This is a genomic window from Nocardia brasiliensis IFM 10847 (assembly GCF_000710915.1).
In the GTDB taxonomy this organism is placed as follows: Bacteria; Actinomycetota; Actinomycetes; order Mycobacteriales; family Mycobacteriaceae; genus Nocardia; species Nocardia brasiliensis_A.
In genome coordinates, this window is record NZ_BAUA01000069.1 from 1 (window position 1) to 43,262 (window position 43,262).

The 43,262-nt window shown below is 66.4% G+C and carries 40 protein-coding genes and 2 pseudogenes; 22 read left to right on the top strand and 20 right to left on the bottom strand.

What is annotated here, in order from left to right; all coding sequences use genetic code 11:
• Positions 1-165: 165 nt before the first annotated feature.
• Positions 166-1,044, top strand: a complete 879-nt coding sequence (locus NBRGI_RS14450) for a universal stress protein (RefSeq protein WP_029896477.1) — start codon at positions 166-168, stop codon at positions 1,042-1,044.
• Between the two features lie 118 nt (positions 1,045-1,162).
• Positions 1,163-1,492: a hypothetical protein gene (locus tag NBRGI_RS14455; RefSeq protein WP_158439866.1), complete on the top strand. Its 330-nt coding sequence runs from the start codon at positions 1,163-1,165 to the stop codon at positions 1,490-1,492.
• A gap of 111 nt (positions 1,493-1,603) precedes the next feature.
• Here NBRGI_RS14455 and NBRGI_RS43765 read toward each other — a convergent pair whose 3' ends face one another.
• From NBRGI_RS43765 to NBRGI_RS14485, 6 genes are all read right to left on the bottom strand, one after another.
• Positions 1,604-2,044 (bottom strand): phosphate signaling complex PhoU family protein, encoded by a 441-nt coding sequence (locus NBRGI_RS43765; RefSeq protein WP_148310813.1) that lies wholly within the window; start codon positions 2,042-2,044, stop codon positions 1,604-1,606.
• A gap of 188 nt (positions 2,045-2,232) precedes the next feature.
• Complete coding sequence (locus NBRGI_RS14465) at positions 2,233-3,027, bottom strand: hypothetical protein (protein ID WP_029896481.1); 795 nt, start codon at positions 3,025-3,027, stop codon at positions 2,233-2,235.
• Entirely contained in the window at positions 3,027-4,001 is a 975-nt protein-coding gene (locus NBRGI_RS14470) for an oxygenase MpaB family protein (protein WP_051727755.1), read from the bottom strand. Before NBRGI_RS14470 ends, NBRGI_RS14465 begins: the two co-directional genes overlap by 1 nt.
• The gene (locus tag NBRGI_RS14475) at positions 3,998-4,303 is read right to left on the bottom strand and encodes a 2Fe-2S iron-sulfur cluster-binding protein (protein WP_081878060.1); all 306 of its coding nucleotides are present in this window, start codon (positions 4,301-4,303) and stop codon (positions 3,998-4,000) included. Before NBRGI_RS14475 ends, NBRGI_RS14470 begins: the two co-directional genes overlap by 4 nt.
• Positions 4,300-5,664: an oxygenase MpaB family protein gene (locus NBRGI_RS14480; protein ID WP_029896487.1), complete on the bottom strand. Its 1,365-nt coding sequence runs from the start codon at positions 5,662-5,664 to the stop codon at positions 4,300-4,302. The genes NBRGI_RS14475 and NBRGI_RS14480 overlap by 4 nt, the downstream gene beginning before the upstream one ends.
• Positions 5,665-5,666: 2 nt before the next feature.
• Complete coding sequence (locus NBRGI_RS14485) at positions 5,667-6,665, bottom strand: oxygenase MpaB family protein (RefSeq protein ID WP_051727756.1); 999 nt, start codon at positions 6,663-6,665, stop codon at positions 5,667-5,669.
• A 346-nt stretch (positions 6,666-7,011) separates the two neighbouring features.
• Here NBRGI_RS14485 and NBRGI_RS14490 point away from each other — a divergent pair, with 346 nt between their 5' ends.
• From NBRGI_RS14490 to NBRGI_RS14530, 9 genes are read left to right on the top strand one after another with little or no spacing between them, the layout of a single operon-like run.
• On the top strand, positions 7,012-7,860 hold the full coding sequence (locus NBRGI_RS14490; protein ID WP_029896490.1) for an MlaE family ABC transporter permease: 849 nt from the start codon (positions 7,012-7,014) through the stop codon (positions 7,858-7,860).
• On the top strand, positions 7,857-8,723 hold the full coding sequence (locus NBRGI_RS14495) for an MlaE family ABC transporter permease (RefSeq protein WP_029896491.1): 867 nt from the start codon (positions 7,857-7,859) through the stop codon (positions 8,721-8,723). The genes NBRGI_RS14490 and NBRGI_RS14495 overlap by 4 nt, the downstream gene beginning before the upstream one ends.
• Positions 8,724-8,727: 4 nt before the next feature.
• On the top strand, positions 8,728-9,768 hold the full coding sequence (locus NBRGI_RS14500) for an MlaD family protein (RefSeq protein ID WP_051727757.1): 1,041 nt from the start codon (positions 8,728-8,730) through the stop codon (positions 9,766-9,768).
• On the top strand, positions 9,765-10,769 hold the full coding sequence (locus NBRGI_RS14505; RefSeq protein ID WP_235210953.1) for an MlaD family protein: 1,005 nt from the start codon (positions 9,765-9,767) through the stop codon (positions 10,767-10,769). Before NBRGI_RS14500 ends, NBRGI_RS14505 begins: the two co-directional genes overlap by 4 nt.
• Positions 10,757-11,752, top strand: a complete 996-nt coding sequence (locus tag NBRGI_RS14510; protein ID WP_029896497.1) for an MlaD family protein — start codon at positions 10,757-10,759, stop codon at positions 11,750-11,752. Before NBRGI_RS14505 ends, NBRGI_RS14510 begins: the two co-directional genes overlap by 13 nt.
• The gene (locus tag NBRGI_RS14515; protein ID WP_051727758.1) at positions 11,746-12,840 is read left to right on the top strand and encodes an MlaD family protein; all 1,095 of its coding nucleotides are present in this window, start codon (positions 11,746-11,748) and stop codon (positions 12,838-12,840) included. The genes NBRGI_RS14510 and NBRGI_RS14515 overlap by 7 nt, the downstream gene beginning before the upstream one ends.
• Positions 12,837-13,898, top strand: a complete 1,062-nt coding sequence (locus tag NBRGI_RS14520) for an MlaD family protein (RefSeq protein WP_051727759.1) — start codon at positions 12,837-12,839, stop codon at positions 13,896-13,898. Before NBRGI_RS14515 ends, NBRGI_RS14520 begins: the two co-directional genes overlap by 4 nt.
• Entirely contained in the window at positions 13,895-14,854 is a 960-nt protein-coding gene (locus tag NBRGI_RS14525) for an MlaD family protein (RefSeq protein ID WP_029896503.1), read from the top strand. Before NBRGI_RS14520 ends, NBRGI_RS14525 begins: the two co-directional genes overlap by 4 nt.
• Before the next feature lie 14 nt (positions 14,855-14,868).
• Positions 14,869-15,456, top strand: a complete 588-nt coding sequence (locus NBRGI_RS14530; protein WP_029896505.1) for a hypothetical protein — start codon at positions 14,869-14,871, stop codon at positions 15,454-15,456.
• Here NBRGI_RS14530 and NBRGI_RS14535 read toward each other — a convergent pair.
• Complete coding sequence (locus NBRGI_RS14535; RefSeq protein WP_081878053.1) at positions 15,375-16,808, bottom strand: ABC1 kinase family protein; 1,434 nt, start codon at positions 16,806-16,808, stop codon at positions 15,375-15,377. The genes NBRGI_RS14530 and NBRGI_RS14535 overlap by 82 nt on opposite strands.
• Positions 16,809-16,917: 109 nt before the next feature.
• Here NBRGI_RS14535 and NBRGI_RS14540 point away from each other — a divergent pair, with 109 nt between their 5' ends.
• On the top strand, positions 16,918-17,547 hold the full coding sequence (locus tag NBRGI_RS14540; protein ID WP_051727761.1) for a TetR/AcrR family transcriptional regulator: 630 nt from the start codon (positions 16,918-16,920) through the stop codon (positions 17,545-17,547).
• Between the two features lie 196 nt (positions 17,548-17,743).
• Here NBRGI_RS14540 and NBRGI_RS49085 read toward each other — a convergent pair.
• A pseudogene (locus NBRGI_RS49085) lies at positions 17,744-17,962 on the bottom strand (MFS transporter); the annotation flags it as partial.
• Between NBRGI_RS49085 and NBRGI_RS49875 the strand changes: the two are divergent.
• Genes NBRGI_RS49875 through NBRGI_RS49885 form a run of 3 tightly spaced genes read left to right on the top strand, consistent with a single transcriptional unit; the run spans position 17,943 to position 18,628 of the window.
• Positions 17,943-18,140 carry a hypothetical protein gene (locus NBRGI_RS49875; protein ID WP_029896512.1) on the top strand — a complete coding sequence of 66 codons (198 nt, stop codon included), beginning with the start codon at positions 17,943-17,945 and terminating at the stop codon, positions 18,138-18,140. The pseudogene NBRGI_RS49085 and the gene NBRGI_RS49875 sit on opposite strands and share 20 nt — an antisense overlap.
• 1 nt (position 18,141) lies before the next feature.
• Positions 18,142-18,357, top strand: a complete 216-nt coding sequence (locus NBRGI_RS49880) for a hypothetical protein (RefSeq protein ID WP_370627752.1) — start codon at positions 18,142-18,144, stop codon at positions 18,355-18,357.
• Positions 18,314-18,628, top strand: a complete 315-nt coding sequence (locus NBRGI_RS49885) for a hypothetical protein (RefSeq protein WP_370627754.1) — start codon at positions 18,314-18,316, stop codon at positions 18,626-18,628. Before NBRGI_RS49880 ends, NBRGI_RS49885 begins: the two co-directional genes overlap by 44 nt.
• A 61-nt stretch (positions 18,629-18,689) precedes the next feature.
• Here NBRGI_RS49885 and NBRGI_RS14550 read toward each other — a convergent pair whose 3' ends face one another.
• From NBRGI_RS14550 to NBRGI_RS14565, 4 genes are read right to left on the bottom strand one after another with little or no spacing between them, the layout of a single operon-like run.
• The gene (locus NBRGI_RS14550; RefSeq protein ID WP_063726265.1) at positions 18,690-20,039 is read right to left on the bottom strand and encodes a lipase family protein; all 1,350 of its coding nucleotides are present in this window, start codon (positions 20,037-20,039) and stop codon (positions 18,690-18,692) included.
• A complete protein-coding gene (locus NBRGI_RS14555) occupies positions 20,036-20,848 on the bottom strand; it encodes an alpha/beta fold hydrolase (RefSeq protein ID WP_063726268.1) in 813 nt (270 codons plus the stop codon). The genes NBRGI_RS14550 and NBRGI_RS14555 overlap by 4 nt, the downstream gene beginning before the upstream one ends.
• Positions 20,849-20,853: 5 nt before the next feature.
• Positions 20,854-21,618, bottom strand: a complete 765-nt coding sequence (locus tag NBRGI_RS14560) for an enoyl-CoA hydratase-related protein (protein ID WP_081878062.1) — start codon at positions 21,616-21,618, stop codon at positions 20,854-20,856.
• 2 nt (positions 21,619-21,620) lie between these two features.
• The gene (locus NBRGI_RS14565) at positions 21,621-23,162 is read right to left on the bottom strand and encodes an acyl-CoA synthetase (RefSeq protein ID WP_029896519.1); all 1,542 of its coding nucleotides are present in this window, start codon (positions 23,160-23,162) and stop codon (positions 21,621-21,623) included.
• A gap of 143 nt (positions 23,163-23,305) precedes the next feature.
• Here NBRGI_RS14565 and NBRGI_RS45170 point away from each other — a divergent pair, with 143 nt between their 5' ends.
• The 6 genes from NBRGI_RS45170 to NBRGI_RS14595 all read left to right on the top strand — a co-directional run bounded on the left by NBRGI_RS45170 (position 23,306) and on the right by NBRGI_RS14595 (position 29,099).
• Positions 23,306-24,460, top strand: a complete 1,155-nt coding sequence (locus NBRGI_RS45170) for a PucR family transcriptional regulator (RefSeq protein WP_158439868.1) — start codon at positions 23,306-23,308, stop codon at positions 24,458-24,460.
• 481 nt (positions 24,461-24,941) lie between these two features.
• Positions 24,942-26,714, top strand: coding sequence for an N-acyl-D-amino-acid deacylase family protein (locus tag NBRGI_RS14575; RefSeq protein WP_029896523.1), 1,773 nt, complete (start codon positions 24,942-24,944; stop codon positions 26,712-26,714).
• Positions 26,711-27,343, top strand: a complete 633-nt coding sequence (locus tag NBRGI_RS14580; protein ID WP_029896525.1) for a TetR/AcrR family transcriptional regulator — start codon at positions 26,711-26,713, stop codon at positions 27,341-27,343. Before NBRGI_RS14575 ends, NBRGI_RS14580 begins: the two co-directional genes overlap by 4 nt.
• A 10-nt stretch (positions 27,344-27,353) precedes the next feature.
• Positions 27,354-28,295, top strand: coding sequence for an alpha/beta fold hydrolase (locus NBRGI_RS14585; protein WP_051727764.1), 942 nt, complete (start codon positions 27,354-27,356; stop codon positions 28,293-28,295).
• 43 nt (positions 28,296-28,338) lie between these two features.
• Complete coding sequence (locus NBRGI_RS48695) at positions 28,339-28,644, top strand: hypothetical protein (protein WP_029896529.1); 306 nt, start codon at positions 28,339-28,341, stop codon at positions 28,642-28,644.
• Positions 28,641-29,099: a pyridoxamine 5'-phosphate oxidase family protein gene (locus tag NBRGI_RS14595; RefSeq protein ID WP_029896530.1), complete on the top strand. Its 459-nt coding sequence runs from the start codon at positions 28,641-28,643 to the stop codon at positions 29,097-29,099. The genes NBRGI_RS48695 and NBRGI_RS14595 overlap by 4 nt, the downstream gene beginning before the upstream one ends.
• Positions 29,100-29,213: 114 nt before the next feature.
• On the opposite strand, the gene NBRGI_RS14600 is transcribed toward NBRGI_RS14595, so the two are convergent.
• Positions 29,214-30,377, bottom strand: coding sequence for an IS30 family transposase (locus NBRGI_RS14600; RefSeq protein WP_051727765.1), 1,164 nt, complete (start codon positions 30,375-30,377; stop codon positions 29,214-29,216).
• Between the two features lie 104 nt (positions 30,378-30,481).
• Between NBRGI_RS14600 and NBRGI_RS14610 the strand changes: the two are divergent.
• Positions 30,482-31,617: pseudogene (locus NBRGI_RS14610) on the top strand (IS3 family transposase); the annotation flags it as partial.
• 415 nt (positions 31,618-32,032) lie between these two features.
• Here NBRGI_RS14610 and NBRGI_RS46385 read toward each other — a convergent pair.
• From NBRGI_RS46385 to NBRGI_RS49620, 7 genes are all read right to left on the bottom strand, one after another.
• Positions 32,033-33,319, bottom strand: coding sequence for an FAD-dependent oxidoreductase (locus NBRGI_RS46385; RefSeq protein WP_081878056.1), 1,287 nt, complete (start codon positions 33,317-33,319; stop codon positions 32,033-32,035).
• Between the two features lie 200 nt (positions 33,320-33,519).
• Positions 33,520-34,854 (bottom strand): NAD(P)/FAD-dependent oxidoreductase, encoded by a 1,335-nt coding sequence (locus tag NBRGI_RS14620; protein ID WP_063726269.1) that lies wholly within the window; start codon positions 34,852-34,854, stop codon positions 33,520-33,522.
• A gap of 18 nt (positions 34,855-34,872) precedes the next feature.
• Complete coding sequence (locus NBRGI_RS14625) at positions 34,873-35,661, bottom strand: hypothetical protein (RefSeq protein WP_029896541.1); 789 nt, start codon at positions 35,659-35,661, stop codon at positions 34,873-34,875.
• Positions 35,658-40,955: a type I polyketide synthase gene (locus NBRGI_RS14630; protein ID WP_081878057.1), complete on the bottom strand. Its 5,298-nt coding sequence runs from the start codon at positions 40,953-40,955 to the stop codon at positions 35,658-35,660. Before NBRGI_RS14630 ends, NBRGI_RS14625 begins: the two co-directional genes overlap by 4 nt.
• A 679-nt stretch (positions 40,956-41,634) precedes the next feature.
• Positions 41,635-41,862: a M14 family zinc carboxypeptidase gene (locus NBRGI_RS14635; protein WP_029896545.1), complete on the bottom strand. Its 228-nt coding sequence runs from the start codon at positions 41,860-41,862 to the stop codon at positions 41,635-41,637.
• A 64-nt stretch (positions 41,863-41,926) separates the two neighbouring features.
• A complete protein-coding gene (locus NBRGI_RS49890; protein WP_081878058.1) occupies positions 41,927-42,289 on the bottom strand; it encodes a DUF1152 domain-containing protein in 363 nt (120 codons plus the stop codon).
• Positions 42,283-42,831, bottom strand: coding sequence for a DUF1152 domain-containing protein (locus tag NBRGI_RS49620; RefSeq protein ID WP_051727767.1), 549 nt, complete (start codon positions 42,829-42,831; stop codon positions 42,283-42,285). Before NBRGI_RS49620 ends, NBRGI_RS49890 begins: the two co-directional genes overlap by 7 nt.
• Between the last annotated feature and the right edge of the window lie 431 nt (positions 42,832-43,262).

Below are 43,262 nucleotides of genomic sequence, written 5' to 3' on the forward strand. Positions count from 1 at the left end.
TGTGTGCCTTGACCCGACGGAACAGGCCGCTGGTCGACCGCTGACCCCTGGCATCGGGCCCGATGGTCCCTATCGCCCGCGATCCCGGTTCTGTGATGGTGGATTCACCGGTGTGACAGCGCGGCCGCCGTGCACCCAACGGCGACTACAGAACAGGAAATACCGATGAGCCCCCGGATCGATCGACAGACAATCGTGGTCGGCATCGATGACTCGCCGACCGCGTTGAATGCTGCACGATGGGCGGCGTACTTGGCGTGCGCGTTTCACGCTCCGCTGCTGATCGCTTGTGCGGCAAAGAGTCCCAGCCACTATCGCACTCCCGCGAAGCAGCTCGCCGCAGGTGTCCAGCCCGCGCGAGCGTACGCGGCCGCCGACGAAACCCTGCAGCGCACGGTCGAACTCGTGCACACTGCCCATCCGGACCTGGCCGCCGATACGGTGGCAATGGCCGGACCGCCGGACCGAGCGCTGGTGGAATTGAGCGAACACGCCAGGATCGTCGTGGTCGGCGGACAGACCGCGTTCGAGGCCAGAATGACCGGACCGACCACCGTGCGCGTCATGGAGCATGCGCACTGTCCTGTGGCGGTGTGGCGCGGAACGAATGGCCGGCCGATAGCGCGGGAAAGGCCGGTGGCCGTCGGCGTGGACGGGTCCGCGGCTAGCGCCCCCGCCATCGCGCACGGCTTCGAAATCGCTGCTGCCCTGGCTGTTTCACTGGTAGCGGTGCACGCCTGGCCGTCCCGCATCGCATCCGTCGGCCACCATCTCGATCGTGCGCAAAACGAACGCGTGCTGCTCGCCGAATGCCTGGCCGGATGGCGCGAAGAGTATCCGGACGTCGACGTGACCGAGATGCCCGTTCCCGGTCTCGTCGACTCCGTGCTCACCGACGTCGCCGAACACGCCCAACTGCTGGTCGTCGGCAGCCGTGGCCGCGGCACCGCGGCCGCCGCCCTGCTCGGATCGACCAGCCGCAACCTGCTCCACCACGCGACCTGCCCGGTCCTCGTCTGCCGCGCCACCGGTAGAACAAGGTAGGGACCTCCGATGACGTTCTGCCCTAGCACCGGACCGGGCGCCGGTCCGATCCTGGTAAGTGGCGAAGGCCAGATCCGTTGAGGATCAACATATTCGAGAGGGCAATATCATGAAGCCGTTGTCGGAATCGCTGATGGAACTCGCGGCCCGAGTGAAGCAGTTCGAAGAGTCGTCCGCCGCGGCGCGGGAGAAGAACCGCGCCATGCTGCAGTCTCGCCGGGAAGAATTGGCCGCGACCCTCGAGCACGAGGGAACCGAGTTCGAAAAGACCACGGCGGAACTCCGGGACGCCGCGATGAGTTGGTGGTCGGTCACCAGGGAGGCGCTCGAGCGTCAGATCGGTGTGATGCGAGCCGACTTCGAGAAGTGGCAGTCCGATCTCAAAGCCCAGCACCGGGAACAAGCCGCAAGCGCCGGCCAGATCGCCGGGCCGGCGAGCAAGAGCTGACGGACACCGCGCCGCCCGCCGCTAACACGCGATGCGCCGTTCCGTGGCTACGCCGTAGGGCCGCTGGATGAGTGGACTTCGTCACCGGCCGGTCGCCGTTTCCACAGTCGGCTATCCGCAGGCGTCGTCCAGGACACGCTCGACGGGCTCCGGCAGCAAGGCACCCGTCGACAGGAGCACGATGTAACGTCCGATGCGCACGGCGTGGTCGCCGATCCGTTCGTAATAGCGGCCCAGCAGTGCGCAGTCGACAGCCTCAGCGATGGTTCCGTTCCAGTCCGGGCCGAGCACCAAGTCGTTGAGGTCGCGTTGTCGCAGATCGAGGGCGTCGTCGCGAAGGTCCGACGCCGTCGCCTCGCCGGCGGTGCGGGTCCCGAGGACGTGGTGGGCGCCGTTCACGAGTTCGGCGGCGAGGCGCCTCATCTCGATAACGATCTGCAGGGCGTGCTCGGGTGCGACCGGCGCCGGATAGCGCTGTTGGACGAGGTCGGCGATGTGGTGCGCCAGCACCCCCATCCGCGACAGGTCTTCGACCAGGTGCAGCGCGGTCACGAGCTCACGCAAGTCCGTGGCGACCGGAGCTTGCCGCGCCAGATCGATACCACGAGCTCCTCGGTCGGCGGACACGACGCAGCCATCCGGTCCACCAGATCTATCGCGCGGCGGGCCGCGACGAGATCGCGGTGTATCGATGGCCCGATGTTGCCTTCAAGGACTGCCACCGCTCCGGTCCCCCGACGTTATGGCGACCATGAAGCGGACTGACGTGCCGCTGGTTCGGATTCGCGGCCTATATCAGCGGCTCCTGGGATTGGCTGCCGGTAGTCCAGGCGTGATGGCGTGACCGTGTACCGCAGGTGGGACAACCGCAGCGCTGTGCGCCTCCCGCTGCCGAGCCATGCGGCGAGCTCCCCGTCACTGTCTACGGTGGTGATCACCCGGGCCGGGCGAGCCAGGCAGCGCATGCGAAGGACCGCCGTGCCCAGCATGTCGCCGGGGAACTGCTGCTCGACGGTGGTGGCGAGATAGAGCGGCAAACGCGGACCGGCCTCGCGGGTTGTGACGCCGACCGTCCAACTCGGCGCGCCGACAGCGGCATCGATCGCGGTGACCGTACCGCAGGTGGACGTGCCGGCGAAGGCGCCGAGAGTGGCAGGGACACCCCAGTTCGCTCGCCCGGCCGTCAGACTCGCCTCGGAATTCGCGGCCAGAAACCCGAGGTGGGTGCGTAGCCGCGAGCCACGACGGTAGACGACGGCACCGGCCACTACGTCGTGCGCGCCGACCGGCGACCGATGATGGCGCACGATGGCCCCGACAACACCGACGGGACCGGCCCGGCGGCGAACGAGCGCGGGCAACACATGGGCCGCGGCCCGACCGGCCCGGTCGAACCACAGAATGGCCTCTGCCTCACATGTCCATGGCGCAGCCGGAATTCCGTTCGGCAACCGGGCGGCGAACACAGGCGACAGAGCGGTCTCGGCAATGCCGGCGATATCCAGTTCCGGCCGGGCCGGCAGCAATGAAACCATCAGTGAGCCCTCGTGATTCGCTCGACCCGGATACCGGTCTCGGTATGCGGTGCCGCCGCGCCCGCCGCGCGGATCCGGGCCGCGCGCAATCCGATACGGCCGTCCCGGGCGTAGGCCGCACGGGCCCTCGGCATGACGCGCAAACGATACGGGGCGGCCGGCCAGGTGTAGGCCACTGTCCTGCGGAAGGCATCGAATACGCGCTGGTTCGCAGCGGTCCAGGGGATGTCGAACACCTCGCGGACCACGGGCGGCAGCGCGCCTGCGCCCACGTGCAACCACGCCCTGCTCATGGCCGGGCTGCTCAATCGCCAGATCCGCGCCGGCACCCACGGTTGCGGCATATCGGCCGGTGACCGGAAGAAGTGCACCAGCTCCGCCGCGGCGGGGGTGGGTTCGATGACGTTGTGCAGCATGTGATTCCAGTACTCGGTGAAGTCCTGGTAGGTCGGCGGCACGACGCGATCGGACAGGCCGTACATCCGCCACCATTGCACTCCCTCCCGATAGAGCGCGGCCTTCTCGGCCAGCGAGTAGGGGCGGGCGAAATACAGGTCACCGGTGCGGAAGGCGGCGTCGAGGAAGGTCGCGTGCGCCCAGAAGTACGTTTCCGGGTCGAGCGCGTGATAGCGGCTGCCGTCGGGCATCGCGCCCTTGATGTCACGATGGAAATCCCTGATCCGGCCGGCGGTCTCGGCAGCCTGAAGGCCGTCGAAGATACTGCCCTGAATCTGCGGAACCGAGCGGAACAACCGCTGCAACGGTTCGCTGTAGAAGGCCGAATGCTGTTCCACGCCACGACCGAGCGCGGGATACATCAACTGCAACAGGCCCTCCACCGGCGCGACCAGGTAGCCGCGGCGGTCGCCGTAGGTTTCGTACAGCAGTGATCCGGGTCCGAACATGAGGTGTTTCTCCTTGACCGGCGGTGCGGGGCTCGCCTGGGTGCCGAGTACTCGAGCTGTCGTGGTCACAGATCCACGATCAGGCGGGTGAGGTGGTCGCCGGTGGCCGTGCACAGGCGCACGGCGCAGCCACGACCGCGCCGAATCAGCACCTCGGCCGACAGGTCGGCGCCGAATTCCGCTCCGAGAACAGTGGTTTCGCAAGTTCCGCAAATTCCGGACCGGCACATCGCGGGCACGGCGATACCCGCCCGCTCGAGCGCCTCCAGCACAGTGAGTTCAGCGGGCACCCGGATGGTCGCGCCGCTGCGGCGCAGCACGACCAGCAATGCCGGGGAGCCGTCGTTGTCCGACGGGGATCCCGCTGTCATCGCACCGGACACGACGGCACCCCCTGCGCGGTGCCGTCGTGATGGTCGTACGGCGTGCCGTGAATCCCGGCACGGGCCGCGAGGATACGGGTGATACGGGTATTGACCCGCCAAGCGGGATCATCGCCGCGGGTGCGGCGCCGCATGCGCCCCTCGGCGCCCGGCAGCCCGTCGTCGAGTGCGCGCAACCGCACGTTGGCGTTGGCGACCATACCGGTGATGCCCGCCCACGGCTGGAATCCGATGTCGTTCAAGGGGGTCGCGGCCAACAGTGCCCGGGTCAGCTCGGCGCTGCTGAAGTAGGCCATCATGCCCATCGGCGCGGCGGCCACGGCCATCCGCAGACGGTGCCGAAAGCCCTTTCCCCCTAGCGATTTCGTCGCGGCACCGGCCATCTGGCCGGTCCATTCCGGTGCGGTGCCGGCGGTGGCGACCATGTAGTCCGACAGGTGCATGCCGTCGAGCGCGGTGCGGGGTATGAGTTCCTCGGCGACACCGAAGATGTAGGCGATATAGGCCCAGTAGTGCATGGCCGCATCGAATTGCGCCATGCTGAACCGGCGCCCGTGCACGTGATCGAAGCACATCGGCGACAGGCCGAAGGTCACCGCGGCACCCATCATGGTGGCGTTCGAGATCGGGTTACCGTGCACCGCGAAATGCTCATCGCCCCAGGTTTTGCGCAGGCCCGCTCGGACCTGTGCGTGCATGAATCGCACTCGCACCGTGTCTTTGAACACCGGTGACCAGCGGTCCATACCGCCGGGACGTGTGACGTTCCAGAACCAGGTCGCGGTCTCCAGGTTGCGGCGATAGGGATCGTTCACGAACCGCCCGGTCGCTCCCGTGGCGGACGCGACCTCGGCGCCGACGAAGGTGCCCATGAAATCCTGCACGCCCATGGCGAGTTTGCCCGAGGTGGAGACGTTGATCCACAGCCGCCGGCCATGCTCCCACAGTTGCGGGTCGTACCAGGGTGGCGGATTGTCGAGTTGTTCGAACAGCGCGACCAGTTCCGGTGGTGGATCGGCGAGGGTGTCGATGCCGTTGTCCAGCGCATGCTCGAGCATGCGCCGGCCCGCCGCGGTGCCGATCCGGGTGCACGCCGCGACCACGCCGTCCATCAGCTCGTCTCCCTGCCACAGATGGTCGGCCATGAGCCGGGTGATCGGTGTCTGCACCGGTTCCGGCTGCACGTCGATCCACGCGGAGAGCATCTTGCGCCGCGGTTCGAGCCACAGTGGCGAGGCGATCGCGCGGGCCGGAGCGGGACGCAAGGGCATTCCAGGCCGGTAGTAGTAATCGAACGGATGCGCCGGGTCGGCGGTACTGCCGGCGACGCTGCTGTCGGGTGCCCGCATCGTCAGAACCCTGTCAGTTGGCGGAATCTGGTGCCGGTGGTCGCGCCGAAGTCGGCGTGTACCGGGCAGTAATGCCTGGGGTCTTCCCGGTGTTCCGGTGCGGGCCACAGAAATTGCGGCGCTTCCGGTGGCGGCAGCTCGGCGGGGCGTCTACCGGCTTCCCGGCGTCGGCCGGCGCGGATACGGGGGAAGAAGTATTTCACCGAATCGGGCGTCGCGGCATTCATGGCCGAGAACAACCGGCACAGCCGGTCGAATCGGCGCTGATCGCGCTCGGTCCAGGAGAATCCCATGGTCCGCCGGACCGCCGGATCGCACAGGCCGATGGTGAGGAAGTGATAGAACCTCGCACCGTAGGGCCGAAGCACACGCTCCCACAGCGGTTTCGGAATCCAGCGCACTACCGGGAAGATCGGCACCGGGGCGGTGTTCGCGAGATTCCAGACATCCCAGGCGGCCCGCGTCGGTTCGAGGACGTTGTCGCACATGTCATTCCAGTAGCGCTGAAACTCCGGCCAGCTCTCGGGGACGACCCGCATGCTCATCCCGTACATCTCGTACCACTGGTACTGCTCGCGCCACAGTTGTTCGCGCTGCGCCTCGGTCAGCCCGCCCATGAAGAGGTCGCCCGCGCGCAAGGTCTGCATGAAGAACACCGCGTGTGCCCAATAGAACGTGCCGGGATCGAGTGCATGGTAGCGACGCCCCTGCGCGTCGTGCCCCTTGATATCGCGGTGGTACCCGACGATCTCGCGCGCGGTCTGCCGCGCCCGCGGCCCGTCGAAGACCACACCGATGATCGGGTACCCGGAGCGGAATACGCGCTGATAGAACTCGTCCTGGATGCGGGAGTGGAACTCGACACCCGCGCCCAGCCCAGGATGCATGTTCTGCACCATGCCGAGGAACAGGCCCGTCGGCACGAAGTACAGCGAACCGAATATCTTCCACGTCAGAGAGTCGGGGCCCAGAGGCACCGGTTCGTGTGGATGTGCCGTCATCGAACACCTTTCCTCGGGACCCCGGCTTCGATGGCGGCCCGTTCCGAGCGGCCACCGCCGCTTGACACTGAGAAAATCTACGAATTTGTAACACCGGCGTCAAGCCCCAGATAGGCATCTGGACCTACTGGACAACTCTTCGCAATGAGCCAAACCGTGATATCCCCACGTAAACCCCGGAGTGTCCGGTGAGATGCCGATTGCTTTCTGATTGCCGAACAATCACCGAGAACGCTCCACTTGTGGACAAACATCGTCTACAGTCTCACTGTCACGCGCCAGAGCGAGGTCCAGCGCCGACACGACATTCCTTCCTCGTGGTCGGGGATGACGAGAAGAGACAGGTATGGCTCCAACCAGTTCGACATCGCCGTCGGGCACATCCGTGCTCCGCGTGCTGCGGATGAACATCACCGACACGGTGATCACCAGCTTGTGTACCTATGGCCGTGCGGTGCGCCTGGCCGTGGAATCCGCCCGCGGCGCGGGCGCCGATCTGGTGCGCCGCCGCTTCCAGTGGCGCGAAACCTTCGACCAGAGTTGGTATCTCATCACCGTGACCGCGGTACCCGCTGTTCTCATGGCGGTGCCCTTCGGCGTGATCGTCTCCGTCCAGGTCGGAAATCTGATTCACCAGCTCGGCGCCGACTCGCTGATCGGCGCCGCGAGCGGGCTCGGCGTGGTCAAGCAGGGCGCGCCGATGGCCACCGGCCTGCTGCTCGGTGGTGCGGGCGCGTCGGCCATCGCCGCCGACCTCGGAGCGCGCACCATTCGAGAGGAGATCGACGCGCTGCGGGTCATGGGCCTGAACCCGGTGCACCGGTTGGTGATTCCGCGGGTAGCGGCCATGGTGCTGGTGGCACCGCTGCTCAACGTGCTGATCATCTTCGTCGGTATCGCCTCCGGATTCGCCGTCGCGGTCACCGCGCAGGGCGTGACCCCGGGCAGCTACTGGCTGACGTTCGGCTCGTTCGCGGTGATCGCCGATGTCTGGGTGTCGCTGGGCAAGTCGGTGCTGTTCGGATTCCTGGTGGTGATCGTGGCGTGCCAGCGCGGATTGGAGGCGCGAGGTGGGCCCCGCGGGGTGGCCGACGGTGTGAATGCCGCCGTCGTCATGTCGGTGGTCTCGATCGCGGTCGTCGATCTCGCCCTCACCCAGCTGGTCACCATGTTCCTGCCGGTGCGGCTGGCATGACGGCGGCGAGCTACGTCCCGGGACCACTACGCTGGCTGCGCCGCACCGCACGAGTCGGCGCCATCGCGGCGGACACGGTGGAGAGCGCGGGTTTCGCACTCGACTTCGGATGGCAGGTGCTGCGCTCGATTCCCTTGACACTGCGCAGATATCGCGCAGAGACGCTGCGGCTCATCACTGACCTGACCTGGGGCAGGGGCGCCATCGTCGTGGGCGGTGGGACCGTGCCGATGCTCATGGTGCTGGGCGTGGTGATGGGCGCCGGCACCGGAATCGAAGCGTTCGCCGTGCTCGATCTCCTGGGCATGGGCCCGCTGACCGGAATCATCTCCTCGTTCGCCAATACCCGTGAACTGGCGCCGATCGCGGCCGGTGTGGGATTCGCCGCGCAGGCCGGGTGCCGCATGACCGCGGAGATCGGCTCCATGCGGATCTCGGAGGAGATCGACGCGCTGGAATCCCTAGGGCTGCGGTCGATTCCGTTCGTCGTCACCACTCGCGTACTCGCCGGCGCGGTAGCCATCGTGCCGACCTTCCTCGTCGCGCTCATCCTGGCCTACCTGAGCTGCGCGGCGGTCGTCGTCGTCCTGCACGGGCAGGCCGACGGCGTCTACTACCACTACTTCTTCCAGTTCGTCTCCGGGTGGGACATGATCGCCGCGGTGATCAAGGTGCTGGTGTTCGCCACCGCGGTCATCCTGATCCATTGCTACCAAGGGTTTTTCGCCGCCGGTGGACCGGAAGGAGTCGGCATCGCCTCCGGGCGCGCGGTGCGGGCCAGTTTCGTCACCATCATCGCCCTCGACATGATGCTCACCATCGTGCTGTGGGGCGTGAACTCCTCGATCGAATTCACGGGGTGAACACATGCCCAGATACGGAATACCCGGCGTGACGACGGAACAGCGCGGCGCGCGCCGACGCGGCGCCGCCGCACTGCTGGCCGTCGTCACGGTCGGTGCCGCGGTCGCGGGATTCCGCCAGCCCGACACCGCGGGCCTGGTTCGCGTCCGCGTGGTGACCACACAGGTCGGGGCGGGTATCGGCCATGGTTCGCCGATCCGTGTGGACGGCGTTCCAGTCGGGCGGCTCGAGCGCATCGACAGTACGGCCCCCGGCCGCCAAACCCTGACGTTGGCGCTGCGACCGGAGGCGGCGACCGCACTGACTAATACCCTCACCCTCGATTACGCACCCGCGAACCTGTTCGGGCTCAGCGAGATAGCACTGCATGCCCAGGCGGGCGGGACACCGCTGCGCGACGGCGACCTGCTCGATCTGTCCCGCCCCGGCCGGGTGGCCGACGCCACCCTCGGCCGACTGCTGGAGCGGCTGGGCGCCACCTCCGGCCAGGTTCTGACACCGGAGCTCACCACCGCGCTCGACCGGGTGAGCAGCGAGATCGACGCGCTCGCACCACTGTTGGAGGCGATCGTGGCGACGGCACGAACCGTGGCCGACACACAGTCGCAACGGCCCTCGAACCTGATCGGGAACTATGCTTCCGCACTGCGCGGGCTCGGCTCCCTGGTGGAGGGCAGCGTCACACTGCTCGATCAGCTCGCCAGGATCCCGGTTCTGCGGGAGGATCGCGCGATGTTCGACCGATCGGTCGACATCCTCACCGACGACATCGTTCCGGCGGTCAGTCACGCGGCGACCGCCGGCGAGCGGAACTTCGCCGCGTACGCCAGCCTGCTGGTGCCGGTCCTCCGCGTGGTCGCCGCCGCCGTACCGGACCCGCGGCGTTCCGCGAACGAACTCCGGCAACTGCTCGACCACCTGGACGGGGCATTACGTTCCAGTACGAACGGTCCGGCGCTGAACGTGGCCGTGATCCTGCACGGCGTGCCCGCCGTCGCGGTGCCGCTGCTCGGCGCGGCCGCGGCACCCGGAGGGGGACGGTGATCAAAGCATTGCCCGCCTTCTGGCGCACAACGGTTTTCGCCGCGGTCATGCTGGTCCTGCTGGCCGCCGTCATCCAGGTGATCCGGCGGCCGGTGCCCGGGTCCCTGGACGGCTTCACCGCCGTCTTCACCGATGCCAACGGCCTCCGTCCGGGTGACGACGTGCGCATGTACGGCATGGCCGTGGGCAAGGTCGACGCCCTACGGCTGAACGGCACCCAGGCCGAAGTGCGCTTCACCGTGCAACACGCGCACCCGATCTACGCGGGCGCGAAGCTGGTCATCCGCTACCAGACCCTCGCCGGTCAGCGCTACATCGATGTGCGCCAGCCGGACCGTACCGCCGAAATGCTCACGCCAGGAACCGTATTCGGCACCGACCACACCGTGCCCGCCTTCGATATCACCGGTCTGTTCAACGGTCTGCAACCGGTTCTTGCCCAAGCCTCGCCGGAAGCGGTGAACCGCTTCGCCGAGAACATGCTGGCGCTGCTGGAAGGCGACGGCGCCGGGATCGGCTCGGCCCTCGATGCGGTGGAGCAACTCGCCGGATACGTCACCGACCGGCAGACCGTGCTTTCCATCCTGATCCACAACCTGCGCGAGATGTCGGATGTGCTCGCCGACCGATCCCCCCATCTGGTCACCGTGATCAGTGGACTGGTCGACGTCTTCGCCACCCTGGAACAGCAGTTGTACGGAGTCGCCGACTATGCCCGCACCATTCCGTCGCTCCTCGAACCGCTCGATCGGCTCGCCGCCCGGCTGGGGCTGACGCCGGTGACCAATCCGGAATTCGACCGGCTGCTTCGCGCCGCACTGCCCGATCCGGAGGCCGCCCGTGACGTCCTCGCCCGATTACCCGCCCTGCTACAGACATTGGACGCCTTCGGCGCCGCCGCCCCAGGGCTGGCCGCGGCGTGCGGTAAGGGCGCGGTCGCGCTCCCAGCACCGTTGCACATGCTCGTCGCCGGACAGGGGATCACCATATGCGCAGGCTGACAACACCTTTCACGCGTCTGTTCCGTGGCGGCGACGAGCGCATGGACGAAATCCGCTGGGGCGTGGCCGGGGTGCTCGCTGTGACGGTACTGCTGACGGTCTGCGCCGTGTGCTACCTCCTGCCGCGAGGCAAGACGACCTACAGCGCCCTGCTGACGGAGGCCGGGACAGTGAAGGTCGGTGACGACATCCGGGTGGCGGGGATCCCTGTGGGTGCCGTCACCGCCGTGGAATTGCTCCCCGACCAGGTGCGGATGCGGTTCACCGTCGACGACGGCGTGGCGGTCGGCGACGTCAGCAGCCTCGAGATCCGCATGCTCACCGCCGTGGGCGGACACTATGTCGCCCTGCTGCCCGCCGGTGCGAAACCCCTCGGCGACAACGTGATTCCGCCCGAGCGTGTACGCCTCCCCTACAGTCTGATGCGCACCTTCCAGGACGCGGCCACGCCCCTGGACCGGGTGGACGCGACGGTACTGCGCCGCAATCTCGCCGCCGTCGAGCAGTCGCTGTCGGACAGTCCGGATGCGCTGCGCCGGCTCAACAGTGCGCTCACCACCCTCGTCGGCACCTTCGAGCAGCAGCGCGGAGATGTCTCCGCCGCATTGGGAGCCGCCGAGGAATACCTCGGCACGCTCGATGGCGCCACCTCTACCATCGGCACCCTGATCCGGCGCATCGGCGCGGTGGAGAACATCCTCATCGAACGACGGGACGAGATCAACGCGGCCGTCCCGCTCACGGTTCGGCTGCTCGCACGCATCGCCGCCCTCGAACCGAGCTACCGCAGCACCCTGCAACCCTTGGTCGACGAGCTCGCCCGCACCGTGCCGATCATGCGTGACCTCGGACTGCGGCTGGGCGACATGCTCGCCGCGGTCGACGGCCTCAGTACCCGGGCCGCGGCCCTGGCAGGAGGGGACGAAATCATCCTCGACCGATCCTCGACCGTCTGTGTTCCGCTGCCGGACAGGGGATGTTGACCATGCATGGACTGTTCGCCGCCCGCGGACTGGTATCGGCTCTGGCCGTGGCCGCCGCCGCTGTCATCGGTGGCGCCGCCTATCTGGTCCTCGCGGATCCGCTCGAGCCGACGCAGCGGTACTGCGCGGAGTTGCCCGATGCGATCGGACTCTATCCGGGCAGCCATGTCCGGGTCCGCGGGGTACCGGTGGGTGCGGTCGTCGCCGTCCGCCCGGAGAACTCCGGCGTACGAGTCGATTTCGACCTTCCCACCCGCTACGCGCCACACGGCGAGGTCGGTGCGGTGACCGTGGCCGACACACTCGTGGCCGACCGCGACCTGGCGGTGCTGCCCGGCCCCTCCGATGCCGCCCCCTGGGACGCGCGGCGGTGTATCACCCGCACCCTGACACCCAAGAGCATCAGCGAGACCCTGCAGACCATCGACCAGCTCGCCCGGCAACTGACCACCGACGACCCGCAACTGCTGGCGAACACGTTGCGGGCCTTGCGAACCGCCACCACCGGAGCCGGGCCACAGTTCGACCAGCTGACCACCACGCTGGCTTCAGTGCTGAGATCACCGGACGCGGCGGTGACCCAGATCGGCGGCCTGATCGATGCCCTGGCCGCACTGTCCTCGGCGATCTCTGCCAACTGGGGTGAACTCGAGCAGGTGCTCACTCGATTCCCTGCCGTGTTCGAGCAGATCAACGACGAGATATTCGGCAATCTGGCTGGATTGGTCGACAGCCTGCGCGCCATCCTGCCCTGGGTGAACGAGCTCACCCGGGACTACGGAGGCGTGCTGCTCGACGGTCTGGACGCGTCGATCCCCTACATCCGGTTCATCGCCGCCAATGCCGGAACCATCCAGCAGATCATCGACCGAGTGCCGGCCGTGGCCCGTGCCTTCACTCGTGTGGCCGGATCCGGCGGGGCACCGGTGCTCACCTGGATTCCTCCGGATCTCACCCTGCCGGAGGCGGCCGCCGAACAGGCCTGCGCGGCATGGAATCTGCTCGTCCCGGGCCCGTGCCCGATCGCGGCCGGCCCCAGACAGGTGAACGTGGCCGAACTGATCGCGGCGGCAGCCGGAGGGCGATGACCATGCGTAGCACCCGACTTTCCCTGCTGTGCCTGATCGCCGCCGCCACGCTGGGGCTCGGCGGTTGCACATTCGACCCCGCGGCCATCCCGGTGCCCGGCGCCGGCGTCGCCGGTCCCGCCTATCGCATCCACATCGAATTCGCCAGCGCACTGAACCTGCCCGCACGCGCCGAGGTCACCGCCGACGGGGTGCGGGTCGGTACGCTGAGCAACGCCCGCATCGTGCACGGCGCAGACGGGCGGCCCGGTCATGTGGTAGCCGATGTGGATATCGCTGCGGCGGTGCACCTTTCGCACGCCACCACCGCCCGGTTACGCCAGGACACCGTCCTCGGGGACGTCTACATCGCGCTCACCGACCCGGACGGCGGCTCGGGCACCGCCCTCACCGACGGCGCCACCATTCCACTCGACCACACGGTGCACGCCACCCAGATCGAGGACACCATGGCCGGGCTGGCAACCTTCCTGCGCGGTGGCGCGATCACTCGGCTGCAGGACATCGTGAATCAGGTCAACGCGGCCCTGCCGGCCGACCCCCGCGACACCGCCCGCATCGCCGAGACCATCGCCGGCGACCTCGGCGATGTCGCCGCCCATCTGGACGTGATCTCGGAATTCGCCGCCGCGGCCGACTCCGATATCGATGTCATCCGCGCGAATGCGACCACCATCCGCGAGCTCTGGTCCGCAGAGGGCGCGCGCCGAGTCACCGAGGCCACGGCCTCACTGGCACATCTACTCGGCGTCTTCTCCTCCATCGCCGAACTGGCCCACGCCGTGACCTGGTTGACGCCGCTCGCCGAGGCCGGGGACGCCGCCGCGGCGGCGGTACTGCCGCTGTTCTCGGCCGCCAACCCGCTCGATCTGAGTGCGCCGTCGAATCTGAACCGGTTCGTGGCCCTGCTGCACGAGCGCATTCTGCCCTTAGCCTCCCAGGGCGGAGCGGTGAACATCGTCGATATCCGCACCTCGGCCGAAGCGCAGCCGGTGTCGTCCGCGGAGCGGGACGCGGCCCTGATCACAATTCTGCGCATGGCGGGAGTGGTGCGATGACCCGGCAATCGATGCTGTCCCTGAGCGCGATCGCGGCGGTGTTCGTGCTGGGCGCGGCCTACCTCGCATTCGGTGTGCTGCGGGTGGATTGGGCTCGCGGCTATATTCATGTCACGGCGACCATGCCGAATTCCGGTGGGCTGCTGCCGCGTTCGCCGGTGCTGCTGTCCGGCGTGGAAGTCGGCGACATCACCGGTGTCGACTCGGTTTCCGGTGCTGTACGGGTGCGCATGCGCATCGCCGACTCCTACCGCGTTCCGGCCGACAGCACCGTGCGCATCGAAGCGCTGTCCGCGCTCGGCGAACCGTATCTGCTGTTCACCCCGAACGGCGCCGGCGCAGGCGCCTACCTCACCGACGGCGCGCTGATCACCGCACAGCAGGTACGGGCTCCACTGTCGATCCCCGATATGGCGGCCGCCGCGGCAGATCTGCTCGCCCAGTTCGACCCGCAGACCGTCACCGATCTGGTCCGCACCGCCACCGAAGCCACAGCAAGGGCGGAAACATCTCTGCCGCAACTGAATCGCGGCGCCACCCTGCTCGCTGCCACCCTGCTCGCCAAACAGCCGCAGCTGCGCACCATCCTCACCGAGATGCAGCGCATCGGGTCCGACCTGGACTGGCTGGAACCGGCGCTCGACGAAGGCGGCCCGCAGTGGGGACGTTTCGGCGGCCGGGTGCGCGAAGTCGTGGATGCCCTGGAACGGCTCATGCGCAGCGACGGATTCCCGGACGCCTACCTCACGGACACCGGGCTGGTGCCGTTCCTCGATCAGCTCAGCACACGGCTGGACCGGATCGGGCCGGACCTGCAACCGCTGATTCCGGTACTCACACCAATGGTCTCGGCCGGAACCGGCGTCGCCGCCGGTATCGACGTGAGCGCCCTCATCACCCAGGCCCTCGGCGCCACGGACCCCGGCGCCGTACGCCTGCACATCACCGTCCGATGAACACGGAGGAAGACATGACCACCGAAACCCTGGAAGCCACAACAAAACCCGATACGGCATCCCGCCCGGACGCCGGGACGCGGACGGTGTCCGTCCCGCTCGGCACCCTGCTGCACGGAGCACTCGTGATCGTACTGCTCGTTCTCGCGGTCACGTTCGGAGTCCTGTGGCACTCGGCAGAGGGCGCACGGGACCGCGATGCCGCCGCGGCCGTGGACCAGCGGCACGCCGAACAGGTCGCCACCGACTACGCCGTGGGCGCGTCCACCATCGACCATCAGAACCTCCCGGCGTGGATGGCGAAACTCAAGCAGGGCACCACGACCGCACTGGCCGCCAAGTTCGACGCCACCGGCCCCGCGCTCGAGCAATTGCTGACGCCGCTGCGCTGGACCTCGACCGCGACACCCATCGCGGCCAAGACCACCACCGCCTCCGAGGGCATCTACCAGGTCGACGTCTTCCTCGACGTCACCTCGAGCAGCGCGCAGACCCCGGACGGGGTGCGTACGACCGTCACCTACCGGATCACCGTCGACCGCGGCTCGGACTGGCAGATCTCCGACGTCGGCGGGATGGACGGCGCGCTGCCGTCGCGGTGATGACGCCAATCCCGGTGTGCGCGGCCGAGTTCGGTACGCGGGGGCTCGTCGAAGATCCATTCGCGGGCGATCGCGTGCAGATTCGCGCGCGGCCGCAGCCCGCCGAGCATGGCCGCCAGCTGCAGATCCGCGCGCCCGCGCAGCACGTGCTCGGCAGGCAGATTGAACGCCCGCACCGACGCACCGTCCGCGCCGCCGCCGAAGCCCAGCAGGGCCACCAGATCGGTGGCCACCTCCGGAGTGATCTCGGCCTCCTCGTCGCGCAGATACCAGCCGAACACCCGGGTGAAAATCTCGTACGCCTCCTGCGGGAACACCTCCGAACGCGAGGCGAATCCGCGCGCCTCCATCAACTCTACGATTCGGTCGGCATCACCGCCGATACCCGCACGCAGGGCTGCCAATTCGGCTGCGGCGATCATCGGTTCGACAGCCTTGCAGAGGCCGAAATCCAGGAATCCGACGCCACCGTCGTCGAAGAGCACCACATTGCCCGGGTGCGGGTCACCGCTGTACAGATGCAGCAGATACGGGGTGCCGCCGTAGAAGCGGAACAGAATCTCGGCCAGCCGATCGCGCGCGGCCTGGGGCGCGTCGTAGGCCGCCCGCAGCGGCCGGCCCTCGAACCATTCGGTCACCAGCACCCGGTGTCCCGACAGTTCGTTGATCACACGCGGAATACGGATGAACGGATGCGCGCGATAACCGGCCGCGAGGCGAATGGTGTGGGCGGCCTCGATGCGATAGTCCAGCTCCTCCCGCATCCGCTCCTCGATCTCGTTGGCCAGTGTGGCGGTGTCGAGTGCCGGATGCAGCAGCCGGTAGACGCTCATCAGCATGCGCAGGTTTTTCAGGTCGGCGGCCACGGCGTCGGCGATTCCCGGGTACTGCGCCTTCACCGCGACCTGCCGGCCGTCGTGCAGGCGCGCTCGATAGACCTGGCCGATCGAGGCGGCGGCGACGGGCTCGCGATCGAATTCGGCGAACGCGGCGTCGAGATCGTTGCCGAGTTCCTGTTCGAGCAGGCCGCGCATCTGGTGCCACGGCACTGCCGGAGCATTGTCCTGCAGATCCGCGAGCACGGCTTGGAACAGGTCACGCCGCTGTGGCTCGACCATGCCCGGGTCGACGATCGACAGCATCTGGCCGAATTTCATGGCCAGCCCCCGCATTCCGCCCAGCACAGTGACGATGCGTTCGGCGAGCAGGGCATCGCGCGCCCGCGCGGGGTCACCGCCCGGCGCGTGCAGGATAGCGGCGGTCCTGTGGACCGCGTGACGGGCCGCTTCGGTGCCGACCAGCCCGCCCAACTGTGCGGCGCGCCCGGCCCTCGATCGCGACATCCTCGTCATTTGCCGAGTATTGCCTGAACTGTGCCCGAAGGCGAGCAATGAGACGAAAATTCCTCGATGTTGCGGCCAGATCCCCGGTCATCGCACCCGAAACGATAATCTCTGTCCCATGACCCATGCTGGTATCGACGTCGAGCACCTGTTCGGGACCGGGCTCCCCGCCGCCGACGACGAACAGAACCGACTGCTCGATGCAGCACGCGCAGAGTTCATCGAGCACGGATTCCGTCGTACCTCGGTCGGGGATATCGCACAGCGTGCCAAGGTCTCCCGGCCGACTGTATACCGACGGCTCGGCGACAAGGACGACATCGTCCGCAAGGTCGTCGTCCGCGAGGTGGTGTCGTTCTTCGTCACGATCAGCGCCCAGGTGCTGACCAAGCCGACCCCCGAGGAGAAGGCGGTCGAAGCGTTCGTCCTCGGGGTGCGCGAATCGCGCCGTCACCCGCTCGTCACCGCCCTGCGGCAATTCGAGCCGGAAACCCTCACCTCGTTCCTGAGCGACAATGTCGCGACCATGGAACCGGTGCGCGCGGCCATCGCCATGGCCATCACCGGCGACTCGTTGCCCCTCGACGGTGCGCTACGGGCCGCCGAGATGTTCATCCGGGTCAGTGCCTCCCTGCTCGTCGTTCCGAGCGACTCGCTTCCGATCGACACCGACGACCACGCGCGCTGGTTCGCCCAAACCTATTTCCCGCCGATCATTCGTGCCTCCGCGATCCCCGCGCCCCTGTGATCCCCGCTCCACCCCACGCGGTCGAAACCGAACCGTGCCCACGTGGTTCGATCCGCTGCTCTCGACCGGACCCTGGAATCCGCTCGATGGGAGCCGTCGGCTCCGCCGCGCTTGTGGGAGACCACCTGGCGGTCTTCGCGCGCGTCGACCGATTGGCGTATGCGCTCCCTGGGGTCATACGGTGCCGTCCAGTATCCATTGTCGGGTTTAACAGCGCCCCCGCGAAACCTGTTGCGGCCGAAGCGATCAGCAGACCCGGCAGCGAAGTGGCGAATGCGAGAAGCACGAATCCGCCGGTACGCGGCAGACATCGACCGGCCGCCCAGGCGGCCAAACCCAGCGGGCCCGCGAGGTATCCGGCCAGGTACGGCATGAGCATGTAGAAGCCGAGATTGATGCCGAACTGGTTGATCATCAGCAGCCGGGCGGCCAGGACGAAGCCGCGAAACTTCACGAATGCGTGGACCTATGCCGGCACGTTGCCGGGACAGGAGATCGGGCTCGCCCGCGGCGAGGTGCTACGAACGGAGCTCGTCAACGCATTGCCAGGCCCCGTCGACGATTCACTGGCACGGCATCGCGATGCGCAATGACATGGTCGGCGCGCCGGACGTCACCCAACCCGCGGTGGCCCCGGGCAGTACGTTCCGCTACGAGTTCGCCGTCCCGACCCAGGCGGCTCGGGCAGAAACGCAGCCGCCGATACCGCTTTCCGGGTCGGGTGGGTGGCCACCTAGTGAAAATCACCCACACCGACGGCTTCCCGGTGCAGCCCGCTACCGGCTCGAGCCTGCTGATCCGCATGGGTGAGCGTTACGACGCGATCGTGGAAATGGCCGACGGTGTCTTTCCCACTGGTCGCCGTCGCCGAGGGAAAGGCTGGTCAAGCCTTCGCGCTGATCCGCACCCGCAGAGGCACACTGCCACCAGCCACCGTGCGCCCGGCGGAGCCGGCGGTGCCGCCCCCGGTCACCGCCGACCGGTATGGGTGTGGACAGCGCGACCTGGCTGGTGCGACTGCTGCTCGATCCTGGATTCCGGCCGCCGCAGCTGCGTGATGATCTGTCGAATCCGATTATGACGATCGCGGCGATCTCGCGACCCCGTTGCTGTTGTTTCAACGATGCATTTTCAATCTGCGGTCAGTTCGGCAGAGCCGAGCAGTCGCCGGTCGCGGGAACGTCGGCGAACCGAGCCAGCAGCCAGTCGGTCATCACCGACAGATACGGGAGGATGCTGATCACATGTCCGACTCCGAGGCCGTTGAACCACGGGGGAATTCGATCGAACTTGTTCAGTTCCACGGTCGCGCCGCTGTCGCACCAGTCCTGCGCGAGCTGCCTGCTCTGGGGGTGGCCGACCAGATCGTCGACGACCGACGAGGAGATGTAGACGGGCGCACCGGGGGTGAGTCGGCCGATTCGCTGCCGATCGAGCAGCTCGCGCAGGATCGGGGAATCGAGAATCTCTTCCGAGAGCAGTCGCCCACTTGCGGTGAACTCGCGCGATCTCCGGAACATGTTGCGCAGCAACAGATCCGGAACGCATGAGGTGGCGACCTCGGCTATCAGCCGTTTTCCGCTGTCGTTGGTGATGCGGTCGATTTCCGGTCTCGCCTCGGGATAGACGGCCGCCAGACTGTTGATGATGTATCCGAACAAACCGACTGCGGGACCGCTGATTACGCCGTTGCCGAACATACCGGCATCGGCGGCCGGTGCGGTCAGGACGGCGATCAGGTCCGCGGGAACCGCGCCCACAAAGCTGCCACGCAGGTCGAGTTCGGGTGCGTAGCCGGGCTGCATCTCCGCTGCCGAGGCTGCCGCACCACCACCTTGGGAGTAGCCCGCGATCGCCAGCGGTGCGGCCGCGCCCAGGGAGGTGCCGGGTAGTTTCCGAGCCGCCCTGGCCGCATCGAGCACGGCGTGACCTTGGGACTCACGGTTCATCCAGTCGTGCACCGCGGGGGTGCCGAGTCCGGCGTAGTCGGTCATGACGACGGCGACACCACGCGCCAGCAGCAGGTAGACGGGCAGGACCTCGTACTCGGTCATGACGTCGAACGGGAAGTGGTAGTTGAGCAGTTCTCCGAACAGCTTCGACGGTGCGCAGTCGTCGCCCTGGCCCTGGGTGCCCGCCGCCATAGTGACCAGCGGTCGATCGCCGGGCCCGGTCCAGGGTTGGCTGGGCTCGAAGTAGGTGCCCGTCACCGCGATCGGCTCGTCGTGGGCGTCGTTGCTGCGGTACATGATCCGTTGCGCGGTCGCCGGGATCGTGACCTCGTTCAACCGGAGCGACAACGGGAGCGGGAACGGTTGAGTGCGAATGACGTCACCGGCAGCCGATCCGGGGAGCGGGTCGGGAGGCAGGTAGAAGGCATCGACGGCAGCATCGCTCGAGCCCGTGGGCGGTGCTGCTTCGGCGACCCCGCCGAGCACGAGCGCCATCACCGTGGCGACGGTCAGATACCGCACTGTGTCCGCGAATTTCATGAGTGTTCTCGGTTCTTTAGTGGGCGAGGTGCTATGAGGAATTCGCGCAGCAGCGCGACGACCTCGTCGGGGGTCTCGACATTGGGGGTGTGGCCGGCGTTTTCGATGACTCGCACGGTCGCACCCGCGGCGCGGTAGCGCGTGATGCTTCCTTCGCAGTCGAAGAACTGGTCGTGACGGCCGTGGATCGCGAGCACGGGTTTGTCGATGGCGCGGATCCGGGCATCGAGCGGTTCCGCCCGCAACTCGAGATCGCGAGTTCGCGCCACGGCGCGGTACATACCGAGCGACATCACCGCGCGGTCGTGCAGCGGCTGGCGCGGATCATCGAAACCGGATCCGATGTCGAAGCCGGGCCGGAATCCGCTGCGTAACACCCGCCATACCATCCAATCCGGTATCAGATGGTGCACCAGTTGCGGCGCCATCGGCAAACCGACCAGCGAGTGGCCGCGCGGCAACTTGGCGAGGCTGTAATCCGGCGATTGGCTCATGATCACGATCTCGCTGACACGAGCCGAGATCGCTCCGACGCCCAAGGCCGTATCGGTGCCATAGGAATGCCCGACCACCATCGCGTCGGTGAGGTCGAGCTCATCGAAAACCGCTGCCAGGGAACGGGTCTGGCCCTGCGGATCGAGGCCCTGATCGCCGCCGGTGCGCCCGTGTCCGTTCAGATCAACTCGAATGACCCGGTAGTCGTCGGCCAGTCGCGGCACGACGCGGTCGTACCAGTGCAATGAGCAAGCGAACCCGTGCACGAGCACGATCGGTTTGCCCTGCGGTTTGCCGTCTTCGCGGAAGTACATCTGGGTCACCGTCCTGTCCAGCGCGGGGCGCGCTTGTCCGCGAACGCGCGGATCCCCTCGCGGCAGTCTTCGGAGGCGAGCACGGTCTCGATCGCCTTTTGTGTGACGGTCCAACCGGTTTCGTCGGAGGCAGCGTGGAAGCTGTCGAGCGCGCGCAGGGTTTCCCGGATGGATACCGGTCCGTTGACACGCAGCCGACCGGCCAGCTCGAGCGCCGATTCGACAGCCTTGCCCGGCTCGGTCAACACATTGACCAGCCCGAGCGCGTGCGCGCGTTCAGCAGCGAGAGGCTCACCGGTGAGCAGCAGTTCGGTGGCGATATTGCGCGGCAACGCCCGGGCAGTACGGAACAGCGCCCCGCACGCCGCGACCACCCCGCGCCGCACTTCGGGCAGGCTGAACGACGAGGCCGTGGAGGCCACCACCAGATCACACGCCAGCACCAGTTCGAACCCGCCGCCCAGAGCGGGGCCGTCGACCGCCGCGATCAGCGGTTTGACGCGGTGGCGGCGAACCAGGCCGTATTCCCCTCCGCGTGCGGTCGGTGCGCCCGAGCCGTGCTCGAGATCGGTGCCCGCGCTGAATACCGAACCCGCGCCGGTCAACACGCCGGTGCGCAGGTCGGGATTGTCGTCCAGCTCGTTCAGCGCCGCGTCCAGAGCCGCGGTCAGCCCGGCGTCGATCGCGTTGCGCCGGCGCTCACGCTGCATGGTGAGCACCAAGATGTCGTCGACGCGAGTGCATTCCAGAATGTCCGCGGGGCTGGTCACCACTACGACACCTGCCTTTCCGATTCGTTCCAAAACTGTTTGCGCAGTTCGTGTTTGAGGATCTTTCCCGCTCCCGACAGCGGCATGGACTCGGCGATCTCGATGCTGCGCGGCACCTTGTACCCGGCGATGAGCGCCTTGGTGTGCTCGCGGATCTCCTCGAGAGTGACCGTTCGACCGGCATGGCAGACAATCACGGCATGTACCCGCTCACCCCACGTCGGATCGGGTGCACCGATGACCGCGCACACCGCGACCGCCGGATGCGCGGAGATCGCGTTCTCCACTTCGGCGGAGTACACGTTCTCCCCGCCGGTGATGATCATGTCCTTGAGCCGGTCGACCACATGGACGTAACCGGCGTCGTCCATGAATCCGCCGTCGCCGGTGTGCATCCAGCCGTCCCGCAGGACTGCCGCGGTCTCCTGCGGCTTGTTCAGATAGCCGAGCATGACATGGCCGCCGCACACCACGATCTCGCCGACCGTGCCGCGCGGCACCTCGAGGTCCTCGGCGTCGACGATCCGCACCTCGCTGTGCGGCAGCGCGCGCCCGGCCGAACCGAGCAGGGTGTCGGTGTGATCGCCGGGGGTGAGCATGGTGGCGACGGCGGCTACCTCGGTCATCCCGTACGCCTGCACGAACCGGGCGTGCGGGAAGGCCGCGACCGCCCGGTCCAGCGCGGCCCGCGAGATCGGCGCGCCGCCATAGAACAGGTGCCGAATCGACGAGAGATCATGCTCGGCCGCCGCCGGATGATCGGCCAGCAACTGAATCATGATGGGAATCAGGACGGTGTCGGTGACCCGATGCTCCTGGATCGCCGCCAGCACCGCCGCCGGATCGAAGGCCGGGACGATCACGTGCGTAGCACCCAGGCTCACCCCGCACGCCCACAGGAAAAGATCGGCGAGGTGAAACATAGGGGCGGCGTGCAGGATTCGGGAAGCTTCGTCGAAGATCCCGGTGGCCAGCACGCCCAGCATCGAGGTCTGCAGATTCGCGTGGCTGAGCAGTACTCCCTTCGGGAATCCCGTGGTGCCGCCGGTGTAGAACACTCCCGCGACCGCGTGCCCGCCGCGGCGGGCGTCGGGAATCGGGTCGGCGGCCGCGACAAGGTCCTCGTAGTCGAGCATGACCTCCGGCACGGGGCCCTCGCCGCAGTACACCACGGTGCGTACACACTCGCACTGCTCCCGGATCGCCGCCACCATCGGCGCGAAAGCCTGGTCGACGAACAACACCCGACTGTCGGAATCGGTGAGCGAGTAGGCGATTTCGGCGGAACTCCACCGGATATTGACCGGATTGATCACCGCGTTCGCCCACGGCACCGCCAGCAGGAACTCGCTGTAGCGATCCGAATTCAGCGACAGGATCGCCACCGGCTCGTCGTCGCCGACACCCAACCCACGCAGCGCTCCCGCCAATGCGGCAATGCGCCGGGCTGCTTCGGCATACGTCCGCCGACGGTCCTGATAGATCGACATCACCCGCTCGGGGTGCTGTTGCACCGCGCGATGCAACCCCTGTGTCAGATACATCCCTTGCCCTCGTCGTCGAGTACGGCAGTCCGCCGGTCTCGAGTATTCGGGTAGCGGCGTAGGCCTGCCATGGATCCGATGCCAACGCGATCACGACGATTTTGTTGCTCATTCCAATGGGTCGCCATACTCTCGACAACACCATGGGAGCCACCGTCGAACCACCGCAGTCCGCGCAGTTACGACGACTCCTGACTCAGCTCATGGAACAAAAGGAGCAGCTCATCGATGCCATGGCGCATCGATCGCAGGCCGCTGCGGCGGGCTACTCCGCGATCTCGGCAGCGACCGTCGCCCGCACGTCGCCGGTGTTGTTCGATCGCATGGTCGACGCACTGGGCCGACGGAGTCCGTTGAACGAAGACGACCTGCAAGTCTTCCGCGAATACGGGAAAATACGTGCCCAGCAGGGGCTTTCACTGCCAGACATCCAGCACAGCTGGCGGGTGACCATTCAGGACGTATTGTTCGCGATAACAAAAGTGGGTCGCGAACTGGATATTCCCGATGCACTGCTCCTCGACACCACCCATCAGTTGCTCGCACTGGTCGACCAGGCGACCGCTGCCTACGCGGCAGCCCACCGCGAAGTCGAGCTGGAACTGTCCCGACGCGACCTGCATATGCGGGCCGATTTCACCCGCGCGCTGCTGCTCGGTACGCTCGGCGCCGCCGCCGTGCGGCAACAAGCCGATCGATACGGCCTCGATCCGGACGTCGAATACCGCGCATTCCGAACCCGGCTCACCGACTCCGACACCACCGACGCATCGCCCTGGTCGATGCGCGCCGCGGCCTCGTACGGGTTGACGACCGTCATCGACGGCGACCTTGCCGGTGTGCTCGAATCGGCCAGAACCCTCGACACCACATCCACCATCGGTGTAGGCCCGCCTGTCCCGCTTGCCGACTTACCCCGATCCTTCGGCCTGGCGGGCCGAGCGCTGGCCACCGCCGAAACCTTCGGCCGACCGGGGCCGAACACGCTGGAATCCCTGGGTGTACTACCGGCAGTCATCGCCGACCACGATCTCGGTGCCGAACTCCTTCGCCGGCTCCTGCTTCCCCTCGGCACCGACGCACAGGCACAGCTCCTCATCGACACCGTCGACCGCTACATCGACACCGGTATGCGCGCCGACCTCACCGCGGCACAACTCGTCGTACACCCCAACACCGTCCGCTACCGCATCGCCAGATTCGAAGACCTCACCGGCACCGACCTCCGCAAACCCCATGCCACCCTGCAAGTCTGGTGGGCCATCCGATACCGGGAAGCCACCCACCGGGGCATATGATCCGGGCCCGACCGCAGCCAACGAAGTGATGGCCGCACCGCCGACTGGCGCGACCCGAACAGCGGCTCCGCGTGGGTATGACGACCTGGCATTCGCGCAGGTCATGCGCGGCATTGAGCATTCCGAGTACGGGACGACCTAGTTGTATGCGTGAGCATGCCGGTGACGAGAACACAGACAAACAGCGAATCATGTTCTCGCCCTGGGCTGTACGACAGTCAGCAAGGATGTTGGGCGACATCGCTTGCTGTCGTATCCACGACCTCCAGCGACACCGACTGTAGGCAAGTACTGCCTGTTCCACACCAGAACCCTGGACCTGTCCGGCGTGCCGGCCTGTCGCTCGGACCTTTGGTGCAGGCGACTGCCCGGGTACGACCAGGCGGGCGCACAAGCCGGACGGCCATCTTGACGACCCATGCGTCCTTCGATAACGTTCATTACTGAATAATCGCCGTTATCGAAACTGAGAGGCGACGTCATGGATGACTTCGATCTGGTGATCCGGGGCGGATACTTCTTCGACGGAACCGGTGCACAACCCGCGTTTCGCGACGTCGGAGTACGCGCGGGACGGGTGGCTGCGATAAGCACTGAGCCTTTGGCTACACACGGGGCGGAGGTCGTCGACGCTGCGGGCCTGTGGGTGATGCCGGGCCTCATCGACGTGCACACCCACTACGACGCCGAAGTGTTGGTCGCCCCCGGGCTCTCGGAATCGGTGCGCCACGGCGTCACCACCGTGATCTTCGGGAACTGCTCACTGTCGACTGTGTACGCCTCTGCCGAGGACTGTGCGGACCTGTTCTCGCGCGTCGAAGCCCTGCCGTGGGACGCCGTCCACACGGCGGTCAAGGAACACCGGACCTGGACAAGTCCACACAGCTACGTGGAGGCCCTCGAGTCCGGCCCGCTGGGACCCAACATCGCTGCTCTCATCGGCCACTCCGACATCCGTGTGGCGGTCATGGGTCTGGATCGGGCCACCGATCCAGACGAACGACCGGCTCCTGCGGAGTTGGACCGGATGCGCGCGACGCTGGCCGATGCGCTCGACGCCGGGTTCCTGGGATTGTCGACCATCAGGAGTTCGTTCTCGAAGCTGGATGGCGTGCGCTACCCTTCGCGCCAGCTTCCCTCCACCTACGCGAAGTGGAGAGAGTACCGGGCGTTGAACCGCGTGCTGCGCGACTACGGGCGCGTGCACCAGTGCACGCCCAACGCTGCCCGCAAGGCCGAGATCGTCAAGTTCTTCGCTCAAAGCGCTGGTCGAGGCAGGGCACCGTTGAAGACCACGATGCTCACCGCGGCAGATCTCAAGGCAGAACCGAAGCTGATCTGGATGATGACCAAGGCGACGGCCTTGCTGAACCGGGCGATCGCCTCGGACCTGTGCTGGCAGCACCTGCCAGTGCCGTTCGAGGTATACGCCGACGGCATCGACCTGGTCGTCTTCGAGGAATTCGGCTCCGGCGCTGCGGCTCTCAACGTGCGTGATGCGATCGAGCGCGGCAAGCTCGTGGACACCGAGCCTTACCGCCGCCGGTTCCGCAAGGACTTGGAGCGACGGTTCGGCCCGAAGCTATGGCACCGCGACCTGTATGACGCCGACATCGTCAGCTGCCCAGACGCCGAGGTGATCGGCAAGTCGTTCGGCCGCGTTGCCGAGAAGCGGGGCATTCATCCCGCTGACGCCTTCCTTGACCTGGTGGTCGCCCATGGCGCCGCCCTGCGCTGGCGTACGACGATCGCCAACCACCGTCCCGACGTGCTCGACAAGATCGCGGACAACCCGCAGATCCAGATGGGTTTCGCCGACTCCGGCGCCCACCTGCGCAACATGGCGTTCTACAACGCCGGCCTTCGGTTCCTGAGGCGGGTAAAGGAGGCCGCTGACGACGGTCACCAGTTCATCAGCCTCGAACGAGCCGTGCACCGGCTCACCGGCGAACTCGGTGACTGGTACGGCGTGGACGCCGGCACCCTCCGCCCGGGAGACCGCGCCGACATCGCCATCGTCGACCCCTCCGGGCTTTCGCAGGCCTCGGCCGACTACGCCGAAGCCGTCCTCGACGGGCTCGGGGGCGTCTCCCGCATGGTCAACCGCAACGACGCCGCAGTGGCCGCGACCATCGTGGGCGGACACCTCGTCTACCGCTACGGCACCTTCGCCGACGGATTCGGCACGACGCAACGCTACGGATCCTTCCTGCGGGCAGGTAAGACACGCTCTAACGCCGGATGGTCCTCATGAACGCAGCCCCAGTCCCCGTCACCCGCCGCACGCCCCGCTCCGAGGTCCGCGCCCGGCTTCTGCGAGCTGCCTCCACGGTGTTCGCCGAACGTGGCTTCGCCGGAGCCACCATGCAACAGGTCGCGGCCGCCGCCGGGTTCACCACCGGTGCGCTCTACTCCAACTTCGCGAACAAGGACGACCTGTTCTTCGAGCTCTTCGACCAAGAGGTCACAGGCCGCATCACCGCTGTTCGCGCCACTCTCGGCCAGGCCGACCTGACCGTCACCAACGAGGCGACCGCACTCGCAGCCGGCCGGCAAATGACCGCCGCAATGCAGCACAGCCGCGAATGGCAGCTGCTGTTCACCGAGTTCTGGCTTCGCGCAGCCCGCGACGACCAGCTACGCGAGCGATGGGTCGAGAAACGCCGCGACTACCGCCGGCAACTGACCGAGTTGGCCGAGGAAGCGCTCACCGGATGGGGTGCAGGCACAGCCGTCTCTTCCCGCACCCTCATGTTCACCATGCTGGCGCTGAACAACGGCCTCGCCATCGAAGAGCTCGCCGATCCGGGCAGCGTTCCAGCCGACACGATCGGGACCGTCCTGGTCCGCCTGCTCGGTCTCGAGTCCACGACCACCGGGTGAGGAGACGCGCGTGACCACGAAGAACACATCATCGCTCGGGCGGTGGCGTCTCAGCTCGATTCGCGACCTGACTGGCCGCACCAGCGCCGAGCCGGCCACAGGCGGCGCGGGAACGGTCATGTCCGTCGATGGTATCGACCTGCACGTCCGAACGGACGGCCCGATCGACGGACCCGTCCTCCTGATGCTGCATGGCTTCGGTGCCTCCACGGCATGGTTCGACCAGCTCGTTGCCCGCCTGCCGGAATGCCGGACCATCCGGGTCGACCTCCTCGGGCACGGCGGATCGGCACGACCCACCACCGGCTACGACCCCGAAAGCCAAGGTCGGCTCTATGCACGTCTGCTCTGCGAGTTGAACCTGAACGACGTCACCGTTGTCGGCCACTCGATGGGCAGCCTCTTCGGCGTGGCCACCGCCGAGCACAGCACCCGCATCACACGGCTCGTGCTGCTCGGCGAAGGGCCCGACACAAGCACCGGAACACTGCCCCCAGGCGAGTGGGTGATTCACGTCCCGTGGATCGGCCCGATCCTGCAACACCACGGTCCCGCGTTCGTGACCAACCGCGTAGTGCGGCGAGCATTCGCGCCAGGCTTCGACATGGCCACGGCATTTACCAACCCCCGTCAGGGCCTCCACGATGCCCGCAGCCTCAACCACCCCTCCTTCACCCAATCCATCAAGCGGCGCCAGGCCTGGACCGGACGGCTCGGGCTGGACGCACGGATAGACAACCTCGCACTGCCGGCGCTGGTCGTCTTCGGCCGAGAGGACCGCTTCTACAACGTGGACGCCTCCCTCGCGCGCTACAGGACAGTGCCAACGATCACGACCGCGGTCCTCGAGCACGTGGGGCACACACCGATGATCGAGGCGCCCGATCGCGTCGCTGATCTGATCCGCGAGTTCCTGTGCGCCGGCGACAAGGCTGCCGGAGCCTCCACCTGACCCCGCCGACCCGAGAGAAACCGAAAAAGAAAGGGAAGCAGCCATGTCCGTAGACCTCCAGGGTGCCCGTGCCCCGCTCGCCGACGCCACAAAAAGCGTCGGCGGCGCGATTCCCACCGCCATTCGTAGAAGGGAACAGAAGATGCCAGACCTGGTCGACATCCACCGCGAAGGACAGACACTGATCGCCACCATGCGCCGCGAAGCCCGACGCAACGCCATCGACGCGGACATGACCGCCTGGCACGCCACCGAGCGCGCCTTCGCCTCCGTGCTGGAGTCCGAGGACATCCACCAGGGCCTCCTCGCGTTCGCGGAGAAGCGTGCGCCGCAGTGGAGCGTTCGATGAGTACTCAGCGGCGTGGCCGCAGCATCGCCATGGAAGATCACGAGCGCGACGCGTTCTTAGCCGACCAGCGCGTCTGCCGGGTGGCGACCAACGGCCCGTCCGGCCCACACGCAACTCCGCTGTGGTTCGTCTGGGACAACGAGTGTCTGTGGCTGTACTCGCTGACGCGTAGCCAGCGGTGGGCCGACATCTCCAGACAGCCGCGCATCGCGGTCGTGGTCGACACCGGCCACGACTACTTGGAATTACGCGGCGTCGAGCTCGTCGGCGAGGCCGAAGTCGTCGGCGAGGTGCCCCGCACCGGTCAGCCCGAGCCTGCCCTGGAGACCCCCGAGAGCCTATTTGCCACCAAATACGTCGGCCTTGACACCCTGCCCTACGACGAGCGACACGCCTGGCTCCGGATCCGGCCAGAGACCATCCGCAGCTGGGACTTCCGAAAGCTAGGAGGATGAAGAAGCCAAAATAGATCACAATGACGGCGATGTCCGCGCCCCCTCGACCGGGGAACTTGCCCAAGCCCCGATCGCTGGTATAGGCGTCCGCTCATGCGGTGCGGGCTCAGGCGGTCAACGCAACGCCTCTTCGAGTGCTTCTGATGGTGTCCTGAAGTCGAGGGTTTGTCGAGGGCGCCCGTTGAGTTCGTCGGCGATCGCATCGAAGTCGGCTTGACTGTATGTGCGCAGGTCGAGATGTCGGGGAAGGTATTGGCGTAGAAGCCCGTTCGTGTTTTCGTTGCTGCCGCGCTGCCAGGGACTTTTCGGGTCGCAGAAGTAGACCGGGACACCGGTGGCGACGGTGAAGGCGGCGTGTTCGGCCATTTCGTAGCCTTGGTCCCAGGTCAAGCTCCGGCGCAACGCATCGGGCAGGGTGAGGATCCGCTCCGCTAGGGCGTCGGCGACCAGATCAGCGCGTTTGCCCTCGGGCAGGGCGACCAGCAGCAGAAACCGGGTGGAGCGTTCGACCAGGGTGGCGACCGGAGACATGCCGCGCCCGACCAGCAGGTCACCTTCCCAATGCCCGGGCACGGCTCGGTCGGCGGCCTCGGCGGGGCGTTCGGCGATGTTGAGCACGCCGCGGCGCTGACCGCGGCCGTCGGGCTCGCGTTTGACTTTGGGCCGGCGCATGGCCCGGTGGGTGCGCAGATAGCGGGTCAGCTCATGGCGCAGTTCGCCACGAGCCTGGATGAACAAGGCCCGGTAGATCGTCTCGTGCGACACATAACCCATGCTGGACTGCGGATTTCGTCGCAGCCAGCCCGCGATCTGCTGCGGCGACCACGCCAAAGCGAGTTTCTCGGCCACCACCGCGGCCAATGCCGGATCGCGCGACAGTTTGGTGGGTTTCGGTCGTGTTGCCCGCGCCCACGCCGCCTGGTCGGCGGGCAAGGCCCGATAGGCGAAACGACCGCCGCGCCCGGCGACCTCCCGCGAGATCGTCGAGGGTGCGCGACCCAGGCCGCGGGCGATACCGCGTAGCGAGTCCCCGGCGGCCAGCCCGCGCGAGATCTCTTCTCGCTCAGCCAAACTCAGGCGCAACATGCTGCGGCGGCGCGGGACCGGCCGGACCCCGCCGCAGCGTTCGAGGAGGTCGCGCACCGTTGAAGGGTGCCGGCGCATCTCCCGGGCCAGGACCTTGATCGCTTGCCCCGACCGCCACCGCCGCCACACCTGCTCGACCTGAGCCTCGGTCAACGGGGTTCTCTTCTCCGACAGCGGTCTACTCGAGGCCATTACGCATCACATCCGCTCCTCACCAGGAGATTCCAGGGGACTGCCCCCGGTTTGGTTGATTCCTGATCTGTGAGGACTTCGTCCTCGCTGGAAGGATGTCCACCATGCCGAAGCCGTATCCGCAGGAGTTCCGGTGCGATGTCGTCGCGGTTGCCCGCAAGGGCGACTCCTCGATCAAGCAGGTCGCCAAGGATTTCGGGATCTCCGAAGCGTGCCTGCACAACTGGCTCAAACAAGCCGATATCGAGGATGGTAACAAGCCCGGATCGACTCGGGAAGAGTCCGCGGAGCTGCGTGAGCTGCGCAAACGCACCAAGCAGCTGGAGCAGGAAAACGAGATCCTGCGGCGCGCCGCGGCGTTCTTCGCCCGCGAGCTGCCCCCAAAATGAGGTTCCCGCTGGTCCTCGAACTGGCCGCCGACGGGTTCCCTGTCGCGGTGATCTGCCGGGTACTCGGATTCACTCCACAGGCGTTCTACAAGTGGAAGAAAACACCTTTCTCCCAGCGTGATTGGGACGCTGCCCATCTGATCGACGCCGCTCGTGAGATCCACGCCGACGATCCCGCGTTCGGCTACCGTTTCATCGCCGACGAGCTCGGTGACCGCGGCATCCGCGCGGGTGAGAATCGGGTGCAACGCCTGTGCTCGCAGCAACGGATGTGGTCGGTGTTCGCCCGCAAACGCGGGCTCAGTAGACGCGCGGGTCCACCGGTCCATGACGATCTCGTCGCTCGCGAGTTCACCGCACAAGCACCGAATCTGTTGTGGCTCACCGATATCACCGAACACCGGACCGGTGAAGGGAAGCTTTATCTCTGCGCGATCAAGGACTGCTTTTCCAACCGGATCGTCGGCTACTCGATCGACGAACGCATGACCGCCGCCCTGGCGGTCGCGGCGCTGCGCAACGCGGTCGCGATCCGCTCCCCGGGCGGCACCGTGGTCCACTCGGACAGGGGCAGTCAATTTCGTTCCAGAAGATTCGTGCATGCGTTGTCGGCCAACGGATTACGGGGGTCGATGGGGCGAGTGGGGGCATGTGGTGACAACGCCGCGATGGAGTCGTTCTTCGCGCTGCTGCAACGCAACGTCCTCGACCGCCGACACTGGGCGACCCGCCAGGAACTGCGCCTGGCCATCGTCATCTGGATCGAACGGACCTACCACCGCCGACGACGGCAACGCCGACTCGGCCGCCTGACGCCGATCGAGTTTGAGACAATCAAACCGAACTCGGTGCAGTCCCTTCGAACGACTGCGCGGAGTGTTGGTCGTCTCTGCGCTGTGGTTCTGGAGCGGCTGCCGTTGTGAATCGTGGGTTTTCGCGTCCTTCACGTCGAAGTCGGTACAGCGCCGCGCGGGTGGGCGCGCGACCCTCCGGGTGGCCTCTCCCAACGGCGTTCGCTCAGCAAGCATGCACCACCACGACTCCGACGTGGTTGCGTTCGACCCGCCCGGCGACGGGCAGGGCGGCGGAGAGCATTGCGTCGCCCCACCCGGCGGCCGGAACCCCGTTTTGCGGACGATGCCCCCGGCACCGGTCCTCGGCTTGGGCGAGCGCCACTGCGCTCTTTCGTTGCCCAGCAACCACTTTCGGCGTGTCGGCAGATCACACCACCAGCCGTGCCGCTACCTGGAAAGGCTCACTGTTTGACTACGGGGTGCCCGCCCTCCAAGGAGGGCATTTCATGGTCTGCATGTCGCGAATGCCACCGCTGGGCGGCTTTCCGACGAGGATTCTGGCTGCGTTACGCCCCGAAGCCAGTGCATTGTCGTGGCCGGAGTCTCCGAAATACGCACCCGCGAAGGCTATCGTGCTGTCGCTGATACGCGGAAGTTGCTGTTGTGCTACAACAGCTTGCGGGGTGAGGATAACGATGCCGTGTCGGACTGTCTGCAGGACAAGTTCAGGGTCAGGAACCCCTCCTCCGAACGTGGCAGTCGAAATGTACTGCACCGGATCGGTGATTTCCTGTGCGGCATTGTGAGGAAGATTGATATGGGCCCCACCGGTGCATGACGTTAATTGATAACTGATCAGCCCCTCGCGATGCGGCAGGGAATCATCGGTATGCAGTGTCCACTGGTTGTAATCATAGGGAATACGGGAGAGCACCTCTCGTTGAAGTGGGGTTGCGTTGACCAGCATTTCCAAAGCTCGGTCGGCAGGAACGGCAAGCACGACCTTGTCGAAATCATGCGTGCGGCCTGCAGCGTCGCGGATATGCACCCCGTATCCATGACGAATGACCGCTTCAACCGTCGTGCCCAGTTCTTGGAAAGAAATATTCTTCGCGAGGACGTCGACATATGAAGATGAATGCTCAGGAATGCGCAGCATTGTGGTCAGAGGCGAGCCTGGTACCATTCGCGCCTCCGCAAGCATCTTGAGCAGCGCTGGAACGGAGCAACGTCGAGCAGCGTCTTCAGACATCACATATGCTGACGCGACCATGGGAACGATCATGTGTTCCACGAAGTATCGAGAGTATCCCTCGGTGTCGACAAGACGCTCCGGCGTCAATGCGGTATCTCCACCGAAGAGATACGGCAACTTCCGGAAGTCCTCGACAAAATGTTCCCACACTTGATTCGAGACATCGGGGCGTGTGGGCGGTTCACCAAACGTCTCGCCCATACTCCCGAAAGAGAAACCGCATCCCGAACAGCGAACTGTAGCCAATGACAATTCTTGCGGTACCGGAACAGCGCGAATGCCCAATTCATCGAACAGTGATGGCCAGCAGGCGTCGTAGTATATTATCACGCCGGAATCGACTGCCAGGGGTTTTCCATCGGAGGAACGTGTCTCGACGGTGTTCGCATTGCCGCCGAGTCGTAGTTGGGCGTCGAAGAGAGTCACCTCGAAATTCTTCTGCAGATCGTATGCGGCTGCCAATCCACTGATACCAGCCCCTAGTACGGCTACCTTCTCACTCACGACGGCATCATCCTTTCTGCATTTCTAACATGTACAGGATTGATTTCTTCGGTAAGTGAGCACCCAGCGCCAGAAGGTGAGGTTCTTGCGGGAGCGACGGGCGGCGCGCCAGGCACAGCGCCAGAGTGGGAAGCCGAGGAATACGGTGGTGTCGGTGTCGGCGAGGCGCATTCCGCGAGATCACCTGTGTCTCACCCCCTCTAGCAGTCCACATCTTGAACTTCGTTGGATTCTCGGCGAGTCCGGAACTCCCACTGGTCGCGGAGCACCCGCGCGGCAACCGAAGGGACGAAAAGTTTCGCCGGTGTCGACCTCATCTGCAAAGTTTCCAGGAACACTCGCTGAACGTCACGGTCCCGGGTACCGCATGCCTGCACACGGTCCAGATACCGATGCAGCGGAGAAGGATCCGCGGTAAGCCACCGGCGGTCCGCCGTGGCCGCCATCAACCACGGCCACCGCAGCTGCCACAGCAGTGCCTGGTGGTATCGCATCGCGAATCGGTGGCCGCCTACGTGATATTCGAGGTGACGGTCGAGCAACGCCGCAGCCAATGCCGCGGCTGTCATACCTTGTGCGTAGACAGGGTTGAAAGCGACCACCGCATCGCCAACGCGCACCAAATTGGCTGGCTGGCGCCGCAATCGTTCCAGCCGGTTGCGCCTGCTCGTGGTGGAGGTACTGACCTTCACCGGAGTCAGTGCAGTCGCGGCGCCGATCGCATCGGCCAGCATCGGACTGGACAGCGACCGCGCGTAGTACTCGAACAGCTCTTCGTTATGTGTCGGCCGGTCGTGTCCGGCGCCGATCAGAGTCACGAGCCACCGGTCACCCTCCACAGGCATGAGCACGCCACCGCGGCGCGACTGGGGCGGTATGGCCTGGATGTAGCACGCACGCCAATCTGCGTTATGCCCGAACGGAATTCGGTACAGCCGACTGGCGTAACCGAGGCCAGCGGTGATGATGGTGGCCGTCGGTGCCGGGTATCCGCTCTCGGTGAGCCAGCGGTCTACTCGGCTGACGCGGCCGGTCGCGTCGATCACCAGATCGGCCTCGATCTCACCATGCACTGCCCCGGAGACCCGGACGGCGCGCACCGAATCCCGTTCCATGACGAGTCCGGTCGCTACTGTGCCGGCTGCTAGGGACACCGGGGGACGGCATATCTCAGTGCGCAACACCCATTCCAAGAGTTCACGGGTTGCTCCGGTGGCGACCAGGTCGTGGCAGAACTGGGCGCCGCGACCGGCTGGGCCGTGAATCGCTACCTCGGCGGCGAAATCGGCGGTCACCGCACCCGCCGCCGCCAGCCGCGCGTCGAAACCCGGTACCAGAAGGCTGATTTCTCGCCGCCCGCGATCGGTCAAGGCATGGACGTGGTCGGACTGTGGTGTGCCACGTCGTGGTGCGGGCATCGCTGGTAGGTCATCGCGTTCGATGATCAGCACCCGGTCGAAATGGCGGCAGGCCGCGGCCGCCGCGAGCAGACCCGCGATTCCGCATCCGAGTACGACCGCCGTCGCGGTACGCATCGGGTGTTGATCCACGAGTCACTCCACCGGCACCGAGGCGCCGCGAGTCGCTGCCGCCTTCGGTAGAAACATCGACAGTAGGTACACCATGGCGATCTCCGTCCCGATCGCCAGCAACGCCCACAGCGTGATCCACGGTTCTCCTGGATTTGTGTGTGTGCCGATCACCAGCGGCCAACCGGCGACGAAAGTCAATGCGAGATAGCCGCTGCCGACGAGGGGGACGGTCAGCAGCCACTGCCATCCGCTGATCCGCTGATCGAGCAGATACAGCAGGGTGCCGAGCAGAATGGCCATCGACATGTATGTCGGAGCCCAGGCGATCGGAAAGTCGAACACTCGCAACGCTTGTCCGGCCTTGTAGCTGTACAGCCCGGTATGGATGTAGGGCAATTCGGCGAGCGCATCGATGAGGCTCGTCACGCCGAACAACAGCCAGAGCCGAATCCGGGGCCACTGCTCTTTCATGGCGTAGAACGCCACGTACGAAACGAAACAGACCCACATCGGGTAGGTGAATACGCACCAGAGCGGTTCCTCCGCGGTGGCGAGGTATCCGAAGATTCCCGGCGAGATGCCGGTCGGCGCACCGACTTCGATGTTCGCGAGGGTCTGGAATGCCGGGTCGTTTAGCCAGCCGATGACGGCTCCGACGATCAGCACGAACATCTGCGGGCGTCGTTCGGTGCGCCATTCGTGCCACCCCCAGGCCGCGAGCGCGATCGTGATGAAGGTGCCGAGGGCTATCGTCACCGCTGCCGCGGTGTTGCGGACGGTGTCGGACGCGGCAATGGTTTCGATAATCAAGGCGACACCTCGAAGGTCGGTCCCGATGTGACAGCGGAATTCGGAGGCTCCGTGACGGTGACCGGGGTTCCGATGCCTGCTCCGGTAGCCGCTGGATGGCTGGTGTCCGGCTCGACGTCGAGACCGAGATGCCCGAGCAACCAGTCCGCCAGCCCCGCTGCGGTCGGCGTCACCCAGATGACACCGGGCTTCATCTCGGTGCGCAACCCTCGCTGCAGCCGCTGCTGGAGCTGTACCCCGGCCAGCGAATCGAGTCCGAGCATCACGATGCTGGTGTGCGGGCCGATGTAGCGTCCGGTGCCGCCGAGCAGATCGCGGATGCAGTCGACGACGAAACGTTCGAGCACTTCTCGGCGCGCACCGGTGGTCGGCGCGGTGGTCAGCTGTGCCCGCAACGGTGCCTCGTCCTCTTCCACATCGGCGCCGGATAGGCTCGTGGCCAGCAATGTGGTGCTGCGCGCGCCAAGATAGGGTTCGGTCCACCGGTCGAGATCGAGCGGGGAATACGCGACCCGGTCGTACCCGGCGGCAAGAATGCGTTCGAGCGCGTCGACGCCGTCGGCCGGATCGATCGTGACGAAACCTCGGTCGGCGAGATGTTGTCCACGCCCGATGTTTCCCCAAGGCCCCCAGTGGATTGCGGTCGCCGGCAACCCCTGCGATCGACGCCAGGCCACGAACTCGTCGAGGAACGAGTTCGCCGAAGCATAGGCGCCCTGTCCGGGCGAGCCGATGAGTGCCGCGACCGAACCGTAGACAACGAAAAAATCCAACGGCTGGGTTGCGGTGGATAGATGCAGGGTCCATGCCCCCTCGGCCTTGGCGTGCCATACCCGGCGCAGCAGTGATTCGTCGATATCGACCAGGAGTGCGTCCTCGATGACGGCAGCAGCGTGGATGACACCACGCAGCGGCAAACCATCGCGCGTCGCCGCGGCCACGGCCCGCGCCGCGACCGCGCTGTCGGCGATGTCGCCGAGCACCACCTCGACGCGGGCACCAAGTCGGTCGAGCGCCGCGATCGTCGCCGGGTTCGGCGCGGTCCGGCCACACACGATGATTTGCCCGGCGCCGCTGGCTGCCAGTCGTTGTGCCGTGGCCAGGCCCAGCCCGCTCAGCCCGCCGGTGACCAGATACGCGCCGTCGGCCCGTGCCCGTGCGGCGGGCGCCGCCAGTTCGGGTACCTCGCCGCACAGTTGATGAACGAAGCGTTCTCCCGCACGAAGGACGATCTCGGTGGCCGGCAGCGCCATGTTCGTCAGTTCGTCGGCGATCGCGGTGTCGGTGGCCTGCCCGTCGGTGTCGATGCAGCTCATCCGCAGTTCCGGATGTTCGTAGGCACTGACGCGGAGCAGCCCCCGAACGCCGGAAATGGTCAACGCGTCGGCGGCGGTCGAATCCTGGGCCACCACCCACAGCCGGGGTACACGCGACAGCTGGGTGAGCTGCCGCAGTATCGCGGCGACATTCGCGGTCGCGGCGCGGGCCCGCTCGGCCGGTCCGGCGTCGCCTGGATGGTCACGGTCGCTCACGGCGTCGATCAGGACGGCAACCGCGTCCGCGTCTTCGGGTATCGCGTCGCCGATCGGCACGATATGACAGCGACTGCCCCGGGCGCGCAGTTGATCGGCGAGCCGCGTAGCCCGTTCGTCGCCGGACCGGCCGGTCGACAGGACCCAACTGCGCCGGTCCGCGGTCGGAGGCCGATGACCGACGGGTTCGGGGACCACGCGCACGTACGCGAGCCGTGACGCGAACCGCTGGTCAGGCGGGGTCACATTCCGCACCGTCAGCCCGCACAGTTCCGCGACAATCTCTCCTTCCAAGGTGGTGAGTACCACGGTGGCGGTGCAACCGAGGCCGTCAGCGCGGTCCAGACGGGCCGTCACAGTTCGGGTGTGGGCCGTGTTGCCATGGACCCGTACTTCGCCGAACCCGGCCACCACGACGGGCCCGGAATCGATGCCGTGGTGCGTGATCCAGGCCGCAACAGCAACCTGTACCGCTTGGTCGGCCATGGCCGGATGCAGCGACATCTCGGACGCGCCGACCCGCGCGGTGTCGTGCAGCGAGACGGTGGCAGCGACCAGATCCTCGGTGGGATGCACCAGGATTCGCGATATCGCGGTGAACGCCGTCCCGTGCTGCACGTTGTGTTTGTCGCGGAACGTTCGATGCAGTTCGGAAACAGGGAATTCCCGCCACCCGGCCGTGTCCGACGGTGCCGAAGGCTGCGGATCACCGACAGTCTCCTGCACCCGGCCGCGGGCATGAACCAGAATGGAATCACCGCTGCCGGTGAGCACTTCGACCAGCGCATGATCGGCGTCGCGTCGCAACCGCACGGTCACGGTCGGTTCCGGCTCGAGCACCACCGGGCTGGTGGCAACGAAATCGCACACCGTCACTCGATGCTTACCAAAAACGACCCGTCCGGCGGCCAGGATCATCTCCAGCAGTGCAGTTCCGGGCAGTACCGCGACTCCGGCGATGCGATGATCGGACAGCCAGGGCAGCTGATCCGGCCCGATCGGCGTCTGCCATAGATGTGTGTTCGGCGCCGCCGGATCCGCGACGTGCCCACCGAGCAGCGGATGCTGGGAGGCACCGACTAACCCGGGTGCGACCAGGCGGTACACGGGTGATTCGCCACCGTGCCGGACGCGATCCCAGGAGGTACCGGGCACGTCGGTCAGCGTGCCGGCGGCGTAGCGACGCCGCCAGTCGATCCGGTGTCCGGCGACGTGCACCGCACCCAGGTGGCCGAGCAGTGCCGTCGTATCGGAAACCCCTTCGCGCAGGGTTCCCACCGCGACCGTGTCGGTGTGTCCCTGTGCCTCAGCGATTTCGATGATGGGCCGGACTGCCAATGGATGCGGCGTGCATTCGATGAACAGCCGGTGCCCGTCGCGCAATGCCGTCTCGACGGCGCGCCTGAACTGGACCGGGGCACGCTGGTTGCGCACCCAGTACCCGGCGTCGATCGGACCGGGCGCGCCCGGATCGTCCGCCACGGTGGACAGGAAGTGGATCTGGGGGTGTGCGACCGGAATTCCCGCCAATGCGGTGGCCAGCGGTCCGAGTATCGAATCGACATGCGGTGAATGCGATGCCACGTCCACATCGATCATCCGGGCGGTCACACCGTCGGCGTTCCAGCGTTCGACCAGTCGTCGGATTTGTTCTGCGTCACCCGAGATCACCGTAATCGACGGTGCGGTCAGTACGGCGAGATCGACCCCGGGAGCATCGGCCAGCGCGTTCCGCACATTCGCTTCGCCGAGCAGCACCGATGCCATCGCACCGCCAGATATACCGGCCAGCAGTGCCGAGCGGCGGCAGATTATCCGGGCTCCGTCGACCGGGTCCAGACCGCCGGCTACGACGCAGGCGGCGATCTCTCCGAGGGACTGGCCGATCACGGCCGCGGGCTCGACCCCCCAGGAACGCCATGTCGCGGCGAGTCCGATCTGGATCGCGTACAGGGTCGGCTGAATCCGGTCCAGGGTGCTCATCCGATCTGGGTGCAGAATCATGTCCCGGATGTCGAACCCGGCAAGCGAACGCACGGTCGGTTCGACCAGATCCAGCGCCGCCCCGAATGCTGGCTCGTCCGCCAGCAACCCTCGGCACATTCCTGGTCGCTGAGAGCCCTGGCCTGTGAACACGAATACCGGCCCGGGATGGTCGGGCGGTAGGTGGGCCACCCCGGAAACCACACCGTTCGGATCGAGTCCACGCGCGTACTGCTCGGCTCGTTCACGCAGCTGTCCGCGGTTCTCGGCGACCATGCACACCCGATGCGCTGTCGCGGTGCGCCGCACGGCCAGGGTGTGTGCGACATCGAGCAGATTCGCATCGGGTTCGGCATCCAGCCATCGCGCCAGCCGGGCCGCGGCACCGGCAACGCCAGGCTGTGAACCACCCGACAGCGGGAACACCAGGGCACTCGTCGCCGCCCGGCGCGCAGCGGGCGCGGCGGGCGGCGCTTCGACGATGACGTGCGCGTTGGTTCCGGTGACACCATAGGACGACACTGCGGCGAGCCGGCCCGGTCCGGGTACCGGCCACGAGGTGAGTTCGGTGGGGACGAAGATCCGTGACCCGGTGTTCCGGACGATCGACGGATTCCAGGAGCGGAAGTTCAGATTCGGCGGAATGACCCCACGGCGTAGGCATTCCACCACTTTGACGAGGCCGGCGAGCCCGGATACGGGCTCCGAGTGGCCGATATTGGTCTTGATCGAGCCGAGCGCACACCGCCCCCGCCCGGCCCCGTACACGTCGTCGATGGAACTGTATTCCACCGGGTCGCCGACGGCGGTTCCCGGACCGTGCGCTTCCACCAGCCCCACATCGCCAGGGTCGATCTCCGCCAGTTCCACGGTCCGCCGGAACAGAGCGCGCTGCATCATCGTCGACGGTGCAGTCAGCCGGGTGGACTGCCCGTCGTTGTTCACCGACGATCCGCGAACGACCGCCAGGACCCGATCACCGTCGCGCCGGGCGTCCGAAAGCCGTTTCAGCACCAGGGTGGCCGCACCTTCTCCGCGCACATAGCCGTCGGCTCTGCTGTCGAACGCATGGCAGGCACCGCACGGGGAAAGCAGCAACGGCGCCTCGCTGTAGTGCGTTGAGGGGGATAGCATCAGCAGCACCGCGCCGGCGAGCGCCACGTCACAGTCTCCGAGAGTCAGAGCGCCGCAAGCGGTGTCGAGGGCAACCAGTCCCGACGAACAGTGCGTACTGATGACCATGGACGGGCCGCGCAGGTCCATGGCGAAGGCGACGCGACCGGCCGCGGAGGCGGTGAAGTTCCCGAACAGGTAGGCAGGATTGGGGGCGTCCTCCGCTGGATGCGCGTCCCGGAACAGATTGTCCGGTGCGTAGGTGCCCATGTAGACACCGGTGCGGGTACCCCGGAGGTTTTCGACGGGAATGCCCGAGTGTTCCACTGCCTCCCAAGCCACTTCCGTGAGCACTCGAAATTGCGGGTCCACCCAGGCCTGTTCGGTAGGGGCGACCGAGAGTGCCTGTGGATCCCATGCCCACACATCTCCGTCGAGGAAACAACCACGTGAGGTACGGGCTGCCAGATCGGGGTCGTGGATCGACGCCATCCGAGCGGCATCCCAGCGGTCCAGCGGGATGGGGCCGACCGTCGACCTAGCCGCCGCCGCGAGACGCCACAGCTCGGCAGGGGAACCGACGCCACCGGGGAACCGGCAGCCTATTCCGATGATCGCGATCGGAGATGATGCTGAAGCCGACACTGGTTCACCCACCGAATTCATTCACGGGCACTGCCGAGACCAGCTCACGGAAACTTCGCCGCAGCGCGAAATCAACCGAATGTTGATCTGCCACAAGAGGTTCGATAGATCGCTTCCAGGAATCCGGTCGATGCTCTAGCTCGGCGAAACGGATACCCGTTGACGGAACAGTAGCTTTCGATCCAGCGGCACAGCGTCGAATTGACACCGTCTAATGTTGGGTGCCGCGCGGTCCGTTATCGCAGCTACTGTGCCGGTACCTGCGCTGGCAACCACCGTCAAGACATCACGCGAATCGTTGCCCACCGCGCCGGGGACACACAATCCTCCCGACATGGGCCAGGCCCGGTAGATCGCGGACAACCTTCAGCTCGGTCGCCCGCCAACCTTAAGCCACCCTAAAGATATTCCAGCCCCATTGACGTAATCACCCGGCGGGTCCGGGCTACAGCAACGCACGCTACTCGCAACGAAGCGGTACATCGAAAGCCATGGCTCGGGCATCCCCGTTCGTCGGGTAGGTCTCGCTAGCGCCCTTCTCGCAAATGATCAGATGTGGCAGTTCTGCGAACACCCCCGATCCGAGTCGAAGATCCGCAGGTCGCGATTCACATAACCACGCCGAGGCGACGAATGACGAGGGTCGGGCGTTCACATTCCTCGCGCGGTCTCGAAGGGTGAGCCCACCCGCCGGGCGGACTCACATCGCGGCCAGGAGTGCTTTCGCGCCCTCGTAGGCTTCGTCGATCGAGGGTTGGATCCGCGAGCGCAGAAGGATGAATCCCGCCTCTCCCTTGTCCCGCAGAAGAATCTGGAACGTTAGTGCCCGCCGGGTGCCGCACAGCCAATCCATCAGGCTCCCGGCTGAGGGAAAGAGCAGGTCCGCCGGCCTGCCACTGGACCATCGCACGACGATGACAATCGACATGACCGCTCATCGATGCAGCGGTGGTCGCGAATGCGGTGGCGCCGCAGTGGCGCGGGCGAGGATCTCACCGCCTACACCCGTTGCCTCGACGCCTTGTCGAATCCTTGACCGGTAGCCCGATATCGCTGTAGCCGCGACGGTCCCGGATGGTTTGCTCGGCGAGTTCCAGTGAAGGACTGCCGGACAGGTCGGCGGCGAGAGAGGGCGCGGCTACTTCAAGGGCGTCGACTTCGTACACCCTCGTTGCGTCATCGGTGATGCTGATGAGCGCGTCACGTTGCGTTTCGGCGACGCCACGCCATCCTCGGGCGGCGGCGCATAGAAGTCCGTTGGCCTCGGAGGGATGCCAGTTCCACACTTCAGCGACTACCGACACGTCCCCGGTATTCAGCTCGGTGATCGCCGTCGACTGGTATCGGTCTAACAGTGTGCGGAGTTGGGTGGCGCGAGCTCTCCGTCGAGGCCGACACCGGCGATCCGCAGGTGAAGCGGCAGGTCCGACTGTTCGGCTGCGGCCAGCGTGAGCGAATCGGCCAACGGGCTACGCAGGCCGGCCTCGTGTCCCTCGGCGAGGACATCACCGCCGATGTCGATGATGATCAGCGCGTGTGCGCCGAACAGTTGGCAGGCAGCGCGGAACTGGGCCGAGAGTCCGATCGAACCGTCGGCTGGATCCATCAGCAGCAAAGGGTGCGCCAAGTAGGTAACAAGCTGCGGCAGTGTCGACTGGCCGGGACCGCGGAGGCGCGCCGACGCGGTCACCTCGGCAACCAGGTCGTGATGTCGGATCAGGCCGTCGAAGTCGCCGTGCGTTCGCGGCCCGGGAGTGGGGTCGACGACCAGCCGGTCCCAGGAATAGCTCATGAGAGCGACCACGTCGAACTGGTGTCGAAGCTTTGCGGCGAGAACCGACGCCGTGACGATGTCACCGCCGCCGCCAGCGGCGACCGCAATTGCTGTGCTGGCCATAGAGTGGCTGATAGTAGCTTGCCCGGATACGCGTCACCTTGTTCCGTCTGGGGCATTGGTTACGAAACGAGCGTGCCCGACCTCACAAATTTTGGGGGAACGTGCGCCATTTGCTATCGCTACCAGCAAGGCCCCAGCGAACGGCAGGCGAACGGCCGCTCACTGGGGGATATTGCCAGCAGACCATCGGGTTGCCAAATATTTGCTGATGCGGTGTTCTGTTCCTGGGATCTACCTCGTAGTAGGAACTTGGGAAGGGGGGCGCCGCGATGGCATCGACGTCACTGGGATCTCGTCACGGGTGTCGGTTGTGGGCCGGTGGGCTGACTCTGGGCGCGCTGGTGTGGGCGGCGACCGGGACGAGTACGGCTGATCTGGTCGCGGACAAGAACCGCTCGGTCGACAACGACACCGGCTGGCACCTCTCGGTC

Bases quoted from the DNA above. Each gene is read 5' to 3' on its own strand.
- NBRGI_RS14450 (WP_029896477.1), top strand. From the start codon at position 166: ATGAGCCCCCGGATCGATCGACAGACAATCGTGGTCGGCATCGATGAC.
- NBRGI_RS14465 (WP_029896481.1), bottom strand. From the start codon at position 3,027: ATGGTTTCATTGCTGCCGGCCCGGCCGGAACTGGATATCGCCGGCATT.
- NBRGI_RS14475 (WP_081878060.1), bottom strand. From the start codon at position 4,303: ATGACAGCGGGATCCCCGTCGGACAACGACGGCTCCCCGGCATTGCTG.
- NBRGI_RS14480 (WP_029896487.1), bottom strand. From the start codon at position 5,664: ATGCGGGCACCCGACAGCAGCGTCGCCGGCAGTACCGCCGACCCGGCG.
- NBRGI_RS14485 (WP_051727756.1), bottom strand. From the start codon at position 6,665: ATGACGGCACATCCACACGAACCGGTGCCTCTGGGCCCCGACTCTCTG.
- NBRGI_RS14490 (WP_029896490.1), top strand. From the start codon at position 7,012: ATGGCTCCAACCAGTTCGACATCGCCGTCGGGCACATCCGTGCTCCGC.
- NBRGI_RS14495 (WP_029896491.1), top strand. From the start codon at position 7,857: ATGACGGCGGCGAGCTACGTCCCGGGACCACTACGCTGGCTGCGCCGC.
- NBRGI_RS14500 (WP_051727757.1), top strand. From the start codon at position 8,728: ATGCCCAGATACGGAATACCCGGCGTGACGACGGAACAGCGCGGCGCG.
- NBRGI_RS14510 (WP_029896497.1), top strand. From the start codon at position 10,757: ATGCGCAGGCTGACAACACCTTTCACGCGTCTGTTCCGTGGCGGCGAC.
- NBRGI_RS14515 (WP_051727758.1), top strand. From the start codon at position 11,746: ATGTTGACCATGCATGGACTGTTCGCCGCCCGCGGACTGGTATCGGCT.
- NBRGI_RS14520 (WP_051727759.1), top strand. From the start codon at position 12,837: ATGACCATGCGTAGCACCCGACTTTCCCTGCTGTGCCTGATCGCCGCC.
- NBRGI_RS14525 (WP_029896503.1), top strand. From the start codon at position 13,895: ATGACCCGGCAATCGATGCTGTCCCTGAGCGCGATCGCGGCGGTGTTC.
- NBRGI_RS14530 (WP_029896505.1), top strand. From the start codon at position 14,869: ATGACCACCGAAACCCTGGAAGCCACAACAAAACCCGATACGGCATCC.
- NBRGI_RS14535 (WP_081878053.1), bottom strand. From the start codon at position 16,808: ATGACGAGGATGTCGCGATCGAGGGCCGGGCGCGCCGCACAGTTGGGC.
- NBRGI_RS14540 (WP_051727761.1), top strand. From the start codon at position 16,918: ATGACCCATGCTGGTATCGACGTCGAGCACCTGTTCGGGACCGGGCTC.
- NBRGI_RS49875 (WP_029896512.1), top strand. From the start codon at position 17,943: ATGCCGAACTGGTTGATCATCAGCAGCCGGGCGGCCAGGACGAAGCCG.
- NBRGI_RS49880 (WP_370627752.1), top strand. From the start codon at position 18,142: ATGGTCGGCGCGCCGGACGTCACCCAACCCGCGGTGGCCCCGGGCAGT.
- NBRGI_RS14550 (WP_063726265.1), bottom strand. From the start codon at position 20,039: ATGAAATTCGCGGACACAGTGCGGTATCTGACCGTCGCCACGGTGATG.
- NBRGI_RS14555 (WP_063726268.1), bottom strand. From the start codon at position 20,848: ATGTACTTCCGCGAAGACGGCAAACCGCAGGGCAAACCGATCGTGCTC.
- NBRGI_RS14565 (WP_029896519.1), bottom strand. From the start codon at position 23,162: ATGTATCTGACACAGGGGTTGCATCGCGCGGTGCAACAGCACCCCGAG.
- NBRGI_RS45170 (WP_158439868.1), top strand. From the start codon at position 23,306: ATGGGAGCCACCGTCGAACCACCGCAGTCCGCGCAGTTACGACGACTC.
- NBRGI_RS14575 (WP_029896523.1), top strand. From the start codon at position 24,942: ATGGATGACTTCGATCTGGTGATCCGGGGCGGATACTTCTTCGACGGA.
- NBRGI_RS14580 (WP_029896525.1), top strand. From the start codon at position 26,711: ATGAACGCAGCCCCAGTCCCCGTCACCCGCCGCACGCCCCGCTCCGAG.
- NBRGI_RS48695 (WP_029896529.1), top strand. From the start codon at position 28,339: ATGTCCGTAGACCTCCAGGGTGCCCGTGCCCCGCTCGCCGACGCCACA.
- NBRGI_RS14595 (WP_029896530.1), top strand. From the start codon at position 28,641: ATGAGTACTCAGCGGCGTGGCCGCAGCATCGCCATGGAAGATCACGAG.
- NBRGI_RS14600 (WP_051727765.1), bottom strand. From the start codon at position 30,377: ATGGCCTCGAGTAGACCGCTGTCGGAGAAGAGAACCCCGTTGACCGAG.
- NBRGI_RS14620 (WP_063726269.1), bottom strand. From the start codon at position 34,854: ATGCGTACCGCGACGGCGGTCGTACTCGGATGCGGAATCGCGGGTCTG.
- NBRGI_RS14630 (WP_081878057.1), bottom strand. From the start codon at position 40,955: ATGAATTCGGTGGGTGAACCAGTGTCGGCTTCAGCATCATCTCCGATC.
- NBRGI_RS14635 (WP_029896545.1), bottom strand. From the start codon at position 41,862: ATGTCGATTGTCATCGTCGTGCGATGGTCCAGTGGCAGGCCGGCGGAC.
- NBRGI_RS49620 (WP_051727767.1), bottom strand. From the start codon at position 42,831: ATGGCCAGCACAGCAATTGCGGTCGCCGCTGGCGGCGGCGGTGACATC.